52 protein-coding genes are annotated in these 55,617 nt (G+C 66.8%); 31 read left to right on the forward strand and 21 right to left on the reverse strand.

Annotation, left to right across the window (positions count from 1 at the left end; all coding sequences use genetic code 11):
• Both H162_RS33365 and H162_RS0120195 read right to left on the reverse strand, forming a co-directional pair.
• Nucleotides 1-167, reverse strand: a 167-nt coding sequence (locus H162_RS33365; protein ID WP_211223728.1) for a transposase domain-containing protein, incomplete at its 3' end; no start/stop codon positions are given.
• A gap of 151 nt (nucleotides 168-318) precedes the next feature.
• On the reverse strand, nucleotides 319-945 hold the full coding sequence (locus H162_RS0120195; protein ID WP_020655309.1) for a helix-turn-helix domain-containing protein: 627 nt from the start codon (nucleotides 943-945) through the stop codon (nucleotides 319-321).
• 68 nt (nucleotides 946-1,013) lie between these two features.
• On the opposite strand from H162_RS0120195, the gene H162_RS0120200 reads away from it, so the two are divergent.
• From H162_RS0120200 to H162_RS0120230, 7 genes are all read left to right on the forward strand, one after another.
• A complete protein-coding gene (locus H162_RS0120200; RefSeq protein ID WP_051109970.1) occupies nucleotides 1,014-2,363 on the forward strand; it encodes a S41 family peptidase in 1,350 nt (449 codons plus the stop codon).
• A 252-nt stretch (nucleotides 2,364-2,615) separates the two neighbouring features.
• Nucleotides 2,616-2,897, forward strand: a complete 282-nt coding sequence (locus H162_RS31385; protein ID WP_020655311.1) for a hypothetical protein — start codon at nucleotides 2,616-2,618, stop codon at nucleotides 2,895-2,897.
• A 49-nt stretch (nucleotides 2,898-2,946) separates the two neighbouring features.
• Complete coding sequence (locus tag H162_RS0120210) at nucleotides 2,947-3,225, forward strand: hypothetical protein (RefSeq protein WP_020655312.1); 279 nt, start codon at nucleotides 2,947-2,949, stop codon at nucleotides 3,223-3,225.
• Between the two features lie 65 nt (nucleotides 3,226-3,290).
• Nucleotides 3,291-3,542, forward strand: a complete 252-nt coding sequence (locus H162_RS0120215; RefSeq protein ID WP_020655313.1) for a hypothetical protein — start codon at nucleotides 3,291-3,293, stop codon at nucleotides 3,540-3,542.
• A gap of 28 nt (nucleotides 3,543-3,570) precedes the next feature.
• Nucleotides 3,571-3,849 (forward strand): hypothetical protein, encoded by a 279-nt coding sequence (locus tag H162_RS0120220; RefSeq protein WP_020655314.1) that lies wholly within the window; start codon nucleotides 3,571-3,573, stop codon nucleotides 3,847-3,849.
• A gap of 147 nt (nucleotides 3,850-3,996) precedes the next feature.
• Nucleotides 3,997-4,281 (forward strand): hypothetical protein, encoded by a 285-nt coding sequence (locus H162_RS0120225; RefSeq protein WP_020655315.1) that lies wholly within the window; start codon nucleotides 3,997-3,999, stop codon nucleotides 4,279-4,281.
• A 29-nt stretch (nucleotides 4,282-4,310) separates the two neighbouring features.
• Nucleotides 4,311-5,069 (forward strand): PP2C family protein-serine/threonine phosphatase, encoded by a 759-nt coding sequence (locus tag H162_RS0120230; protein ID WP_020655316.1) that lies wholly within the window; start codon nucleotides 4,311-4,313, stop codon nucleotides 5,067-5,069.
• A 15-nt stretch (nucleotides 5,070-5,084) separates the two neighbouring features.
• Here the strand turns inward: H162_RS0120230 and H162_RS0120235 are convergent, their stop codons facing one another.
• From H162_RS0120235 to H162_RS0120250, 4 genes are all read right to left on the reverse strand, one after another.
• The gene (locus H162_RS0120235) at nucleotides 5,085-6,380 is read right to left on the reverse strand and encodes a sigma-54 interaction domain-containing protein (RefSeq protein ID WP_020655317.1); all 1,296 of its coding nucleotides are present in this window, start codon (nucleotides 6,378-6,380) and stop codon (nucleotides 5,085-5,087) included.
• Nucleotides 6,377-9,442, reverse strand: coding sequence for a peptidase domain-containing ABC transporter (locus H162_RS0120240; protein ID WP_020655318.1), 3,066 nt, complete (start codon nucleotides 9,440-9,442; stop codon nucleotides 6,377-6,379). Before H162_RS0120240 ends, H162_RS0120235 begins: the two co-directional genes overlap by 4 nt.
• 71 nt (nucleotides 9,443-9,513) lie before the next feature.
• Nucleotides 9,514-10,275, reverse strand: coding sequence for a peptidylprolyl isomerase (locus tag H162_RS0120245; protein WP_020655319.1), 762 nt, complete (start codon nucleotides 10,273-10,275; stop codon nucleotides 9,514-9,516).
• A gap of 261 nt (nucleotides 10,276-10,536) precedes the next feature.
• Nucleotides 10,537-10,953: a DUF1622 domain-containing protein gene (locus tag H162_RS0120250; protein WP_040787775.1), complete on the reverse strand. Its 417-nt coding sequence runs from the start codon at nucleotides 10,951-10,953 to the stop codon at nucleotides 10,537-10,539.
• Nucleotides 10,954-11,273: 320 nt separating this feature from the next.
• Between H162_RS0120250 and H162_RS31390 the strand changes: the two genes are divergently transcribed.
• The 4 genes from H162_RS31390 to H162_RS32790 all read left to right on the forward strand — a co-directional run bounded on the left by H162_RS31390 (nucleotide 11,274) and on the right by H162_RS32790 (nucleotide 18,167).
• Nucleotides 11,274-15,833 (forward strand): PDDEXK-like endonuclease domain-containing protein, encoded by a 4,560-nt coding sequence (locus H162_RS31390; protein WP_156885715.1) that lies wholly within the window; start codon nucleotides 11,274-11,276, stop codon nucleotides 15,831-15,833.
• A gap of 253 nt (nucleotides 15,834-16,086) precedes the next feature.
• The gene (locus H162_RS34205) at nucleotides 16,087-16,281 is read left to right on the forward strand and encodes a hypothetical protein (protein ID WP_156885716.1); all 195 of its coding nucleotides are present in this window, start codon (nucleotides 16,087-16,089) and stop codon (nucleotides 16,279-16,281) included.
• 257 nt (nucleotides 16,282-16,538) lie between these two features.
• The gene (locus H162_RS0120270) at nucleotides 16,539-16,976 is read left to right on the forward strand and encodes a universal stress protein (RefSeq protein ID WP_020655324.1); all 438 of its coding nucleotides are present in this window, start codon (nucleotides 16,539-16,541) and stop codon (nucleotides 16,974-16,976) included.
• Nucleotides 16,977-17,039: 63 nt separating this feature from the next.
• Entirely contained in the window at nucleotides 17,040-18,167 is a 1,128-nt protein-coding gene (locus tag H162_RS32790) for a GGDEF domain-containing protein (RefSeq protein WP_229452159.1), read from the forward strand.
• On the opposite strand, the gene H162_RS0120280 is transcribed toward H162_RS32790, so the two are convergent.
• Nucleotides 18,164-18,913, reverse strand: a complete 750-nt coding sequence (locus H162_RS0120280) for a helix-turn-helix domain-containing protein (protein WP_020655326.1) — start codon at nucleotides 18,911-18,913, stop codon at nucleotides 18,164-18,166. The two genes, H162_RS32790 and H162_RS0120280, sit on opposite strands and share 4 nt — an antisense overlap.
• Before the next feature lie 184 nt (nucleotides 18,914-19,097).
• Between H162_RS0120280 and H162_RS34210 the strand changes: the two genes are divergently transcribed.
• The 4 genes from H162_RS34210 (at nucleotide 19,098) to H162_RS0120295 (ending at nucleotide 21,755) form a co-directional block, all read left to right on the forward strand.
• Nucleotides 19,098-19,262 (forward strand): hypothetical protein, encoded by a 165-nt coding sequence (locus H162_RS34210; RefSeq protein WP_156885717.1) that lies wholly within the window; start codon nucleotides 19,098-19,100, stop codon nucleotides 19,260-19,262.
• A 60-nt stretch (nucleotides 19,263-19,322) separates the two neighbouring features.
• Nucleotides 19,323-19,637 carry a hypothetical protein gene (locus H162_RS34215; RefSeq protein WP_156885718.1) on the forward strand — a complete coding sequence of 105 codons (315 nt, stop codon included), beginning with the start codon at nucleotides 19,323-19,325 and terminating at the stop codon, nucleotides 19,635-19,637.
• Nucleotides 19,638-19,802: 165 nt separating this feature from the next.
• The gene (locus H162_RS0120290; RefSeq protein WP_020655328.1) at nucleotides 19,803-20,639 is read left to right on the forward strand and encodes a universal stress protein; all 837 of its coding nucleotides are present in this window, start codon (nucleotides 19,803-19,805) and stop codon (nucleotides 20,637-20,639) included.
• 60 nt (nucleotides 20,640-20,699) lie between these two features.
• Nucleotides 20,700-21,755 carry an NAD(P)-dependent alcohol dehydrogenase gene (locus H162_RS0120295; protein WP_020655329.1) on the forward strand — a complete coding sequence of 352 codons (1,056 nt, stop codon included), beginning with the start codon at nucleotides 20,700-20,702 and terminating at the stop codon, nucleotides 21,753-21,755.
• A gap of 24 nt (nucleotides 21,756-21,779) precedes the next feature.
• Here the strand turns inward: H162_RS0120295 and H162_RS31400 are convergent, their stop codons facing one another.
• The gene (locus H162_RS31400; RefSeq protein WP_020655330.1) at nucleotides 21,780-22,082 is read right to left on the reverse strand and encodes a universal stress protein; all 303 of its coding nucleotides are present in this window, start codon (nucleotides 22,080-22,082) and stop codon (nucleotides 21,780-21,782) included.
• Between the two features lie 223 nt (nucleotides 22,083-22,305).
• Between H162_RS31400 and H162_RS0120305 the strand changes: the two genes are divergently transcribed.
• Nucleotides 22,306-22,500 (forward strand): hypothetical protein, encoded by a 195-nt coding sequence (locus tag H162_RS0120305; RefSeq protein ID WP_020655331.1) that lies wholly within the window; start codon nucleotides 22,306-22,308, stop codon nucleotides 22,498-22,500.
• Nucleotides 22,501-22,675: 175 nt separating this feature from the next.
• On the opposite strand, the gene H162_RS0120310 is transcribed toward H162_RS0120305, so the two are convergent.
• From H162_RS0120310 to H162_RS0120325, 4 genes are read right to left on the reverse strand one after another with little or no spacing between them, the layout of a single operon-like run.
• The gene (locus tag H162_RS0120310) at nucleotides 22,676-24,754 is read right to left on the reverse strand and encodes a 3-hydroxyacyl-CoA dehydrogenase NAD-binding domain-containing protein (RefSeq protein ID WP_020655332.1); all 2,079 of its coding nucleotides are present in this window, start codon (nucleotides 24,752-24,754) and stop codon (nucleotides 22,676-22,678) included.
• Complete coding sequence (locus tag H162_RS0120315) at nucleotides 24,751-26,853, reverse strand: acetate--CoA ligase family protein (RefSeq protein WP_020655333.1); 2,103 nt, start codon at nucleotides 26,851-26,853, stop codon at nucleotides 24,751-24,753. Before H162_RS0120315 ends, H162_RS0120310 begins: the two co-directional genes overlap by 4 nt.
• Before the next feature lie 12 nt (nucleotides 26,854-26,865).
• Nucleotides 26,866-27,648 (reverse strand): enoyl-CoA hydratase/isomerase family protein, encoded by a 783-nt coding sequence (locus H162_RS34220; protein WP_020655334.1) that lies wholly within the window; start codon nucleotides 27,646-27,648, stop codon nucleotides 26,866-26,868.
• A 30-nt stretch (nucleotides 27,649-27,678) separates the two neighbouring features.
• Entirely contained in the window at nucleotides 27,679-28,671 is a 993-nt protein-coding gene (locus tag H162_RS0120325) for a tripartite tricarboxylate transporter substrate binding protein (RefSeq protein ID WP_026354882.1), read from the reverse strand.
• A 157-nt stretch (nucleotides 28,672-28,828) separates the two neighbouring features.
• Here H162_RS0120325 and H162_RS0120330 point away from each other — a divergent pair, with 157 nt between their 5' ends.
• The 5 genes from H162_RS0120330 (at nucleotide 28,829) to H162_RS31405 (ending at nucleotide 33,740) form a co-directional block, all read left to right on the forward strand.
• Entirely contained in the window at nucleotides 28,829-29,626 is a 798-nt protein-coding gene (locus tag H162_RS0120330; protein WP_020655336.1) for an IclR family transcriptional regulator, read from the forward strand.
• Nucleotides 29,627-29,916: 290 nt separating this feature from the next.
• The gene (locus tag H162_RS0120335; RefSeq protein ID WP_020655337.1) at nucleotides 29,917-30,912 is read left to right on the forward strand and encodes a porin; all 996 of its coding nucleotides are present in this window, start codon (nucleotides 29,917-29,919) and stop codon (nucleotides 30,910-30,912) included.
• A gap of 162 nt (nucleotides 30,913-31,074) precedes the next feature.
• A complete protein-coding gene (locus H162_RS0120340; protein ID WP_020655338.1) occupies nucleotides 31,075-32,466 on the forward strand; it encodes an ethanolamine ammonia-lyase subunit EutB in 1,392 nt (463 codons plus the stop codon).
• A gap of 10 nt (nucleotides 32,467-32,476) precedes the next feature.
• Entirely contained in the window at nucleotides 32,477-33,286 is an 810-nt protein-coding gene (eutC, locus tag H162_RS0120345; RefSeq protein WP_020655339.1) for an ethanolamine ammonia-lyase subunit EutC, read from the forward strand.
• Nucleotides 33,287-33,305: 19 nt separating this feature from the next.
• Nucleotides 33,306-33,740: a MarR family winged helix-turn-helix transcriptional regulator gene (locus H162_RS31405; protein ID WP_020655340.1), complete on the forward strand. Its 435-nt coding sequence runs from the start codon at nucleotides 33,306-33,308 to the stop codon at nucleotides 33,738-33,740.
• On the opposite strand, the gene H162_RS0120355 is transcribed toward H162_RS31405, so the two are convergent.
• Nucleotides 33,734-34,639 carry a LysR family transcriptional regulator gene (locus H162_RS0120355; protein WP_020655341.1) on the reverse strand — a complete coding sequence of 302 codons (906 nt, stop codon included), beginning with the start codon at nucleotides 34,637-34,639 and terminating at the stop codon, nucleotides 33,734-33,736. The two genes, H162_RS31405 and H162_RS0120355, sit on opposite strands and share 7 nt — an antisense overlap.
• Nucleotides 34,640-34,740: 101 nt before the next feature.
• Here H162_RS0120355 and H162_RS0120360 point away from each other — a divergent pair, with 101 nt between their 5' ends.
• From H162_RS0120360 to H162_RS0120370, 3 genes are all read left to right on the forward strand, one after another.
• Nucleotides 34,741-35,865: a mandelate racemase/muconate lactonizing enzyme family protein gene (locus tag H162_RS0120360; protein ID WP_020655342.1), complete on the forward strand. Its 1,125-nt coding sequence runs from the start codon at nucleotides 34,741-34,743 to the stop codon at nucleotides 35,863-35,865.
• A 32-nt stretch (nucleotides 35,866-35,897) separates the two neighbouring features.
• Nucleotides 35,898-36,878 carry a Bug family tripartite tricarboxylate transporter substrate binding protein gene (locus tag H162_RS0120365; RefSeq protein ID WP_020655343.1) on the forward strand — a complete coding sequence of 327 codons (981 nt, stop codon included), beginning with the start codon at nucleotides 35,898-35,900 and terminating at the stop codon, nucleotides 36,876-36,878.
• 195 nt (nucleotides 36,879-37,073) lie between these two features.
• Entirely contained in the window at nucleotides 37,074-37,274 is a 201-nt protein-coding gene (locus H162_RS0120370; protein WP_020655344.1) for a hypothetical protein, read from the forward strand.
• 9 nt (nucleotides 37,275-37,283) lie between these two features.
• Here H162_RS0120370 and hmpA read toward each other — a convergent pair whose 3' ends face one another.
• The 3 genes from hmpA to H162_RS0120385 form a co-directional block, all read right to left on the reverse strand.
• Nucleotides 37,284-38,498 (reverse strand): NO-inducible flavohemoprotein, encoded by a 1,215-nt coding sequence (gene hmpA, locus H162_RS0120375; RefSeq protein WP_020655345.1) that lies wholly within the window; start codon nucleotides 38,496-38,498, stop codon nucleotides 37,284-37,286.
• Between the two features lie 95 nt (nucleotides 38,499-38,593).
• Complete coding sequence (locus H162_RS0120380; RefSeq protein ID WP_020655346.1) at nucleotides 38,594-39,748, reverse strand: glycerate kinase; 1,155 nt, start codon at nucleotides 39,746-39,748, stop codon at nucleotides 38,594-38,596.
• A gap of 19 nt (nucleotides 39,749-39,767) precedes the next feature.
• Nucleotides 39,768-41,102 (reverse strand): MFS transporter, encoded by a 1,335-nt coding sequence (locus H162_RS0120385; RefSeq protein ID WP_020655347.1) that lies wholly within the window; start codon nucleotides 41,100-41,102, stop codon nucleotides 39,768-39,770.
• Between the two features lie 289 nt (nucleotides 41,103-41,391).
• On the opposite strand from H162_RS0120385, the gene H162_RS0120390 reads away from it, so the two are divergent.
• Nucleotides 41,392-42,540 carry a sugar diacid recognition domain-containing protein gene (locus tag H162_RS0120390; protein WP_020655348.1) on the forward strand — a complete coding sequence of 383 codons (1,149 nt, stop codon included), beginning with the start codon at nucleotides 41,392-41,394 and terminating at the stop codon, nucleotides 42,538-42,540.
• A gap of 59 nt (nucleotides 42,541-42,599) precedes the next feature.
• Here H162_RS0120390 and H162_RS31410 read toward each other — a convergent pair whose 3' ends face one another.
• The gene (locus H162_RS31410) at nucleotides 42,600-44,216 is read right to left on the reverse strand and encodes a PQQ-dependent sugar dehydrogenase (protein WP_051109971.1); all 1,617 of its coding nucleotides are present in this window, start codon (nucleotides 44,214-44,216) and stop codon (nucleotides 42,600-42,602) included.
• A 234-nt stretch (nucleotides 44,217-44,450) separates the two neighbouring features.
• On the opposite strand from H162_RS31410, the gene H162_RS31415 reads away from it, so the two are divergent.
• Entirely contained in the window at nucleotides 44,451-45,611 is a 1,161-nt protein-coding gene (locus tag H162_RS31415; protein ID WP_020655349.1) for a 2OG-Fe(II) oxygenase, read from the forward strand.
• A gap of 74 nt (nucleotides 45,612-45,685) precedes the next feature.
• Here H162_RS31415 and H162_RS0120405 read toward each other — a convergent pair whose 3' ends face one another.
• Complete coding sequence (locus H162_RS0120405; RefSeq protein WP_026354884.1) at nucleotides 45,686-46,663, reverse strand: Bug family tripartite tricarboxylate transporter substrate binding protein; 978 nt, start codon at nucleotides 46,661-46,663, stop codon at nucleotides 45,686-45,688.
• A gap of 349 nt (nucleotides 46,664-47,012) precedes the next feature.
• Between H162_RS0120405 and H162_RS0120410 the strand changes: the two genes are divergently transcribed.
• The 4 genes from H162_RS0120410 to H162_RS0120425 all read left to right on the forward strand — a co-directional run bounded on the left by H162_RS0120410 (nucleotide 47,013) and on the right by H162_RS0120425 (nucleotide 50,938).
• Entirely contained in the window at nucleotides 47,013-47,783 is a 771-nt protein-coding gene (locus tag H162_RS0120410; protein WP_026354885.1) for an IclR family transcriptional regulator, read from the forward strand.
• A gap of 85 nt (nucleotides 47,784-47,868) precedes the next feature.
• Nucleotides 47,869-48,705 (forward strand): CoA transferase subunit A, encoded by an 837-nt coding sequence (locus H162_RS0120415; protein WP_020655352.1) that lies wholly within the window; start codon nucleotides 47,869-47,871, stop codon nucleotides 48,703-48,705.
• A complete protein-coding gene (locus H162_RS0120420; RefSeq protein ID WP_020655353.1) occupies nucleotides 48,698-49,432 on the forward strand; it encodes a CoA-transferase subunit beta in 735 nt (244 codons plus the stop codon). The genes H162_RS0120415 and H162_RS0120420 overlap by 8 nt, the downstream gene beginning before the upstream one ends.
• Before the next feature lie 3 nt (nucleotides 49,433-49,435).
• Nucleotides 49,436-50,938: a class I adenylate-forming enzyme family protein gene (locus H162_RS0120425; protein WP_020655354.1), complete on the forward strand. Its 1,503-nt coding sequence runs from the start codon at nucleotides 49,436-49,438 to the stop codon at nucleotides 50,936-50,938.
• A 346-nt stretch (nucleotides 50,939-51,284) separates the two neighbouring features.
• Here H162_RS0120425 and H162_RS0120430 read toward each other — a convergent pair whose 3' ends face one another.
• The 3 genes from H162_RS0120430 to H162_RS0120440 form a co-directional block, all read right to left on the reverse strand.
• Nucleotides 51,285-52,307 carry an IS110 family RNA-guided transposase gene (locus H162_RS0120430; protein WP_020655355.1) on the reverse strand — a complete coding sequence of 341 codons (1,023 nt, stop codon included), beginning with the start codon at nucleotides 52,305-52,307 and terminating at the stop codon, nucleotides 51,285-51,287.
• A gap of 148 nt (nucleotides 52,308-52,455) precedes the next feature.
• Nucleotides 52,456-53,214: an enoyl-CoA hydratase/isomerase family protein gene (locus tag H162_RS0120435; protein ID WP_020655356.1), complete on the reverse strand. Its 759-nt coding sequence runs from the start codon at nucleotides 53,212-53,214 to the stop codon at nucleotides 52,456-52,458.
• Nucleotides 53,211-54,386 carry a CaiB/BaiF CoA transferase family protein gene (locus H162_RS0120440; RefSeq protein ID WP_020655357.1) on the reverse strand — a complete coding sequence of 392 codons (1,176 nt, stop codon included), beginning with the start codon at nucleotides 54,384-54,386 and terminating at the stop codon, nucleotides 53,211-53,213. Before H162_RS0120440 ends, H162_RS0120435 begins: the two co-directional genes overlap by 4 nt.
• A 262-nt stretch (nucleotides 54,387-54,648) precedes the next feature.
• Here H162_RS0120440 and H162_RS0120445 point away from each other — a divergent pair, with 262 nt between their 5' ends.
• A complete protein-coding gene (locus tag H162_RS0120445; protein WP_020655358.1) occupies nucleotides 54,649-55,554 on the forward strand; it encodes a LysR family transcriptional regulator in 906 nt (301 codons plus the stop codon).
• The last annotated feature ends 63 nt before the right edge of the window (nucleotides 55,555-55,617 follow it).

A 55,617-nucleotide genomic window follows, 5' to 3' on the forward strand; every position in this document is an offset into this window, starting at 1 on the left:
ACCAACCACACTACCTGCTGTGCTGGCAAACGTCTTCGTCGAATGCTCGCCTTACCTGTATGGCTGAGCGCCTGCTCGATCCACTCAACTGGCAGATGCTCACCCAGCCGTTGCCAATCAGGAGCGGGAAGATCTGCGGTTACAAGTGGGAGGGTATCGGCTAGCATCGGAACCGAAGGTTAACAGAGCCGCTACACGTTTACAACAGCCAAATGATCAAAGGCGGCTTAACTTAACCGCATTAGGGTCAGAGTCGAATTATCGTAAATAGTGAGAATGTTAATGAACAATTCGACTCTGACCCTAAAAGCGAGAGCCTTAGCGGAGATCTTCCGAATCCGCGTTTATTTCCGGCTCGCCCCTGCGCTTTGGCAGGGCGACATGGGGCGCGAGGACAAACGTGCAGCTGAGTAGATGATCGCGCTCGTCCGTGCGCGGATGGCTCATCAGTTCGCACAGGCGTTCGAGCAGCTGGTTGGCCTCCGCCAGTTCCTCCCTGCTCAACCAGGCCTTGTTGCGGGCCGCCCAGCACTGCCGCGACGGCCCCTCGGTCACCAGGCCGGTCGTCTCCAGCGCCTCGGCAAAGTCCTTTTCCGCCACCTGCAGCAAACCATGCGCAAACTTGCGCAAGGCCGCCACGTGGCGCTCGCTGTCGATCCGGTACGCAAGGCGCAAGGGCTGGCAGGGATCGCCCGCGAGCCGGTAGCGGCGCTCGTCCTCTCCCTGCCCGCCCAGCTCGACGACCAGCCTGGCCTTGCACAGGAGTTTCAGGTGGTAGTACAAGCCATCGGCATGGCGCCCCAACTGCAGGGCGAGATCCGCCGCGCTGGCGTCGCCGCCCAGCGCCGCCAGCGTGTCGACGATCTCCTGGCGAATGGGCGAGGCCAGCACGGTGATCAGTGCGGGGTCATCGATCGCCCGATAGTTCATGGCCGGCTTATCCATGGCTTGTCCTTTGTTGAAAAATACGTATAGTATTTCAACAAACAATTTCTCACAACCGTGAACCGCCCATGAAAACAGGACTTCCACGCACACTGGTCCACCTGGCCTTGCTGGCCGCCAGCCTTTTCACTCCCGTGGCGCTTGCCGGTACCGCGCCGCGGATCAGCGCGGAACAGCTGCGCGAAGACCTCGCCTTCCTCCGGCAGACGATTGCGCGCGTGCATCCCGACCTCCGCTTCTCGACGAGCCAGGACGCGCTGAACGAGGCGCTGGACGCGATTGCAGCCGGTGCCCGGACCGACCTGACCCGTGACCAGGCATGGCAGCGCCTGGCGACCTTGAATCCCTTGTTCGCGGACGCCCATTTTTTCGTCGGCTACCCGGACTGGCGTGCGGACGGCGCGGCCCACCTTGCCTCGGGCGGCGCCCTGTTTCCATTTGAGGTCGATCTTGACGGCAAGGGACAGTTGTCGATTCGCACCGCACTGGGCGGAGGAGCGAGCGAACTGGCGGGCGCGCGCATCCTTGCCATCAACGGCGTGCCGGCGGACCTGGCGGCGACCGAGCTGTTGAAGCGGACGCACGGCGATACGCCGCTGTTCCGCGCCCATCTGCTGGCCGGACGCTGGTGGCTGTATCACTGGAAGCTGTATGGCGCCGCCGTGCGCTATCGCCTCGACCTGCTGCGTGACGGCCGCCAGTGGTCGGTCGACGTTCCCGCCAGCACCCAACTGCCGACTGTCCTGCAAGGCGCCACGGACTTCGAACGGCGCTTCGGTGTCGAGATCGGGCCCGGCTGTACGGCCGTGCTCAAGGCCGGCTCCTTCGATGGCGAATTCAAGCACCAGTTCCTGGCCTTGACGCGCATGGCCTTCGACCGCATGCGCCAGGAAGGCGTGTCCACCCTGTTCATCGATATCAGCGACAACGGCGGCGGGGACGACGACATGTGGCTGGAAGGCTTGATGCCGTATATCGCCGCCCATCCCTACCGTACCGGCTCGCGGTACACGAAAAGGGTGCTCGAAGCGAACCCGGCGCGCGGAGAAGCCGCCGGCCAGGTCATCGATGGCGAGATCCAGACCTGGCGCCAGCCCCTGCCCGACAATCCCTTGCTGTTCAAGGGCAAGGTGGTGGTCCTCATCGGTCCCGCGACCTATTCGTCCGCGGTGCTGTTCGCGAACGTGATCCGGGATTTCGGTTTCGGTACCCTGGCAGGCAGGGGCCATGCCGCCCGGCGCACGCAATCCGGCGGTGTCAGGAAATACGTGCTGCCGCATACCGGGCTTGCCTTGTGGGCGCCGCGCTTCGTGATCCAGCCTCCCGCCGGCGCGCAGCAGGAAGCGCTGCTGGTTCCCGCGCCGGGCCTGGAACAGGCGCCGGCAACCTCCTGTCCGCCGGCAAGCGCATCCCGATAATCGCCCGCCCCGGGACCTGTTGTGCCGTGCCAAACAGGTCCCAAAATGTGTTGGATCCAGCCCGCCTTCCCGCACGTCCCCAGGCGTTGACAATGCGCTCTCGCCATCCTGGACGAAAGCAAATAATCCTTCATTTTCAAAGACTTGCGATTCACACGCGCGCTCCCGGAGTGGCTGGCACGCTTTCTGCTCAATGTCTATCGAGCGCAAACAAAACGCCTCAACCACACCACCCACTCAGGAGAAACCAGCATGAAAACCTTGATCATCACCGACCTGGCCCGTACCGAAGAACTGGACCGCAGCGCCATGGCGACCGTCCGCGGCGGCTTCAAGATGGGCGCGCCCTACTACTCGGTCGGCGACGTGAGCTACGCCCCCAAGTTCGACTCCTCGATCACGGCCACCCAGAACCTGGGCCAGATGCAGGAAGTGCTGACCGCCACCGCCAACGGCTCGGCTTTCCTGGCCGGCGTGCACGTCGACAGCGACGTCTCGCAGCACGGTGAAAACAAGATCATCCGCCGCTCCTGATTCACACAAACACGTTTCGACCACTTACATCATCTCAAGGAGACTCACCATGAAAACCCTGACCATCAAAGACCTGGCCCGTACCGAACAACTGGATCGCAGCGCCATGGCCGGCGTACGCGGCGGCTGGAAAATGCTGGCCCATCCGTCCTACAAGATGGGCGACGTGAGCTACGCGCCGAGCTTCGACTCGTCGATCACCGCCACCCAGAACCTGCTGCAGCAACAGAGCGTCGCCACCGCCACCGCCAACGGCTCGGCCTTCCTCAAGGGCGTGCACGTGGACAGCGATGTCTCGCAGCACGGCGAAAACAAGATCATCGGCTAACAGCTTGCAGCTGCGCGCAAGCCGCGCGCAGCGCCCTCGAATTCACGGATCCAGGAGAAAACATCATGTCGTCCCTCGTCATTCAAGACCTCGCACACAACACCGCACTCGACAAGCGCGCCATGTCGGCCGTACGCGGCGGTAACGCCTTCGGCAAGGACATCAACGTAAACGTCAACGTCAACCAGCAGATCGGCCAGTTCCAGCAGATCGGCGTGAATGTCCTCAACAACAATGGCGTGATCGGCGCCGGTTTCGTCGGTCCGGACATCAAGGTGCCCGTCTCGATGTTTGCCGCAAACAATGTCGTGTTCTAAACCAAGCAAACCATTCAGGAGAACCACCATGAAAACCTTGACCATCACCGACCTGGCCCGCAGCGAACAACTCGACCGTCCGACCATGGCCGCCGTGCGCGGCGGCTGGAAAATGGGCCAACCGTCCTACTCGTTCGGCGACCTGAAGTTTGCCGGCACCCACGACTCGTCGATCAGCGCCACCCAGAACCTGGGCCAGATGCAGGAAGTGCTGACCGCCACCGCCAACGGCTCGGCCTTCGTGGCAGGCGTGCACGTCGACAGCAATGTCGATCAACACGGCGAGAACAAGATCGTCCGGCGCTGATGCCTCGGCGCGCCTCCATGAAGACCCGGCCAGCGCGGTTTTCATGGAGGGCGACGGCGACGGCGCCTGTCGAAAGGCCGGGAAACCCGCCGGAATTGGTCTACACTGGAGAAACCGGTCTCCCTTATCCCAGCACGGAGATGCATCATGTCTACCATTATCATCAACGACCTGCCCGCCAGCGCGACGCTCGACCGCAAGGCGATGTCGGCCATCCGCGGCGGCGGCGCGCCCTGGGTGTTCGGATGGATCAGGCCGTTCGTCGGTGCATCCTCCCCGAGCCAGTTCCCGGTGATTAACTTCTATCAGATCAATAATTTCGCCGACCAGATGATCAACCAGTTCCAGACGGTGTCGGTGAACAATTCCGGCGCCAACTCCACCCTCAACGTGAGCGTGGATGCGAACAGCGTGAACAATGGATTGTTGTAGCATCGGGAGGGTCCAGCCTGGACGATGCAATGAGCTGCGATAGCGAACTTCGTTGGACATCCGCCGCGCGCACCGACATCGGTCTGGTGCGCAGCCGCAATGAGGATTCGTATCTCGCGCAACCCGAGGGCGGCCTGTGGGCGGTCGCGGACGGCATGGGCGGGCACGCCTTCGGCGACCTCGCCAGCCGCGCCGTGGTGGATGCGCTCGCCGGCCTGCCGGAATCCGCCAGCCTGGCCCAGTTCGTCGACGCCGCGCGCGAGCGGCTCGCCAGGGTCAACGGGGCCCTGCGCGACGAGGCGCGCGCGCGCCAGGTGCCCGTGATGGGAAGCACCGTCGTCGCCCTGCTCGCCTGCGGCCTGGACGCCGCCTGCCTGTGGGCCGGCGACAGCCGGATCTACCTGTACCGCCATGGCCGCCTGCAGCAGCTCACGCGCGACCACAACCAGATCGAAGAGCTCAAGGCCCAGGGCGCCGACATGGCCGCCGCCGTGGCCAATCCCAACATGATCACGCGCGCGATCGGCGCGGCCGACACCATCGACTTCGACGTGGTGACACTGCCGGCGCGCGCCGGCGACATCTTCCTGCTGTGCAGCGACGGCCTCAGCAACCCCGTGGACGAGGGAGCGATCGCGGCATCGCTGGCCGGCGGCGATTGCGGGCAGGCGGCGGACGACCTGATCGCGCAGGCGCTGGCCAATGGCGGGCGCGACAACATCACGGCCATCGTGGTGCGGGTCGACGACCTGTCCGGCGACCAGACCATGATCAATCCGGCACTCTGACACGCCGCCGCAGGCTCAATGCTCCTTGCGGAAATCCTTCGAGTGCAGGCCGTGCTTCTTCAGCAGGATCTGCAGGTGCGAGCGGTTCATGTCCCAGCGCCGCGCCAGCTCGGCCACCGTGCCCCCGACTTCCTGCAGGCCGCGCTCCAGGCAGATGCGCTCCGCCTCGTCGCTGGCGGCCCGCTTGGCCTCGGCCAGCGAGACCTCGGCCGGCGTGCCGGCCGCCTGGGCCTTGGCGTTGCGCGGCAAGGCGGGCCGGATGTCTTCCGGCAGGTGCGAGAGGTCGGCCGTCTCGCCCGCCAGGCAGGAGAGGCGGTACATGAGGTTGCGCAGTTCGCGGATATTGCCGGGGTAGGAATAGCGCAGCAAAAAGTCGCGCAGGCGCGGCGTCAGGACCACCGGCCGCCGCTTCAGCGCTTCCGCCGACTCGTCGCCGTAATAGGCGATCAGGAGCGGGATCTCGTCCTTGCGGTCGCGCAGCGGCGGCAGGGTCACGTGGATCACGCTGAGCCGGTAGAACAGGTCTTCGCGGAAAGTTCCCTGTTCGATCAGCTTGCGCAGGTTCTTGTTGGTCGCGGCGACGATCCGCGCATCGACCGAGATGGTCTCGTCCGATCCCACGCGCTGGATTTCATGCGACTGCAGCACGCGCAGCAGCTTGACCTGTCCGGGCAAGGGCAGCTCGCCGATCTCGTCGAGGAAGATGGTGCCCTTGTGCGCGCTTTCGAACTTGCCCTTGCGGTCGTTGGACGCGCCCGTGAAGGCGCCCTTCTTGTGGCCGAACAGTTCCGATTCGAGCAGGCTGTCGGGAATCGCGCCGCAGTTGACGGAGATATAGGGCTTGTCGGCGCGCGAACCGTTGGCGTGGATGACCTTGGCCATCAGTTCCTTGCCGGTGCCGCTCTCGCCATCGACCAGCACCGGGAGGTCGGTGGGCGCCGCCTTCTCGGCGATCTCCAGGGCGTCGAGCAGCTTGGGGTTGTCGCCGAAGGTGCCTTCGAACACGAAGCTGCGCGCCAGCAGCGCCTGGCGCCGCTCGCCGGTCGACGGTTCGGCCGCCGGCTCGGCCTCCGCGCCGGGCGCCGTGCCGGACGCCGCACCGGCGCTGACGGCATGCACGAAGCGCTCCTTGTGCGACAGCTGCATGACTTCGTCGCGCAAGGTGTTCGCCTGGCGCAGCAGCTTCTCGATATCGGGCCGCTCGATCCGGGTCGCCCAGCGCAGGGTCGAGCGCATGATCTCGATCTTTTCGAGCAGTGCCGCATAGGACATCGCCGATCCGCGCTCGCCGCCGGGATTGAACAGTTTCATTCGGACGATCCCAGCTGTTTCTGCACCAGTTCGTAATACATGCCGCGCCGGGCCAGCAGTTCTTCATGCCGTCCCTGCTCCACGATCTTCCCTTCGTACAGTACGACGATCTTGTCGGCCCGCATGATCGTGCTGAGCCGGTGCGCGATGATGACGGCCGTGCGCCCCGCCAGGATCGCTTCCATGTTACCCATGATGTTGCTCTCGGACTGGCTGTCGAGCGCCGAGGTGGCTTCATCGAACACCAGCAGGCGCGGGTCGTGGTACAGGGCCCGCGCGATGCAGAGCCGCTGCACCTGGCCGCCGGACAGTCCGAGGCCGCGCTCGCCCACCACCTGCTCGTAACCCAGCGGCATCTTGCTGATGAAGGCATGGGCGTCGGCCATCTTCGCCACTTCCTCGATGCGGCGCCGGTCCGGGCTGTCGTCGCCGCTGGCGATGTTCTCGGCGATGGTGCCGGAAAACAGCAGGTTGCTCTGCATGACATAGCCCACCTGGGCCCGGTAGTAATCCTTGTCGAGGACGCTCATGTCGTAGCCGTCGACGAAGATCTTGCCGTCGCTGGGCGGATAGAAGCCCACCAGCAGTTTCGCCAGGGTGGTCTTGCCCGAACCGCTGCGCCCGACGATCGCCACCAGCTCGCCGGGCTTGATGTCGATGTTGATGTCCTCGAGCACCCAGGGCGTGTCCTCGCCGCCGTAGCGGAAATACATGCGGTCGAGCTTGAGCTCGCCCTGCAGGTCGGGCAGCACGACCCGCGACGCGAGGTCGGCCGGCTTTTGCTCCGGTTCGATGTCGAGCACGTCGCCGAGGCGTTCCATGGCGACGCTGGCGTCGCCCATCCGGCTCCACAGGCCGACCAGCCCCATCAGCGGACCCAGCACGCTGCCCATCAGGGCGTTGAAGGCCATCAGCTGCCCGATCGTCAGCTCGCGGTTCAGCACGAGGGTGGCGCCGACCCACAGGATCACGATGGTGGTGGCCGAATTGAGCAGCTGGCTGGCCAGCCCGACAAGGATGTTGAAGGATTGCGCGCGGTACTGCACTTCCAGCGCCTTGACGTATTTCTTCTCCCATTTCAGGCGCACCGGGCGCTCGCTCCCCATCCCCTTGATGGTTTCGATGCCGCCCAGCGCTTCCATCAGGAAGGACTGGGCGTCGGTGGAGGCGTTGAAGACCTCGCGCGCATAGTCCTTGATCTTCGGGGTCACCAGCACGGTCAGCGCGATGATCGGAATGACGAAGCCGATCAGGAGCAAGGTGAGCTTCACGTTGTAGAGGAACAGGATCGTGAAGTAGATGAACACCATCAGCAGGTTGAGCAGGGTGGTGACGGTCGACTCGGTGAGGAAGGAGCGGATCGTCTGGTTCTCGGCGAAGCGCGCGAGGATGTCGCCCGTCTTGCGCTTGGCAAAGAAGGAATACGGCAGCGACATCGTGTGCTTGAAGAACTGCGCCATCATCGAGAAATCGAGGTTGCGCACCATGTAGTTGGCCAGGTAGGCGCGCACCGTCGACATGACCTGGCTGAAGATGGTGGCGATGACCAGGCCCAGGATCAGCAGGTGCAGCAGGCTCAGGTTCTGGTGCACCAGCACCCCGTCGAGGATGTTCTGGATGATCATCGGCGGCACGATGCCCAGCATCTGGATCACGAAGGTGGCCAGGAACAGGTGCAGCAGGATCTTCTTGTAGGGCGCCAGGTAGCTGATGAAGCGCAGCCAGGGCGAGCGCGCCGCTTCCAGCTGCACCAGCTGCTGGCCGGGGGTGAACACCAGGCAGGTGCCGCTCCAGCCGCGCTCGAACTCCTCGACGCTCATCTTGCGGAAGCCGACCGCCGGGTCGGCCACCCACACCTGGCGCGGCGAGACGCCGTACACGACGACGTAGTGATAGCCTTCCCAGTGCACGATGAAGGGCAGTTCGAAGCCGAGCAGCGCATCGTAGGTGCACTGCACCCCGCGCGTGCCGAAGCCCAGCGCTTCGCCCGCGCGCGCCAGGCTGTCCAGGGTCGCCCCTTGCGCGGTGACATTCGCCAGTTCGCGCAGCTTGCCGAGGGTCATGTTGATGCCGTAGTGACGGCACAGCATCGCCAGGCAGGCCGCGCCGCAATCCATTTCCTCGGCCTGCTCGACCCAGGCGAAGCGCTTGAGGATTTTTTCGCCGGACTGGGGCTGCGAGGCAAGGTCGAGGATGACGGGGCGCTTGCGGCGTTCCGCCAGTTTTTTCTGGCGATGCAGTTCGCGCTCGAAGAAGCGGACCCGCTCCTCGATCACCTCGCGGAACTTGGCGTTGCGCTCGAGAATGAAATGCGCGGATTTCTCCGGAATCACGAGCAGGGTGACGTCGGTCCCGGCCAGCACCGCGGCAGGCTGTTCCTGGCGCATCAGGCAGGCCTTCTCGCCGAAGATCTCCCCCTGTCCCAGGGTGGCCAGCACATATTCGTCGTTGGCGTCGTGGACCACGACGCGCACCTCGCCCTGGCGCACGACGTACAGGCGGCGGTCGTCGCGCGCGCCCTGCTTCAGGATTTCCTTGCCGGCGCTGATGCGCTTGACGCCGACGCTGCGCACGAACTCTTCGAGTTCGGGCTTGCTCACCTTGCCGCGCAGGTCGAACAGGCGCGCCACCAGGCCGCCGGCCGAGCTGATCGCCACGCAGTTGTTGATGAAATCGAGCGCCGCCGGATTGCGGCCGACCACGGGTTCGATCGCGGTGCGCGGGATGAACCACAATTCCGTCTTCAGGGCGGCGCGCGCCGACAGCTCATGCCGGTAGCTGCGCAGCATGGCGATCTCGGCGAAGACTTCGCCGGTCTTGCGCACCCCCATGCTGATTTCCTTGCCGTGCTCCTCGCTGAACACGCGCACCGAGCCGGACTTGATGACGTACAGGCCCTCGGCCGGATCGCCGGCGTTGCAGATGGTGTCGCCGAAGGCATACGAGCGCGGCTCGATCGCCGCGGCCAGCTGTTCCAGTTCCTCCGCCGTGAAGACGGACAGGATCTCGACTGTCGACAGGAATTCCGCGGAAGATTGTCCTTGTTGCGCTAATGAGTCCATGTCGATGCCTGCCAGCCTCGTCCGTCACTGCGTTGCAATCGGCTGCGGGACCATGGCGGCCTGTCGCAGGCTTACCGCGCGGGGCAAGCTTCGATGATGTGCTCCTGCGCCCGCGCCACCAGCCATTCCTCGCGCAGCAGGCGGCGTACCTCGACCGCGGTCTCCTCGTCGAGGGTCGCCGGGTGCTTGGCATTGACCATGTAGATTTCGTACAAGGCCTTGTCCTGCGATGGGAACGGCCCCAGCAGGTCGCCGGCCGCGGCGTTGAAGACGCGCGCCTCGATGTCGGCCTTCAGGGAGCCTCGCAATACCTTGCCGATCAGGCCGCCGTTCTCGCGCTCTTCGCCGACCGAATATTCGCGCACCATCTCCGCGAAGCTGTCCGGATCGTCGGTCAGCGCCGACATCATTTCCTTCGCCTTGCCTTCCGAATCGAGCACGATATGGCTGATCTCGACGCTGTCGAACCTGGGCGAGTTGAGCTTGAAATATTGCTCGACCGCCTTGTCGCTGCAGACCTGGGCCATCATTTTCTCGTGGTACAGGCCGTCGGTGATGAAATCCTCGAATTCGTCGAGGCTGATCCCGAGGGAATCGAGGTAGTGGTTGGTGTCGGCCGCCCGGTGCAGGCCCTGGATGCGGCGGAACTGGTCGGCGCGCTCCTGGATTTCTTCGGGAGCCAGAGGCAGCCCCTGCTTCTTGGCGGCACGCACGGTCAGCTTCTCGCGCACCAGTTGCTCGACCAGCCCCTCGAACTGCCCGGTGAGTTTCAATGTTCTGATGAAATAGTCGGTATCGATGACTTCATCGTCGATGCGCACAATCCCAGCCATGACTTCTCCTCGATGTAATCCCATCCGGTACAGCCAGGCTTTGGGATTGCTTCACGTTTTCACTCGGCGCGATGCGGCAATACGACGCCCCATCGGGCGTTGATCCCTCTTTCCGTTGTAGCAGGCGGACCAGCAAAATTCAATGTCGCCGCTGCCTCCATTCTGCGCCTTAAAGTTGGACACGAACAGTCGGGAATCGGTTCAGTCATGCATGGGTCCAACAGCGGGTGGAAGCCCGCTGTGCGGCACCAGGCGGCGCCCTCAGTCGGTCGCGGCGGGCCCGGAGGCCGGGGAGCGCTGCCGCGCCGGCTCCACGCGCGCCCGCTCGTCATTGATTTCCTTGGTCAGGAAGTGGTTCAGCACCGTCCGGATGACGGCGATGGCCGCCAGCTTGCCGATCCGGTCCCAGGTGGGCGCCACCGACGTCGACAGGATGTCGGCGGCCAGCTGGAGTTCGAGCGCCAGGGTCAGGTAGCGGGCGAAGGCAAGCCGGATCGGAATGAAGTGGTCATCGGGACGCGCCAGCAGGTGGCGCACCAGCCCGACGATGACGACCGCGACGCCCGCGGCGACGACCAGCGCGCCCAGCGCCTCGACCAGCAAGCGCAGCCATTCCACATGGGAACGGACATGTTCCTCGACCTGGTCAAACAAGCCCGCCTCCATTCTCTGGTTCATGGCGCTCGCGGCAGTGGGACGCGCGCAGGCCAGCGGCCTCCGCGCCACGGTGTTGCTGCAGGGAATGCGGGCCGTTCCGGCCCTGCTCGGCTATTCTATGGCGATCCCGCTGTTCCCGGCGCGCCCGTGCGTCCACGGGATGCACAGGCGGCGCGGGCGGGATTCTTCAGCATCGGCGAGTTGATAAGACTTCCATAAGGCGCTACCCTGTGGAAATGGGATGCCATTGAGCATCACTAGCTGAATATTACCGTCGGCGGTCCACCCGCCCTGACGACGCTGAACCACTCCTACCCTGCCGGCCCAGCCGGGAAAACACCATGCATACCCCTGCCCAGCTCATGAGCGGGCTGCTCGACTACCTCGTCGAGCAAGCCAAAGACATTGATCCCACAGCTTTTACACTGTCGAAGGCGACCGAATTCAAGAAGACCTTCGCCGACCTGGGAACCCTGCCCTGGGTCGACTTCGATGTCGACCTCGGCGCCGATACCCTGTGGCTGCGCGTGCAGCGACTCGAAGCGACGCCCGCCCCGGCGCTTTCCGAACCCGAACTCGCTCCTTTCTTGACGGTCAGCAACGATCCTACTGGCAACATACCAATCCCCAAGGAAACTGCCCTGGCGGGCGCCCGCCACCAGGACGCCGCTGCCCTCGGCGACGAGGAGGCCGGGCAACGCGACGAGCAGCGGCGCGCCCGCGTCGGCCGCCTGCTCGAGGAATACCTGCCGCATTGGCGCAACTGGGCCGCGCGCGAAAAGCCGCGCCGCCAGGTCATCACCCTGTACGCCGACCTGTTCGCGCTGAAGACGCGCCTGGAGTCCGAGGAGGCCGTGCGTCCCCTCGAACTGGTCTGGGGCATCGGCGTGTCGTCGTGGCGCATCCCCCTCGCCAGCCAGGCCGGCGCAGCGGCCGCCGTCGACTACCATTACCCCCTGATCACGCAGGCGGTGGAAATCGACATCGACAGCAACACCCACGCGATCGGCCTGCGCCCCCGGGAGACCGAGCCGCGCCTGGAGTTCGACGCCTTCGCCGCCTGCGCGGTGCCCGGCATCGGCGAGGTCGAGCGCAGCGCCCGCACCCTGCTGGGCGAAGGCGCCGACATGACGGTCTCGCCCTTCGCGCCATCCACGGTCGAGCCGATCCTGAAGCTGGTTGCCGGCAATCTCAGCGCCACCGCGCGCTACGACCGGGAAGCGGCCGCCGCGCCGGCGCCGGGCGAGGACCTGGTCGTCACGGACGGGTGGGTGGTGTTCACCCGTCCACGCGCCGGCCATTTCCTGATCGAGGATATCGCGCGCCTGAAGGAGCGGGTGGCCGGCGGCGACGCCATCCCGGCTGGCCCCTTGAGCATCGTCACCGCCCCGGGCGATGCCATCGTCGAGCACGAGCCGATCGCCTTCCGCGGACTCTCCGGCCGGGCGGCGGCCAGGGGCGAGCCGCGCGAACTGTATTTCCCGCTCCCCTACAACCGGGAGCAGGAAACGATCGTCCAGCAGCTCGAGCGCTCCCCGGGCGTGGCGGTCCAGGGCCCGCCCGGCACCGGCAAGACGCACACGATCGCCAACATCATCAGCCACTACCTGGCTTCCGGCAAGCGCATCCTGGTCACCTCGAAGGGCGAGCCGGCCCTGAAGGTCTTGCAGGAGAAGATTCCCGCATCGATCCGCCCGCTCACCGTGGCGCTGCTGTCCGGCGACAAGGAAGGCATGCGCCAGTTCCAGGCATCGATCGAGGCGATCGTCCATACGCTCACGCACATGAACCCGCGCCTGGAGGAAGAAGCCATCGCCGCCTGCCGCGTCGCGCTCGACCGGGCGCACGAGGAGATGGCGCGCATCGACACCCGCATCGACGACATCGCCCATGCCCAGCTCGGGGAGGTCGACGTCGACGGCGTCCCGATGCGGGCGCAGAAGATGGCCGAACTGGTCATCCACGGCCACCAGCAGTTCGGCTGGTTCGACGACGTGCTGTCCCTCGCGCCGGAACATGCGCCGCCGTTCGGCGACGACAGCGGCATGCAGCTGCGCGAGGCGCGGCGCCGGCTGGGCAGCGACCTGGTCTACTGCCAGGCCAGCGTTCCGGCTTCCGCCGCCCTGCCCCCGGCCGCCGACATCGGGCGCCTGCACGGCGTCCTGCAGGCGGTGCGCGACATCGAGCGCGACGAAGCCTCCGGAGCGCTGCTGCCCCTGCGCGCCACGACGCCGGAAGTGCTCGAGCATGCCGGCCGGCTGCTGGCCGCGCTGGACCTGGCCGCGGCGCTGGTGCATGAGCTCGAGGAATCCGGGCACGAGTGGGTATTCGCCTTCCGCGAGAAATGCCGGCAGGCGCAGTTCGCCACCGAGCGCTCCTCGCTCGAAGCCCTGTTCACGGAAATGGATGCGCTGCTGCGCGCCCGGGCCGAGTTCATGCAGAAGCCGGTCATGGCATCGCGCGAAGCGCTGGAGCATGCGAAGGCGCTGGAAGCGATCGCGCGCGGCGTGGACACCGGCAAGCCGTTCGGCCTCCTGGCCTTCGGCGTCGGCGACATCAAGCCGCACGTCAACGCCATCCGCGTCGCCGGCCTGGCGCCCGCATCGGGCGCGGACTGGGCGCATGTGCAGCGCTTTGCCGCCCTGCATACGCGCCTGCTGTCCTTCACGGTCCGCTGGAATGCGTTCGCCGAGCTGCTGTCGCTCCCCACCCTCCAGCCGGATGTGGCGCAACTGCGCACGATCGAGCTGATCATGCTGGCGGCCCGCGGCGCGCACACGCTGGCCACCACGCACGACCTGCAGTTGCCGCTCCTGGCGGAACAGGTGTTCGCCCAGGCGCCGAAGAGCGACCTGGCGGGCCGGCACGCGGGCCTGGCCCGGGTGCGGGAACACCTGCGCCGCCACCTCATGCGCGCCGAGCTGGCGCAGGCGGCGGCGGGCCTCGCCAGCCTGCGCGAGACGCTGGCGGGCGCCACCGGTCCCGTGTCGGACCGGCTGCGCGGCCTGGCCGAGCACGCGCTGGGCAGTGCCGACCTGCCGGCCGAGCGCATCGTGGCCGACTATGCCGACATGGTCGCCGAGGTCCGCCGCGTCGAGGCGCTGGCGCCCGACCTGGCCACCGTGCGGCAGCTGGCCGGCGCCATCGAGCGCCAGGGCGCCGCCAGGCTGGCCGCACGGGTCCTGTCGGTCCCGCTCGACGCGGCCGGCGACGACGCAGTGTTCCCGGTACGCTGGCGCGACGCCTGGACCTGGGCGCGCCTGGGCACCCATCTCGACGAGATCGACGACCGCGACGAGATGCGCACGCTGGCGGCGCGCCGGCGCGACCTCGAGCAGGGCCTGGCGCGCCTGTACGAAGAGCTGGTGTCGCGCTCGTCCTGGCTCGCCACCCGGCGCCAGGCCGGCCACAACGTGCTGGCGGCGCTCGAAACCTACCGCACCGCGATGCGCAAGTTCGGCAAGGGCACCGGCGTGAACGCCGCCCGCTACCGCCGCGATGCCCAGAAGGCGATGGTGGACGCCCAGGCCGCCGTGCCCTGCTGGATCATGAGCCACGCCCGCGTGTCCGAGTCGCTGCCGGCCGAGCTGGGCGCCTTCGACCTGGTCATCGTGGACGAGGCCAGCCAGTCCGACCTGTGGGCGCTGCCGGCGGTCCTGCGCGGCAAGCAGATCCTGGTGGTGGGCGACGACAAGCAGGTCTCGCCGGAAGCCGGCTTCGTCTCCGCGGCCAAGATCGCCGAGCTGCGCAGCCGCTTCCTGGCCGGCCAGCCATTCGAGGCGGTGCTGACCGCCGACATGTCGCTGTACGACATCGCCTCGTCCGTGTTCGCCGCCTCGAAGGTCATGCTGCGCGAGCATTTCCGTTGCGTCCAGCCGATCATCGCCTACAGCAACCGGGTGTTCTACAAGGGATTCATCCAGCCCCTGCGGATCCCGAAGGCGTCCGAGCGGCTCGACCCGCCGCTGGTCGATGTCTTCGTCGCCAACGGCTACCGCACGCCGAGGGGGCACAATCCGTCCGAGGCCGAGTTCATCGCGGCCGAGATCGAGGCGATCCTGCGCGATCCCGCGCTGCGCGGCCGCTCGCTCGGCGTGGTGTCCCTGCTCGGTCCCGAACAGGCCCAGTTCATCGACAAGCTGGTGCGCTCCCGCTGCGACGCGCAGGAACTGGCGCGCCGCAACTTCGCCTGCGGCGACGCGCGCGTGTTCCAGGGCAGCGAACGCGACATCGTCTTCCTGAGCATGGTCGCCGACAGCGCGAACCACCATGCCCTGTCGGGCATCACCTTCGACCAGCGCTTCAACGTCGCCGCGTCGCGCGCCCGCGACCGCATGTTCCTGGTGCGTTCCGTCCGGCTCGAAGAGCTGTCGACGCTCGACCTGCGGCGCACGCTGGTCGAGCATTTCGCCAAACCGGTGGAGGCCAACGACGACGCCACCAGCCTGGTTGAGCTGTGCGAATCGGGCTTCGAGCGCGATGTCTACCGCGAGCTGTTCGAGCGCGGCTACCGCGTCATCCCGCAGGTGCCGGCGGCCGGCTACCGCATCGACATGGTGGTCGAGGGCGCGGACGACCGGCGCCTGGCGATCGAACTCGATGGCGACGAGTTCCACGGCCCGGACAAATGGCCGGCCGACATGCGCCGCCAGCGCGTGCTCGAGCGTGCCGGCTGGACCTTCTGGCGCTGCTTCGCCTCGACCTGGTCGCTGCAGCGCGAGGAAGTGCTGGCCGAGCTGCTCGCGCAACTGTCCAGCATGGGCATCGACCCGCTGGGCGCCCTGGAGCGCATTCCTTCCCTCGTCGAGTATCGCGAATGGGGACGCGAGCCGGCCCCCGTGCACGATGAACCCGCGGGCGGGACGGCCGAGCAGGCCGATACGGCGGCCGCGGCAGGCTGACGCCGGCCCGGTCGCGTTGCCGCGCCAAGCGGTGTTGGTCCGAAACCGACACCGCTACCCAAGCTGTTGCCCCGCACCCGACTCGGCGCGATCAAGCATCGCCTCCAGCAGGGGCGCCGTCCCTCTGGCATCCCCCTTTCCCCTTCGGCGCAGCCCCTGTTCCAGGAGCTGGCACGCCTTGTGCTGTATTGACGTCGTGAGCGACACAGACGCTCCCGCACTTTCCGACACCAGCCAACTGAAGGGGAACATCATGAACATCCACAAGCACATGGAAGCCATCTTCGTCGTCGCCCTCGCCGCCATCGGCGCCGGCACCGTCGCGCTCGACAGCGTGCCGGAAGCCCGGGCAACGTCCTCGGCGCCGGTGGCGCGCGACATCGCGACCTCGGGCGGCGCCATGGCGGTCGTCATCGTGCGCGCACCCAGGCTGGCGCGCCAGCCGTGAGCGTGGATGGGCGGCCGCGCGCAAGCGCCGCCGCCCGCAGTCCCCCGGCGGCTGCGTCTCGACCGGGATACCTTGCTGCTTTTTGATCCGCATCAAGCACTTTCTTGATCCTTCAGGGCACACTCGATCGTGCTCCATTCCGACCTCGCGTTCTGCCTCAGCCCTGTGCGCCGATGCCAGGCCATCCTGCGATCACGTTCACCGGGCCGGCTTGGGCCAGGCGGGGCCCGGGCTCATTCTGATTTCAGGGGGACGACATGTATAAGCGAATATTGCTTCCTACCGAAGGCTCGGAAGCATCCCGCCGCGCCATCCACGCCGGGATCGACTTTGCCAGGGCTACCGGGGCCGAGGTGGTGGCCATGACGGCAATTCCGGAGTTCCGGGCTTTCACCATCTCCCCCGACATGCTCGAGCAAACGAAGGACGAGTACGAGAAGGCGAGCCGGACCCGCGCGCAGCAATTGCTCGACGAGGTCGCGCTTGCCGCACGCGGTGCCGGAGTCACGTGCGCCTGCGTGCAGGTCTTGTCGGACAGCCCCTATGAAGCGATCATCGCCACCGCGCGCGACAAGGGCTGCGACCTGATCGTCATGGCCTCGCACGGCCACAAGGGCATCAAGGGACTGCTGCTCGGCAGCGAGACCCAGAAGGTGCTCGTCCACAGCAGCATCCCGGTCATGGTGCATCGCTAGTGTCGGACCGGGCAGATGAACGCCCACTCTCCATGCGGCTGGCGTTCGGAACGGGATAATGCCATGGATGCTCCCATGGCGGGGCCGCCGCGGCGCCGCATCGGCGCCTGGCTGCACGGTCTTGTCGGCACATTCGGGCGGGACCAGGAGCGCGAGTATGGCCTCCAGCTCGACCGTGCCCTGGCCACCATGCTGCCCGCGCTCGGCACGGCATTCGGGATCGGCGTCGTCCTGTTCGGCGCCTGGGATTACTGGATCCAGCCCGAGCGCGGCGCGACGACGACCCTGATACGCCTGTCGCTGGTCCTGGTCGGCGCGCTCGGCTATGGCCGCTGGCCAGGGCTCCCGGTCGCCTGGCGCTGCGTCCTCATCTACGGCACCCATGTCGGCGCGATGATCTTCAGCTCGGCCCTGCTGCCGGACGGCCTGGTACTGGCGATGCCGGCGATCACCGGAGCGATGTTTCCGCTTGCCCTGGTCGAGCCCCGGCTGCACCGGCTGTTCCTGGTCGTCCTCATTCCCTCCTTGCTGTTCGTCCCGCTCGGCGCGACGGTCATGCCGGGCTGGATCTTTGCCAGCAGCATGGCGATCTACCTGATTTCGCTGGGCCTGATGGCGGCCGTGGCCATTTTCACCGGCAGGCTTCGACGCGCCGCCTGGCTGGCCGAGCGGGAGCTGGCCTATTCCGCGCGTCACGATAGCCTCAGCGGCGTGTACGCGCGCGGCTACCTGCTGGAACTTGCGTCCCACGATGTGGCGCTCGCCCAGCGTCACGGCCGGCCCCTCGCCGCCGGCATGCTCGACATCGACCACTTCAAGCGCGTCAACGACACGTTTGGGCATCCGGCCGGCGACGCGCTCATCCGCGAGTTGGGCAGGGTCTGCCCGGCCGAACTGCGGGCCAGCGATTACTTCGGACGCGTGGGCGGGGAAGAGTTTGTATTCGTCATGCCGGAGACCCGGGCGGACGATGCGCTCGCCTGCGCCGAACGCATGCGCAGGGCCGTCGCGGCCATCCGCCTGCCGACGCCCGCCGGGACACTGCAATGCACGGTCAGCATCGGGGTCGCCATGCTCGACCGCTCTCACGCGGACGTCGATGCCTTGCTGGCCGATGCCGATGCGGCGCTGTATTACGCCAAGGCCCATGGACGCGACCGTGTCGTGCCCGCATCGGCGCTGCGCGCCTAGGCCTCCGGCGCCATCGTCAGCGCTTCCAGCCGCCGGATATCGATCAACTCCACGTCGCGCTTGTCGATCGAGATCCAGCCCTCGTCGCGAAAACGCGCCAGCTGGCGGCTGACGCACTCGATGGTCAGCCCCAGGTGATCGCCCATGTCCGCCCGAGACATGCGCAGGCGAAATCGCCGGCTAGAAAAGCCCCGTTGCGCATAGCGTGCGGAAAGACTCAACAGGAAGCAGGCCAGCCGCTCCGCGGCCTGCCCGTTCGCATGCATCAGCGCGCCCTGCTCACGCACGATTTCCCGGCTCATGGCGCAGTGAAAATACTGCATCAGCCCAGGCATGTCCTGCAGCGCCATCTGCAGGCGCGCATACGAGATCTCGCAGACTTCGCTGTCCTCGAGCGCCACCGCGGTACACGCATGCCGGCCCGTGCAAATGGCATCCATGCCCATCAGGTCGCCAGCCATGTGGAAGGCGGCGACATAGGGATGCCCGCGGTGGTCCGGCCGCGATGTCTTGAGGTGGCCGCAGCGTACCGCATACAGGGTGCAGAACGGCTGCCCGCGCCGGAACAGCACCTCGTCGCGGGCGACCCGCCGGACGCACCCGAGTATGCCCTCGAGCCGGTCGGCGTCATCGACACTGGTTCCGATAGGCAAACAGAGATTGCGCACCGCGCAGCGGGAACATCGCGCCGGCGCCGACTGCAACCACGGCTCCCGCTGTTCGTCCTGGCCAGACGTGTGGTTCATGGGTTCCTCCCCGCGACGGATTCGGCGTCGACACAAAACAGTATCTGGCATAGGCGCGGCCCCCGCAAGATGGAATGCGTGTGCTGCGAGGCATGATGTTCTTCCCGGGACTTTCCTGCACTGACATGGATGAGGAGAATCCATCGTCTTTCTTTTACTTTTTGATCTGTATCAATCACGGCTGGTGTGCGCCCTGCGCGCCAGCCGGCAGCTGGGCGCCGATCCGATGGAAGCGGCCTACTGGCGCCTGGACGCCGCCCTCCCCGGCCCGGGCGCGGTTCCCCCGGGCTGGTCGCTGGTACACGAGTACGGCCCGACTCCCGCGCGCCCCGCGCTCGTGCATGTCTAAGACCGTGAAACAGGGCCAGCCCTGGCCGCCGCCAAGGGCGCTCCCGAGGCCGTCGCCGCGATGTGCCGCCTCGACGAGCGCGCCCGGACTGCCGTGCTCGACGCGGCGGCAAGCATGGCGGCCGACGGCAAGCTTGTTCCAGGCGGTCGCGCCGACGCTGCCCTGGCGTTCCGAGGCGCCGACCACTGCGACCGAACGGGGCTGGAAGAAACGATCCAGGTTGCGCACGCTCATTGCTCCCTCCTGCGAACAGCCGATATGGCGGCCTATCGAAGCATGGCAACGAAATATTTGATCAGCATCAAAATAGGCCGGAAAAAATCTGGTATGGCCGATGTTGCCGATGGACGGCCAGTGCGGACACCGGTACCCTGAGCTTCATCCGTCGCTTCATGACAGGAGACGCGACATGGGCTACAGGACGATACTGGTGCATGTGGGCTTGTCCCCGGCGGCCGGGACGCGCGTGCGCCTCGCCGCCCGCAGGGCTGCACCGCTGCGCCGTGATCGAATGACACGCCATGTTGTCGGACCGGCGCGATGAGCTACAAGACCATCCTGGTCCAGGCGGACCTGTCGCGGCACGCGGCGGCGCGCATCCGGATCGCCGCGAACCTTGCCAGGGAACACGGCGCGCACCTGATCGGCGCAGCCGCCACCGGGGTTTCGCGCGATCTGTTTCCAAACGGGTATCACGCCAAGCCGGGAACGCTGGAAGCGAGCTACTTCGAACCCCTGCATGCGGCGGCCGCGCAGGCGCTCGAGCGCTTCGGCGAGATCGCCGGCGCGGCAGGCGTCTCCTTCGAGCGGCGTCTCCTGTGCGACCGGCTCGACGACGGGATGGCCTTGCTGGCGCGCTTCAGCGACCTGGTGGTGCTCAGCCAGGACGACCCTGCCGAAGCGCTGGCGTCCACGCCCGACCGGACGCCGGAGTATGTCGTGCTCACCTGCGCGCGCCCTGTCCTGCTGGCGCCCTGCGCGGCAGCGCCGGAACATGTCGGCCGGAACATTCTCCTGGCATGGGACGGCAGCAGGGAAGCTTCGGCGGCGATGCGGGCCGCGCTTCCGCTCCTGCAAGGCGCTGCGCGGGTGAGCGTCGTGTGCTTCTGCGATTCCCGCGGGAAGCCGGTCTGCGACGCACGGGAACAGGCGGACCTCGCCGCCTTCCTGAAGCGCCATGCCGTCCAGCCCGCCATCCTCGCGCCCGCCACCGGGATCGATGGCGGCCGCGCCCTCCTTGCGCTGGCGGCACGCGACGGCCATGACCTCGTGGTCATGGGTTGCTACGGGCACTCGCAATTCCGCGAGCTGTTCCTTGGCGGGGTCACCAGGACCGTGCTCCGCGACGCCACCCTCCCCGTGCTGATGGCCCGCTGACCACGGCGGCCGCGACGGCAAGCACGCCATTCTTCAGGATGTCTTTCAGCAGGAGCCGCCATGCAAACGATGAACGCCGCAGTATTCACGGGTCCCGGACGCATCGTCCTCGAGCGCAAGCCAGTGCCGAGCGCGGGGCCGGGTGAAGCCGTCATCAAGGTCACGATGACAACGATCTGCGGCACCGACGTGCACATACTCAAGGGCGAGTACCCCGTCGCCCCCGGCCTGACCGTCGGCCATGAACCGGTAGGCAGGATTGCGGAGCTGGGCCCCGGCGTGACCGGCTACCAGGTCGGGCAGCGCGTCATCGTCGGCGCCATCACGCCCTGCGGCCAGTGCCACGCCTGCCTCGATGCGCACCAGGCCCAATGCGGCGGACATGCCATGGGTGGCTGGCGCTTCGGCAACACCATCGACGGCTGCCAGGCCGAGTATGTCCGGGTGCCGTTCGCCATGGCGAACCTTGCGCCGATTCCCGACGGCCTGAGCGACGAACAGGTGCTGATGTGCCCCGATATCATGAGCACCGGATTCGGCGGCGCCGAGAGCGGCGCGATCCGGATCGGCGATACGGTGGCGATCTTCGCGCAGGGCCCGATCGGACTATGCGCCACGGCCGGCGCACGCCTGCGCGGCGCCAGCCGCATCATCGCCGTCGACTCGGTGCCGAAGCGGCTCGAGATGGCCAGGATGCTGGGGGCGGATCACGTGATCGACTTCCGGACCAGCGATCCGGTCGCCGAGATCCTGCGCCTGACCGAGGGCGAAGGCGCCGACGTCACGATCGAAGCCCTCGGGACCCAGCACACCTTCGAAAGCTGCCTGCGCGCCTTGCGTCCCGGGGGAACACTGTCCAGCCTCGGCGTGTACTCGGGCAAGCTCGGCCTGCCGGTGGACGCCTTCGCCGCCGGCCTGGGCGACCACAAGCTCATTACCACGCTATGCCCTGGAGGAAAGCAGCGCATGCGCCGGCTGATGAACATCGTGGCGTCGCAGCGGCTCGACCTGAGGCCCCTGGTAACGCATCGCTTCCGTCTGGACCAGATCGAGGAAGCCTACGAGCTGTTCGCCAACCAGCGTGACGGCGTACTCAAGGTGGCCATCATTCCCTGATCCGCGCAGCCTGGGCGCGGCGACTCAGGGCGTGGGCTCGTCGGTGAATTCGGGCGGTGCGGTTTCCCTCGGGTCGCGCAAGGCCAGGCCAGGAATCGACGAGTACGCGAGTGCGTGCTGGGCAACACTTCCCGCGTAGCGCTTGCCGCCATCGTTCGGCCCGTGCGCCCCCATGACGATGAGATCGCAGGCGTGCGCTTCCGCCGCGCGCACGATCTCGGGCCCGGCCGAGGAAGACAGGGTCGTCGCCGTTTCGCACGACACCCGCGCGGCGCGGACCGCGAGATCCGAACCATCCGTCGCTACGCATATTTTCTCGATGAACATGGTGTTGGGCCGGAACCGACACCGCCTCCCCAAGCTGTTGCCCTGATCCCGACTCCGCGCGATCGATCAAGACCTGCAGCGGGGGTAGCGCCCCCTCTGAACGCCCCTTTCTCCTTCGGCGCGGCCCTTGTTCCAGGAGCTGGCACGCCTTGTGCTGTATTGACGTCGTGAGCGAAACAGGCGCTCCGCACTTTCCGAGACCAGCCAACTGAAGGGAAACATCATGAACATCCACAAGCACATGGAAGCCATCTTCGTCGTCGCCCTCGCCGCCATCGGCGCCGGCTCGCTTGCGCTCGACAGCGTGCCCGAAGCCCAGGCCAGGCCAGCGGCGCCGGTGGCGCGCGACATCGCGACCTCGGGGGGCGCCATGGCGGTCGTCATCGTGCGCGCCCCCAGGCTGGCGCGCCATCCGTGATCGCGTGGATGGGCGGCCGCGCGCAAGCGCAGCCGCCCGTCGGGAACAGGAAGCGGCAAGGCACCTGGAGCAGCCTGACCCAGATGCGATCAGGGGCAGGTTCAGCACCACCAGCATCGGCTTACCGACCCACATCGAGATGACCAGGCCCCGGAAGCGCCGTATCCGGAATGGTTCAGCCCTTGTCGAGCAGCTCGATCCTGCCGCGATCGAAGCCAGGGCCGCCGAGCGCAGCCAGGAAGTCCATGTCCGTGGCCAGCAGGTCCCGGCCGCGCTGGCGCGCCCAGTAGACCGGTCCGCCCTCCCAGCGCGGGAAGCCGAAGCCGTTGACCAGCACGACGTCGATGTCGCCGGGGCGCTGCGCGACGCCGTCCGCCAGCAGCAAGGCCGCTTCGTTCGCCATCGCCAGCAGCGCGCGGCGCTGGATTTCCGTGCTGTCGAGCCGGCGCCGCACGATCCCTTTGGAAGCGGAAGCCGCATCGATCACTTCGGCCACCAGCGGATCGGCGGCCTTGTCCTTGCCATCGGCATAGGCGTAGTAGCCGGCGCCGGTCTTGCGGCCGAAGCGGCCCAGTTCGCACAACCGGTCGGGGATGTCGACGTAGCGCGCGCCCGGGTCGCGGCTGGCCGCCTGGCTCCGGCGCATCCGCCATGCGATGTCCAGGCCGGACATGTCGGCGACGGCGAACGGTCCCATGGCAAAGCCGAACGCTTCCAGCGCGCTGTCCACCTGTTCGGGGTAGGCGCCCTCTTCCAGCATGAACTCGCACTGGCGCCGGTAGGCGGCGTAGATCCGGTTGCCGATGAAGCCAAAGGCATTGCCCGCCACGACCGGCAGCTTGCCCAGCCGGCGCGCGGTCTCGAGGCCGGTCGCCAGCGCATCCGGTGCGGTAGCGCGCCCCTGGACCACTTCGAGCAGGCGCATGACATGCGCCGGGCTGAAGAAGTGCAGGCCGACGACATCCTGGGGACGCCAAGTCGCACCGGCAATCGCATCGAGGTCGAGGTACGAGGTGTTCGAGGCCAGCAGCGCGCCAGGCCGCGCGATCGCGTCGATCTTGCGGAATACTTCCTGCTTGACTGCCAGGTCCTCGAACACGGCTTCGATCACCATGTCGGCCTCGACCAGCCGCTCCCACGCGGTGGTAGCGGCGAAGCGATCCACGCGCTGCGCCATCTGCCCGGGCTCGAGCCTGGACGCATGCGCGCGGCTGGAATAATGGTCGAGTACGCGCTGCCTGCCGCGCGCCAGCGCGTCCGGGTCCTGGTCGAGCAACAGGACCTCGAAGCCGCCGTCCAGCGCGCTGATGGCAATCCCCGAACCCATGGTGCCCGCGCCGAGCACGGCGATGCGCCTGATCGGACGTGCCGTAACCCCCGCCAGCGCCGGCTGCCGCGCCGCATCGCGCTCGGCGAAGAACTGGTAACGCAAGGCGTGCGCGTCGGGTGCAATGCGCAATTCCTGGAACATCCTGCGTTCTTCCGCTAGCGCCGCATCGATCGGCGTGCTGGCAGCCAGCCCGATGGCGTCGATCGCGGCGCGCACCGCCGGCTGGTTTCTCCCTGCGCGCAGGGCCGCCCGGGTCGCCGCCTCGATGGCCGCGGCGTCTCCGACCGGCAGCGGCAGGTCGCGCACCCTGCGCCTGGCGCCCTGCGCGGCCAGCATGCGTGCATGCGCACACGCGGCGGCACGCAGGTCCTCCTCGACCACGCCGTCCAGCACGCCCAGCTCGAGCGCCTGGACAGCCGGCACGCGCTCGCCGCTGCACACCATCCGGATCGCACGAGCGACACCCACCAGGCGCGGCAGGCGCTGGGTGCCGCCGGCGCCGGGGATGATCCCCAGCGTGACTTCCGGCAGCCCCACCAGGGTGCGTGGAGCAGCCAGCCTGGCATCGCACCCCAGCGCCAGCTCGAAGCCGCCGCCGAAGGCGGCGCCATGCAGGGCCGCGACCACCGGTTTGCCGCATCCCTCGATCGCCGCGATGACCTCGGGCAGTTGCGGATCTTGCAGGGCTTGTCCGAATTCGCGCAAGTCCGACCCCGCAATGAAGGAGCTGCCCGCGCCCATGATCACGGCGCCGCATAGTCCGATATCCTGGCGCAGCGTGCCGAGCGCCTCGACCAGGCCTCGCCGCACGTGCGCCGATGCGGCATTCACCGGCGGGTTGTCGATGATGACGACGGCGACGTCGCCGTCACGCTCGATCCGCACGCCGTTCGTGGCGATCACGCCTGCAACGGCCGCGTTCATTGTTCATTCCCTTCCGCTGCGAGGACCACGACGCCATCCGCAGCGCGCACACCCTTGCCTTCGGCGAGGACGAACAAGGGATTGATCTCGGCCTCGACCAGGCGCGGCCCCATCTGCGCAGCCATCTCCGAGAACTTCACGATGGCCGACACCGCCGCCTCGACGTCGGCGCGTGCGCGGCCCCGGAATCCGTCGAGCAGCGGCCAGGTGGTCAGCTCGCGCAGCATGGCGTGCACCTCTTCGCGCGCCAGGCCGCCCTGCGCCGGCAGCAGGCGCAGGCTGGTGTCCTTGAACAGCTCCGCCGTCACCCCGCCCATGCCCACCAGGATGGCCGCGCCCAACGGATCGCGGTGATAACCGACAATGATCTCGGTGCCGCCGGTGACCATTTCCTGGACCAGGAAGCGGTTCGGCGTCTTGCCCGTGTTCGTCTCCACATCGCTGCGCATGCGCTGCAGACGTTCGGCGACCTGTGCGGCGGACACGTTGACCGCGACCCCGCCGACATCGCTCTTGTGGGCGATGTCGGCGTCCAGGATCTTGAGGACGGCCGGCGCTTTCAATTCCGCCACCGCGGCTTCGGCTTCTCCAACGGTCGTCACGATGAATTCGCGCGCTACCGGAACGCCGAAACGCGCAACCAGCTGCTTGGCCTGGGCTTCGTCCAGCGAGCCTGCCGGAAAATCGCTTGCATCGACCGGTTCGATGGCGGCGGACGCGGTGGCGCCCACCTGCGAGCGCGCCTGATGGAGCATCGCCGTCAGCGCCGCGGTGCAGCTTTCCGGCGCCGTGTAGGCCGGCACGCCGCGCCGGTTCAGCAGGCTCGCCACTTCCGGGGCGTGGGGGCTGACAAAGGCCAGCACCGGTTTGTCGCTGGCCGGCAGGCAGTCCTCGATCACGCCGGCCATCAGTTCGGGCATTGCAAGCGCCGAGGATCCGACCACGACCACCAGCGCGTCGTAGCTCGGGCTATCCTGCAAGGCGCGGATCGCGCCGCGCAGCAGCTCCGGCTCCAGGCCCGCCAGGGTGACATCGATCGGGTTGCGGTCGAGCGCGGCATGGTCGCCGGTCTGCAGGGCGCGCAGCCGCTCCCCTGTTTCCCGGTCCGGCGCCGGGGTCTCGAAGCCGGCCACGCCCAGGCTGTCCGTCACCAGGGTGCCGGCCCCGCCGGTCGAGGTCAGGATCGCGATCCGCTTGCCCTGCACGCGCCGGCCGGAAGCCAGCGCCGCGGGGATGTCGAGGAGGTCGGCATAGGTCCCGGCACGGATGGCGCCGACCTGCCGGAACAGCGCGTCATACATCCGGTCCGCGCCCGCCAGTGCGCCGGTGTGCGAGACCGCGGCCCGCGCGCCCGACTCGGAGCGGCCGATCTTGAATACCACCAGCGGCTTGCCGGCGCGCGCTGCTCTCAAGGCCGCCGCGCGGAATTTTTCCGGATGTCGGATGCTTTCCATGTACAGCGCGATGACGCTGGTAGCCTCGTCGTCGGCCAGGTGATCGATGAAATCGGCCATCTCGAGGTCGACCTCGTTGCTGGTCGAGATCAGCTTCGACAAGCCGATGCCGCGCGCAGCGGCGCGCGACAGCAGCGAGCCCAGGATGCCGCCGCTTTGCGAGACCACCCCGATGCCGCCCGCGATGAACCGGTCGGTTTCCAGCGCGCCGCTCGCCGACAGGGTGATGCGGTCGGTCAGGTTGACCAGGCCGATCGTGTTCGGCCCCAGCAGGCGCATCGAGCCGGCTGCCTCGATCAGCTGCTGCTGGCGCCGCGCGCCTTCGGCGCCGGTTTCCGTATAGCCGCTGGCCAGCACGATGGCGCTGGCCGCGCCGCGCGCGGCCAGCGCCCGTACCGCTTCATGCGCCCGCTCGGCGCCGAGCAGCACGATGCCGACATCGGGCGCTTCGGGGAGCGACGCCACGTCGGCATAGCACTGCAGGCCGGAGATCGTGTCGCAACGCGGATTGACCGGGTAGATCTGGCCGGCGTAACCATGCTTCTTCAGGTAGGCAACCGGGCGTCCGGCAGTTTTCGCAGGGTCCGACGAGGCGCCGATGACGGCGACGCTGCGCGGGCGCAGCAGGCGGGCGATAGCATCCATTGTCGATGTTCCTTATTTACTGTTCAGGAAGGCAAGCACCGCATCGCGGTGTTCGGCGCTCGTGTAGCAGACCGCCTGCGCCTGGCTGCCCTGGGCGAACGCCTGTTCCGCCGGTAGTTCGAAACTCTGGTTCATGATCGACTTGCTCAGCGCGAGTGCGGCGGCCGAACCCTTGCTCAACTCCTGCGCCCATGCCTGGGCATCGGCCAGCAGCGTCTCCGGCTTGCTGACCCGGTCGGCGATCCCGAGCGCGAGCGCTTCCGCCGCATCGACCTTGCGTCCGCCGAACACCAGTTCCTTGGCGCGCGCCAGTCCCACCCGGCGCGGCAGGAAGTACATGCCGCCGCCATCAGGGATCAGGCCGCGCTTGATGTAGCTCCAGGCGAAGCTGGCGTCCTCGGAGGCGATCACGAAATCGCAGCTCAGGGCCATGTCGGCGCCAAGGCCGTTCGCGCTGCCGTTCACGGCGGCGAAGGTGGGCTTGGGCATCTTGTGCAGAAGCGACACCGCGCGGTGCACCCGCTGCTGCCGCGACCAGCCGTTGAAGGCGACGTCGCCCGGGGCCGCATCCATCCGGCGCCGCATGCCGGCGACGTCGCCGCCTGCGCAGAAGCCTTTGCCATTGCCGGTCAGGATCAGGGCGCGGATGCTGCGATCGGCGCTCACCCTTTCCAGCACATCGATCAGTTCGGTGCGCATGTCGTCGCTGATGGCATTGCGCTTTTCCGGCCGGTTCAGGGCCAGGGTGGCGATGCCGGCATCGACCGTCAGTTGAATCAGGGAAGTGGTGCTCATGTTGATGGTGTCCTTGCGTGTCTCGTTCAGTTATTCAGCCTTGATGTGCGCGGTCCGGACCAGCTGCGTCCAGCGCACCGTTTCATTGCGTACGTACCTGTCCAGTTCGTCGGGCGAACCGGCGCTGACGCTCAAGCCTTCGTTCTCCACCTTCTTGCGGAACACATCGCTCTGCACCGCGCGCCTCGCGGCGGCGTTCAGGCGTGCGATCACCGCCGGCGGCGTCCCCGCAGGCGCATACAGGCCGTACCAGCTTTCGGCCGCGTAGCCCGGCAGCCCGGATTCGGCAATGGTCGGCACCGCCTGCAGCGCCGGCGCCCGTTCGGCCGTCGTCACCGCGATGGCGCGCATCTTGCCGTTGTCGAGGAAGGGGGCAACGGCCGACACCGTGGCGAACATCATGTCGATCTGCCCGCCCAGCATGTCGGTGATCGCCGGTCCGGCGCCGCGGTACGGGACATGCACCATGTTGACCTTGCCGTTCAGCTTGAACAGCTCGCCCGCCAGGTGCGCCGAGGTGCCGTTGCCCTGGGAACCGAAGGTCAGCTTGCCCGGATTGGCCCTGGCCGCGGCCAGGATGTCGTCGACCGACTTGTAGGGACGGTCGGCGCGTACCACCAGCACGTTCGGCGAGCGCCCGATCAGGATCACCGGCGCGAACGCCTTGTCGGTCTGGTACGGCATTTTCGGCTGCATGGCGGGATTGACCGCATGCGCAAAGGTGGCGATCACCAGTGTATGGCCGTCCGCCGGGCTTTTCGCGACATGGTCGCTGCCGATGATGGTGCCGGCGCCGGGCTTGTTCTCGACGATGATGGGTTTGCCCAGCTCCTTCGACATGCCTTCGGCGACCACGCGGGCAATCATGTCGGTGCCGCCGCCGGGCGCGAACGGCACGACGATGCGGATCGGCTTGTCGGGGAAGGCGGCGAACGCCGGCATGGCGCCGGCTGCGGCGACTGCGCCAGCTGTGCTCAGGAACGCGCGGCGGGTGAACCGTGATGAAGTGAAATACTGGTGCATGGTGTCTCCTAGAGTTCTCATGTATCGGGGCTGATCCGGGGGCGGCCCTGCCGTGTGTCCATCTCCGTAGACTGCTACACGGGGAAAAGCTTATCCGGTAAAGTGCGGGGATACGTCCCGTCATTTCCACAGAGTGGAATTAGAGAACATGAAAGCCATGGACCGTCCTGCCAAGAAACCTGCCGACAAGCCTGCACGCGGCGTCTCGCCATCCAACCGTTCGCTCGAACGCGGCATCCTGGTGCTGCGGGCTTTCCGTCCCGGTTCCGACCTCCTCGGCAATGGCGAACTGGCCGAACGCACCGGCCTGTCACGCGCCACCGTCAGCCGCCTGGCCCAGACCCTGGTCGGCACCGGCATGCTGGAGCACGACGCCGCCAGGCGCGCCTACCGCCTCGCTGCGCCGGTGCTGAGCCTGGCCCATGCCATGCGCAGCTGCTCGGTCATGCTGGAGGTGGCCGCGCCGCTGATGCGCACCGTGGCGGCGAAGCTGCATGTGAACGTGGGCCTGGCCGTCCCGGACCAGGAAGACATGGTGTATCTCGAATCGGTGCGCTACAACAGCAAGGTATCGCTGCGCACCGTGGTCGTGGGCCAGCGCATCCCCATGGAACTGACCTCGCTCGGGCGCGCCTACCTGGCCGTGGCGGACGACGCGCAGCGACGCGCCCTGCTCGACCGGTTCAAGGCGCGCCAGCGATCCGACTGGCAGCGCATCGAACGCGAGATCGCGCAGGCGGCCGAATCGGTGCGGCGCCACGGGTTCTGCACCGCCGCATGGCAGCCGGAAGTGGTCGCGCTGGCCACGCCCATCGTCATCGCGAACCGGCCGGTCCACGTCCTCAACATGAGCGTCTCGACCCAGGCCGGCGTTGCCGCGGTCACCGATGAGCTCAGCAAACCCCTGCTCGACTTGCGGGCCGCTATCGAGCACGCCCTCTCCGTGCTCGCATAACCCCGTTCCCCCATCCTCGCCGGCCTCACGCAATTCCACCAAGTGGAATTGGCAGGATGCGTCGCGCAGATTGTCGGCCTAGACTTCTTGCATGAGGCGCAACTGCGCCGCATGCCATGCCTGTGCAAACCGGACCCGTCCCCGCCCAGGGCAAGCCAACGACAGTCATCCACGACAACACAACGGGGGCATTCGGAGTGCCACCCCTGGTCCGCCGGTGCTTTCACCGCGGTCCCGGGAGCGTGCGCCCCCGGGTATCGCACATGTCAAATTAAAACCAGGAGACAACGATGAAAAAGACTTCATTCGCCGCCGCAGGATACCTGCTGTGTTCGGCAACAGCGCTGGCCCAGACCACTGTCAGCATCTACGGCATCGTCGATGCCGGCCTGGTGCACGAGAGCGGCGGCCCTGCCGGCGGCGTGACCAGTGTCAGCAGCGGGGTCGCCTCCGGCTCGCGCATCGGCTTCAAAGGCAAGGATGACCTGGGCGGCGGGTGGTCGGCGGTGTTCGGTATCGAAAACGGCTTCAACACCGATACCGGCACGGCCGGGCAAGGCGGCCTGCTGTTCGGGCGCCAGGCCTACGTGGGCCTGACGGGACGCTACGGCGCCTTCACCCTGGGCCGCCAGTACACGCCCTACTACAAGACATTGCGCGATACCGGCGACCCGTTCGGCGCCGTCAGCCTGGCGGGACGGGCCGGCAACCTGATGGTGACGAATACCCGCACCGATAACCTCGTCGAGTATGTCAGCCCCGTGGTCGGCGGCTTCCGCGTCGATCTGGGCTACGGCGCCGGCGAGGCGGCGGACGACAGCAGCAAGAACCGGACGCTGAGCGCTTCGCTCGGCTACGCGCAAGGCCCGGTGGCCGTCCAGGCCGCGTTTCACCGTATCGAGAACCCGGCAGGTACCGATTTCGTCCGTAATACCTTGCTGGCCGCCAATTACAAGTTCAGCATGCTGACGGCGTTTCTCTCGTACGCGATCAACAAGGGCCCCGGCCTGGCTGACAGCAGGGACATGCTTGCCGGCGTCTCCGTTCCTTTCGGACGCAACAGGCTGCTGCTGTCGCATGTACGCCATGACGACCGCGCGGCAGCACACCAGGACGCCAGCCAATGGGGTGTCGGCTACCTGGTCGGACTGTCGAAACGCACCGACATCTACGCCGCGTATGCCGTGATCGACAACCGGAACGGCGCGGCATTCAAGGTGGGGAACGCCACCGAGAAGGGAACTGGAGACAGGGCCGTCAACCTGGGTATTCGCCACAGCTTCTGACAGGGTCCCCTGCGGGCCATGGACCTGGCGCCCGTTAACCACACCCGGATCGTCTTGCGATGCGCACGGTAACGCTAACCTGTGGCAAGATCGTCACTGGTGCCGAGCGCACCGCAGCATGCCTGAAGCATGACTTTTTGTGCAAGCGGAGCGCAACCATCCATGGCCCAGATCACCCACCTGATAGGCAGCCGCACCCATACCTTCGCCGACCTGCGCGAACTGCTGGCCAGGGCCACGCCCGCGCGCTCCGGCGACTACCTGGCCGGCGTGGCGGCCGGCAGCGCCGAGGAGCGGGTGGCAGCGCAGATGGCCCTGGCCGACCTGCCGCTCACGACCTTCCTGAACGAGGCCGTGGTGCCCTACGAGACCGACGAGGTCACCCGCCTGATCCTCGACGGACACGATGCCGGCGCGTTCCAGCCCGTCCGCCACCTGACCGTCGGCGGCCTGCGCGACTGGCTGCTCGGCGACGAGGCCGACGAGGCGATGCTGGCGCGGATCGCCCCGGGCATCACCCCGGAGATGGCGGCCGCCGTCTCGAAGATCATGCGCATCCAGGACCTGGTGCTGGTGGCGCGCAAGTGCCGCGTCGTCACGCGCTTTCGCAACACGATCGGCCTGGCGGGCACCCTGTCGACCCGCCTGCAGCCGAACCACCCGACCGACGACCCTTCCGGCATCGCCGCCAGCCTGTTCGACGGCCTGATGTACGGCAATGGCGACGCCGTCATCGGCATCAACCCGGCCACCGACAATGTGCCGCAGGTCATCAAGCTGCTCAGGATGCTCGACGAGATCATCGGCCGCTACGCGATCCCGACCCAGTCCTGCGTGCTGACCCATGTGACCAACACCATCGCCGCGATCGAACGGGGGGCGCCGGTCGACCTCGTGTTCCAGTCGATCGCCGGCACCCAGGCGGCGAACGCCAGCTTCGGCATCGACCTGGCGCTGCTGCGCGAGGCGCGCGAAGCAGCCCTGTCGCTGCGGCGCGGGACCGTGGGCGAGAATGTCATGTACTTCGAGACCGGCCAGGGCAGCGCGCTGTCGGCGAACGCCAACCACGGCCTCGACCAGCAGACCTGCGAGGCGCGCGCCTATGCGGTGGCGCGCGCCTTCCAGCCGCTGCTGGTGAATACCGTGGTCGGCTTCATGGGCCCGGAATACCTGTACGACGGCAAGCAGATCATCCGCGCCGGCCTGGAAGACCACTTCTGCGCCAAGCTGCTCGGCCTGCCGATGGGATGCGACGTCTGCTACACCAACCACGCCGAAGCCGACCAGGACGACATGGACGTGCTGCTGACGATGCTCGGCACGGCCGGCTGCACCTACCTGATGGGCGTCCCCGGCGCCGACGACATCATGCTGAACTACCAGAGCACCTCCTTCCACGACGCCCTGTACGCGCGCCGCGCGCTCGGCCTGCAGCCGGCGCCGGAATTCCACGCCTGGCTGCGCGGCATGGGCATCTTCACCGGCGACGCCCGGGCCACCCTGGGCCGTTCGCTGCCGGAACCATTCCAGCGCGCGCTGCTGCCGCTGTCCTGAGGGAGACGCCATGTCGGACGCCATCGAGCAATCCCATCCCTGGCAGGCCCTGCGCCAGTTCACGCCCGCCCGCATCGCGCTCGGGCATACCGGCGTCAGCCAGCTGACGGCCGTCCAGCTCGACTTCCAGCTGGCCCATGCCCGTGCGCGCGACGCCGTGCACCTGGCGCTCGACCCCGAGGGAATGAAGGCGGCGCTCGCGGCGGCGTGGCCGGAAGCGCCTCCCGGCCTGCTGCTGCACAGCGCGGCGGCGGACCGCAACGTCTACCTGCAGCGGCCCGATCTCGGCCGCAGGCTGGACGCGCCATCGCGCGCCCTGCTGGCGGCCCGGCGCAGCGGCGCCGGCGAAGGTCCTTGCGACCTGGCCTTCGTGGTCGCGGACGGCCTGTCCGCCCTCGCCGTCGCCCGCCATGCCGCGCCCTTCCTGGAGGCGCTACGGGCGCGGCTGACGGGACAGCCGTGGGTGCTGGCGCCGCCGGCCATCGTCCAGCAGGGCCGCGTGGCCATCGGCGACGAGGTCGGCGAGCTGCTCGGCGCGAAGCTCGTCGTGGTCCTGATCGGCGAGCGCCCCGGGCTGAGCTCGCCCGACAGCATGGGCCTGTACATCACCTGGGCGCCGCGCGTCGGCCTGACCGACGAGAGCCGCAACTGCATCTCGAACCTCAGGCCGGCCGGGCTCGGCTACGGCGACGCGGCGGCCAGGCTGCAATACCTGCTGGAGGAAGCGCGCCGGCGGCAGCTGACCGGTATCGGCCTCAAGGACGAGAGCGGCGCTGCCGAGGCGGTAGAGAATGGCGGCAGGCGCCCCTTCCTGCTCTGAGCGGTTGCGGGAGACCAGCATGAGCGATACCTTGAGCACCGAATTCAGCCTGCGCCTCGCGCGCGCCTGGGCCACGCTCGTGCGCCGCCTGGACAACGCCCTCGGCGGCCACCACGGCATCAGCTTCGCCGACTACCAGCTGCTGCTGCACCTGCAGCGCGCCGCGGACGGCCGGCTGCGCCGCGACGAGCTGGCCGGGAAGCTGGGCCTGAGCGCATCCGAAGTCACGCGCTCCCTGCTGCCGCTGGAAAAGATCGGCCTCGTCGCCCGCCAGGCCGATCCGGGCGATGTCCGCGCCGGTGCCGTGCTGATCACCCCGGCCGGCGCCGAGCTCGTGACCAACGCGCGCGTCGTCGTCGACAACGTCAGCCGCAACGTGCTGGGCCGTTTCGGGCGCCCGCAACTCGAGGCGACGTCCGCGCTGCTGGCCCGGATCCCGGAACCGGATCACTGAGGCTGCTGGCGGCCTTGCTTCCCAGGCTCCGACTGGTCGCGACAGGCCATGTGCACGAACTCCTCCGCCAGTTGCGAGCGGACCGAGGTGCGCAGCCACGCCATCCCGACACGCCGCGCCGGGCATGGGGATGGCAGGCTCCAGCGCCGCAGTTGCGGATCCGGTGCGCCAATGACGGGCCAGTCGGGCAGTACCGACACCCCGAGGCCCTCGGCCACCAGTTTCGAGATGTGTTCGATGCCGTCCAGTTCGAAGTGCACTGTCGGACGGACGCCGTGCGCACGCAGGTATTCATCGGCCATTTTTCCGGCGACGACGTTGCGGTCGTAGCGGATGAAGGGTTCGCGCGCCGCGGTGGCCAGGGGATCCTGCACCGACATGCGGCTGGGGGTAAGGAGAATCAGCGATTCTTCGCGCAGCAGGCGCCAGGCGCAGGTCTTGGGCAGGTCGAAGGCCGGGTGCACGAGGATCGCGGCATCCAGTTCACCGGACATCATCCGGTCCAGCAGGAGGGCCGAGGTTCCCGGCTCGATATACACCGGAATGTCCGGGTGCACCTGCATCCAGCGCCGCAGCAGCGGCGGCAGCAAGCCCATCAAGGTGGTAGGCGTCGCCCCCAGGCGCAACGGGCCGGCTGGAAGGCCGGTATCGGAAGCCGCGGAGCGCAGGTCGCGCACGTCGCGCACCAGGCCGCGCGCCCGTTCCACGATGCGCGTGCCCACCACGGTGGGCTTGACCGTGCGACCGGCCCGCGTCAACAGCTTCGATCCGATGTCAGCCTCGAGGGCGTGGATCTGCTGCGCCACGGTGGTGGGGGCCAGGTCCAGGCGACGGGCGGCCTCGGCAATGGAGCCAGATTCGACGACAGCAAGGAAGCTTTGAATGAAGCGCGTATCCATGAACACGGATTTTACGTGATCTGAAATAGGCTATGCCCACTTTTTCGGATGTTTCGATGCATGCACAATGTCTCTCACCCCATCCAACCAGGAGACATTCCATGCCGATCATCCAATCTATCGAAGTCTGTGCAGCCCGCGTGCCGCTGGACAAGGTGACCTATCTGTCCAACCGCACCGTGACCGACCGGCATTACGGCCTGGTCAAGGTGCGCAGCACCGACGGCATCGAAGGGATCGGCTTCTGCTATGTGGGCAATCAAGCCGGCGAACTGTTCCGCGTGGCCGTCGAACAGTTGCTGGGGCCGGTACTGATCGGCCGCGAGTCGCTGGCTGTCGAAGGTTTGTGGAAAGACATGTACCAGGAAGCCTTGCTGCAAGGCCGCATGGGCACCGTGATGCGCGCCTTGAGCGCCCTCGACATCGCCCTCTGGGACTTGAACGCGAAGAGCGTCGGCCTGCCCCTGCACAAATTCCTTGGCGCCGTGGAAACCGATACCGTGGCGGCCTATGCAAGCGGCGGCTACTACGTCGAGGGAAAGACCGCCGAGATGCTCGGCGAAGAGATGGCCAGCTATGTGGAACTCGGCTTCAAGGCCGTCAAGATGAAGACCGGCCGCTGGTCGCCGCAGGGCGAAGAAGCACGCGTGCGGGCGGCGCGCGAGGCGATCGGCCCCGAGATCGAGCTGATGCTCGACTGTAACAACGGCTGGGTCGACACGGTCCAGGCCATGCAGTACCTGAGCCGCATCGAACAGTACACCCCCTATTTCATCGAAGAGCCGTTCGGCCCGGATGACATCGAAAGCCACGCACGCCTGGCCAGGCTCACCCGCATTCCCGTGGCCACCGCCGAGATCGGTTACGGCCGCTGGTACCACAAGCAACTGCTGGACATGGGCGCTGCCGCCATCCTGCAGACCGATGCGGCCGTGTGCGGCGGCATCACGGAGTGGAAACGCATCGCCGCCATGGCTGCCGGCTATGGCGTCCAGGTCTGCCCGCACTGGTTCCACGACGTGCATGCGGCGCTGGTCGCCGCCACGCCGAATGCGCGCTACGTCGAGTTCTTCTGGGACGACCAAGTGCTGAATTTCCGCCGTTTGATCGATCGCCAGATGGAACACAGGGAGGGACGCGTGGTGCTGCACCAGGCGCCGGGCCTGGGCTTCGGCTTCGACGAGAAAGAAGTCGCCAAGTACGGTCGCTGGACCACGGTGTCCTGAGCGCCGGATCACAACACATCAAGGAGACAAGCATGGACCGCCGCTACTTTCTTTCCGCCCTCGCAGCCTTGTCCGCTGCATGCGCGCTTCCCGCATTCGGCGCCGACAGCCCCTTGCCCACCAGGGCCGTACGCATCGTCGTCGGTTTTCCTGCAGGCGGCGGTACCGATGTCCTGGCCCGCATCGTGGCCACCAAGCTCAGTGAGTCATGGGGCGTGCCCGTGATCGTGGACAACAAGGCGGGAGCGGCGGGCCGCATTGCGGCCACCGAGGTAGCGCGGGCCGCTCCGGACGGCACCACGCTCATGATGGGTCACATCAATGCCCTGGGTATCGCACCGGGCCTGTACCCGAAATTGCAATACTCGGCGGAACGCGACTTCACGCCGATCGTCCTCGTCGGGCAGACGCCGCAGGTGCTGGTGTCGAACGGCGCCCTGCCCGCGAAGACGCTGGCCGCTGTCGTTGCCGAAAGCAGGAAGAGCCCCGGCCGGGCGACCTTCGGTTCCTCGGGCGCCGGCTCGGCGCAGCATCTCGCCCTGGCCCTGTTCGAACAGACCGCAGGCGCCTCGACGCTGCACGTTCCCTACAAGGGCGCGGCGCCGCTGATCGTCGACCTGATGGGTGGGCAAGTGGAATATGCATTCGAAGGCATGACGACGACGGCGCCCTATATCAAGAGCGGCAAGCTGCGCGCCATCGCCCAGACCGGCGTCAAACGGGTGAAAGCCTTCGCCGATGTGCCGACCGTGGCCGAAGCCGGTTATCCGGGCTTCAATGCGAGTATCTGGTTTGGACTGGTAGGCCCTGCCGGGATGCCTGCACCCATGGTGGCGCGCATGAACAGCGACGTGAACAAGGTGCTTGGCATGCCCGATGTCCTTGCCAGACTCGAGGAGTTCGGCGCGGAAGACGGCGGCGGTACGCCTGAGCGGTTTGCCACTTTCATCCGGGCCGAACAGACAAAGTGGACTCGACTGATCAGGGCGAAGAACATCAAGCCGGATAGCTGACGCTTCTTTCAGTTGGGTGCCGCCCAACTAGCCTCTCGTGAATCTGTTGGTTCCAGTATGAGCATCCATTCGGCGGAGAGCGGAGTTCAAGCCTGTTCCCCGCCGGGTCATCCTGGCACATTCCATGCATCGCCAATGGTGAGCGCAAGCACAAGCTCAACCCCTTCCCTTTCATTCGCTTTAAGGAGCAGCATCATGAAAACCGTCATCATCAAGGATCTGGCGATCACGCAGGCATCGACAGGCGAGCGTTCGCTGTCGTCCGAGGAAATGAAGCAGGTACAGGGAGGCCGGGCCATTTCCGTCCTGGTCGACGGCAGGCCCGGCGGGGTGGTCGACGACTTCGAGCTGAACATGGCGATCTTCCGCGGCGATATCGGCGTCAAGGTCGTGTAGCTGGGGGGACTATTCCGCGAACAGGTCCGGCCCGAATACCTCGTAGTGCACCTTCGACTCCCTGATGCCGCACGCCAGGAGTGCATCGTGCTGCAGGCGCATGAAGGGGATCGGGCCGCAAATATAATAATCCGCGTCGGGCAGCATGATGGCGTCGGCGATCCTGTCGATGTCGACCAGGCCCGGAAAGTCGAAGTCCCTGCCCGGCTGGTCCTGGGGCAGCGGCTCGCTGTAGAACACGAAGGCGTTGAAGTTCGGATGCCGCGCCGCCGTCGTGCGCAGGTGATCCTTCATCGCGTGCACCGCGCTGTTGCGGGCCCCATGCACGAACACGATATCCCGATCCGGCGAGGCCAGCACGCGGTTGAGCATGCTGATCATCGGCGTCAGCCCGACGCCGCCGCTGATCAAGACCACCGGCGTGGCGGCATGCACGTCGATATGGAAATTCCCGTAGGGCGCCGCCAGCCTGATCTTGTCGCCGACCTGCACCTGGTCGTGCAGCAAGGTCGACACATAGCCTTGCTGCGCCGGATCCGCGCCGCCTTCGCGCTTGACCGAGATGCGGTAGCTGCGCCCGTTCGGCGCATCCGACAGGCTGTACTGGCGGATCTGCTGCAATCCCAGCCGGGGCACCTGGAGCGCGAGGCTGATGTACTGGCCGGGTTCGAAATTGACCACCGGCTGCCCGTCCGCCGGTTCCAGCACGAAGGAGGTGATCACTTCGCTTTCCGGCTGCTTGCTGGCGACCACGAACTCGCGCCAGCCGGTCCAGCCGCCCTGCTCGCGCTCCGTTGCCTCCTGCAACTGGCTTTCGAGTCCCATCAGGATGTCGGCCAGGTTGCCGTAGGCTTGCGCCCAGGCCGAGATGATGTCGTCGGTGGCCGCGTCCCCCAGCACCGCCTTGATGGCGCCGAGCAGGTGCTCTCCGACGATAGGATATTGCTCGGGACGCACGCCCAGGCTCACATGCTTGTTCGCGATGCCCTCGAGGACCGCCTGCAGGCAGGAAGGATCGTCGATGTTGGCGGCGTAGGCATACACCGCCCGCGCCAGGGCTTCCTGCTGCTGGCCGCGTTCCTGGTGCCGCATGTTGAAAACGTTCTTCAGCTCCGGGTGGGCATCCAGCATGCTGCGGTAGAAATGCTTGATGATGTCGTAGCCATGCTCCGCGAGAACGGGTGCAGTCGCTTTCACCGTTTCCCTGGTCTTCTGTGTCAACATCGCGTCCTCCTTCAAAGCACGTTCGAGTGGTCGGGCCATGCATGTCCATGGCAAAGGATACAGAATAATGGCGGGTCACGACGCGGCCCTGTGCGCTAGTGGCGGCCTCCCGCCAGCCCTGCACCCAGCTTCAGCGCCGCCGCGATGTTGCGTGCGGCGGAACGCAGGTTGAATGCCGCCCCTGCCAGCGCTTCCGCGACCGTGCACGCCTTCATGACGGTGCCGAAGGTCGCCGCGATGCCGTGCGCGTGCACCGCGGCCGCATCCGGCGCCAGGCAGCCGCCGATGGCGATCACCGGCTTCCCGTGCCGCTGCGCCACGCGCGCCACGCCGATCGGCGTCTTGCCGTTGACGGTCTGGCTGTCGATGCGTCCCTCGCCGGTGATGACCAGGTCGGCATCCCGCACCGCGGCGTCGAGGCCGACCGCGTCGGTGACGATCTCGCTGCCGGGACGCAGGCGTCCATTCAGGAAGGCCAGCATGGCGGCGGCGATCCCGCCGCCGGCGCCGGCGCCGGGCACCTCGGCCACATCCTGCCCGAGGTCGCGCGCGACGATGCGCGCGTAGTGGCGCAGGTTGGCGTCGAGCTGGTCGACCACCTCGGGGCTGGCGCCCTTCTGCGGCCCGAACACGGCCGAGGCGCCGCGCGGCCCGACCAGCGGGTTGCTGACGTCGCAGGCGACGTCGAACACGCAGTCGCCGATGCGCGGGTCGAACTGCGCCAGGTCGATGCGGTCCAGCCTGGCCAGTGCGCCGCCGCCCGGCCCCAGTGGCGCGCCCTGCGCATCCAGCAGGCCGACGCCGAGGGCCTGCAGCATGCCCGCCCCGCCGTCGTTGGTGGCGCTGCCGCCGACGCCCAGGATGAAGCGGCGCGCGCCGGCATCGAGCGCGGCGCGGATCAGCTCACCGGTGCCACGGCTGGTGGTGAGCAGCGGGTCGCGCTGCCCGGGCGGCACCAGTTCGAGGCCGCTGGCGGCGGCCATCTCGATGACGGCGATCGGGTCGCCGCCGGTCAGCCCATAGAAGGCCTGCACCGGCTGGCCCAGCGGCCCGGTGGCGCCGAGCTCCACGCGGCGGCCGCCGGTGGCCGCGATCATGGCCTCGACGGTGCCTTCCCCGCCATCGGCCACCGGGATCTTCAGGTAGTCGGCGTCCGGGAAAATCTCGCGGAAGCCGGCCTCGATCTGGTCCGCGACTTCCATCGCGGACAGGCTTTCCTTGAACGAATCCGGTGCGATCACGATTTTCATGCGGGCTCTCTCTCTCTTGTCAGCGGTTGACCAGGCGCGCCGGCACGATCAGCACCAGCATGGCGCCGACGAACAGGACGCTCGACAGGATATACAGCGCTACATCGGTGCTGCCGGTCATGTCCTTGATCCAGCCCACCAGGAAGGGGCTGACGAAGCCGGCCACCTGTCCCAGCGAGTTGATCAGGGCCAGCCCGCCTGCCGCCGCCGCGCTGCCGAGGAAGGCGGCGGGCAGGGGCCAGAACATCGGCAGGCCGGTCAGCGCACCCATCGTGGCGAAGCTCAGGCCCACGATCACAATCGTCGCGTTGTCGGAGAAATTGGCGGCCAGCAGCAGGCCCGCCAGCGCCATCAGCATCGGCACCGACAGGTGCCAGCGGCGCTCGCGCCGGCGGTCGGCCGAACGGCCCACCACCACCATGAACACGCCCGCGAACAGGTAGGGAATGGCGCTCAGCCAGCCGACCGTGGTCGCGCTCTGGAAGCCGAGCGCCTTGATGATCGAGGGGAGCCAGAAGTTAATGGCATACACGCCCATCTGGATGCTGAAGTAGATGATACCCAGCATCCACACGTGCCAGTCGCGCAGCACCTGGCCGAACGAATGCACCGCGTGGCTGCCCGAGGCGCGCTGCTGCTCGTCGCGGTCGAGCGCCTGCTGCATCGCCGCCTTCTCCTCGTTCGAGAGCCAGCTGGCCTGGGCCAGGCTGTCGTTCAGGTAGAACAGGACGGCGACGCCCAGCAGGACGGTCGGCAGGCCCTGCAGCAGGAACAGCCACTGCCAGCCGGCCATGCCGCCCTGCCCGGCCGAGAAATGGCTCAGCATCCAGCCCGACAAGGGACCGCCGATCAGGCCCGACACCGGAATGGCCGACATGAACAGCGCCATCACATGGCCGCGCTTCTGTGCGGGGAACCATTTGGTGAAGTACAGGACCATGCCGGGGAAGAAGCCGGCTTCGGCCAGGCCGGTAAAGAAGCGCAGCACATAGAATTCGGTGGGCGTGGTGACGAACAGCATGGCGGCCGACAGCGAGCCCCACACGACCATCATCACGGCGATCCAGCGCCGCGCGCCGAGCCGGTGCAGGATCAGGTTGCTCGGCACCCCGAACGTGACATAGCCGATGAAGAAGATGCCGGCGCCGAGCCCGTACACGGTTTCGCTGAGCTTGAGCGCGTCGAGCATCTCCAGCTTGGCGAAGCCGACGTTGACCCGGTCCAGGTAGTTGAAGAGGTAGCAGATGAAGATGAAGGGGATCAGCCGCCAGGTGGCCTTGCGATAAGCCCCCTCCAGCAGGTCCGAGGTATGTTCCACCGCCTGGATGCCGGCGGTGCCTGAAGTGTTGCTCATTGTGTCTCCGTGTTTCCAATGCATGAACGTCTGCGATTATCGGCCAAATGGAGGCAATCGGACCTCGGCCAGGCGCACTAAGCGCGGCATCGATTGGCGGGCATTTTTTGTGCATTTGCACAAATTGCAGGGAAAATTCCGGTGACCAGGCGCTACCGCCAGCAGGCGCCGCGGCCGCCGGGCAGGCCCGGGCCTGCCCGGCGGCCCGGGATTTTGTGCATAATCACAACAAATTCGGCGCAACCCGGGCCCACGCCCGGTTCGCCCCATCTCGCACAAGTCACGCCCCATGCACATACTCGACAGCGGCCTCGCGCAGGAAATCGTCACCCGCACGATGCGCATCATTCCGTTCAACGTCAACGTGATGGACGCGCATGGCGTGATCCTGGCCAGCGGCAACCAGGGCCGGGTCGGCGAAGTGCATGCGGGCGCCCTGCTCGCGCTGGCGAAGAAGCTGACCGTCGAAATCGACGCCGCCTCGGCCCGCAAGCTGCATGGCGCCCAGCCCGGCATCAACCTGCCGCTGAGCGTCGACGGCCAGATCTGCGGCGCGGTTGGACTGAGCGGCGTTCCCGACGAGGTTCGCCAGTTCGGCGAACTGGTCCGCCTGACGGCCGAGATGATCCTGGAACAGGCGGCCCTGACCCAGGAGCTGCAAGGCAATGCGCGCTACCGCGAAGCCTTCGTGCTGAACTTGATCCGCTACGAACCGGCGGCGCGGCCGGAACTCGAAGCCTGGTCCCGGCGCCTGGGCGTCGGTTTCGAACGCATGCAGCAGGCCTTCCTGCTGGAGCTGCAGCTGGAGCAGGAAGACAGCGGTCGCGCCCTGAGCGAGATCCAGCGGCTGCAGATGCGCGTACTGGCGCGCCGCGAGAACGCGCTCACGGCCACCGTCGGTCCCTGCGAAATGGTGCTGCTCGAGGCCTGGGAGCCCGCCAGGAAAGGCCCCGACGCCATGCCGCAGCGGCGCCTGCAGGCGCTGTCGAACCTGTTCCGCGAAGAGTGCGAGCTGCCCTTCACGCTATCGATGGGCATCGCCCTGCCGGGCATCGAAGGCGCCGCCATCTCGTACCAGAGCGCCAGGACCGCGGCCCGGCTCGGGCGCAGGCGCGACCCGCGCCAGCAGGTGTTCAGCTATTACGACCTGGCCTTGCCGGTGCTGCTGTCGGGCCTGGATACCGGCTGGCAGGCGGACCAGCTGCGCCTGCCGATCGCCAGGCTGGCGCACGACAAGAGCCGCAACATGCTGCGCACGACGCTGGACCTGTGGTTCGCGCACGACGAGAATTCGGCCGCCACCGCCCAGGCGCTCGGCATTCACCGCAACACGCTGGACTACCGCCTGCGCCGCATCGGCGAATTGACCGGCCTCGACCTGGCATGCAGCGAGGACAAGCTGCTCCTGTACGTCTCCTCGCTGCTGACGCCGGCCTGACACGCGGCGTTGCGGGCGGGCGCCCGGCCCCCACGCCAGGCGCCCGTCCGGGGACGGCCTCAGTGCCGCTTCGCGGGCACGAACTTCATGACCACGCCGGTCTTGCCGAGCAGTGTGCCGGTGCCGTTGGCCAGCAGGTACAGCTCGCCGCGGGCGTCCTGGCCGAAACCGAGCACCGCCAGGGTGAACGGATTCGGCCGGGTCGGGACGACATGCTCGACCCGGTTGTTCCTGCCCAGGACGAACAGGTGGCCATTCGGCGTCGCCCCGCCCGAGCCCGAGTAGTCGCCGAACACGTACTGGCCGCGCAGCTGGTCCAGCTTGTGGCCGCGGTAGACGTAGCCGCCGATGACGGCGACACGTTTCGGATCCTGGCCCGGACCGTCCGCGTGGTCGTACTGGGCGATCGGATCGACCAGGTTGGGCGGCAGGCCCGGACTGTTCTCGAACACGAAGCCCGGGGCGTTCGGTCCGGCGGTATTGAACAGGAAAGTGCCTTCCTTGATGCGCCAGCCATAGTTCCCGCCCGCCATCACGATATCGACTTCCTCGATCGCATTCTGGCCGACGTCGCCCACGATCAGGCGGCCGTACGGGTCGAAGGACATGCGGAACGGGTTGCGGAAGCCATAGGCGAAGATCTCGTCCGCGCCCATCTTGCCGACGAAGGGATTGTCGGGCGGGATCCCGTACTTGCCGTTGGCCGAATTGCGCCCGAGCGGGTCGAGGCGCAATATCTTGCCGAGCACGTTCCCCGGCGCCAGGCTCTGCGCATTGCCGCCGGCGACGTGGCCCATGCCTTCATCGTCGGCGGCGCCGCCATCGCCGACCGAGATGTAGAGCATCTGGTCATGGCCGAAGGCGATCGCGCCGCCGTTGTGGTTGAACTGGGGCTTGTCGATCCGCAACAGCTCGCGCGCACTCGCCAGGTCGACCTCGCTGTTGCGCTTGCCCGGATGCTTGACCCGCCACTCGGTGATCACGCTGTGGCAGTTCGGCGCCACGCCCTGCGGCATCGTGCTGAAGTCGGCCTTGCCCTTCACCGGCTGCGAGGTGAAGGTATAGAACAGGCCGTTGTACTTGAATTGCGGATGGAAGGCGATCCCCAGCAGGCCGCGCTCGTCGAATCTCCTTTCCCCCAGGCCCAGCGGGACCAGCAGGCTGCTCACGTCGAGGAACAGCCTGGGTTGCCGCGAGGCGCCGTCATGGTCGCCTTTGCGGTCATCGTCCTTGCGGCCATCGCCCTTGCGGTCGTCCCCCTTATGGTAATCGCCCCGATGCTCCTTGTCCTTGTCCCGATGATCCCTGTCCCTGTCCTTGTGATCCCTGTCCTTGTGATCCCTGTCCTTGTCCCTGTGGTCCCTGCCCTTGTGGTCATCGTCCCTGTCGTCATCGTCGTGGTCGTGGTCGTCCCTGTCGTCGTCATCGCGGCCAGCGATGGGAACGCGCCAGAGCTGGCCGGTCTGGTCGGCCACGTAGAGATGCCGGCGATCGCCCGGCGCGACGGCCGCGGCGACCGGAGAGACCAGGCCGGACATGACCGGCTCCAGGTCAAGCTTGACCTGGCTTTGCGAAATCAGGGCCGGTATCGGGTCGGCCAGGGGGACAGGTGGCGGCGCCGACGTCTGGGCATACGCGGCAGCGGCGGCGATGCCGGCCACTGCCTGGATCAACATGCGGGGGATCGTGCGAAGTTTCATGATGCGTCCTTCCTCATGGCCGACGGCCGTTGACAAGACACCCGGTTAATCCCGCCGGCGCCGCGAAGGTTCATGGTGTCGGGCCGCGGGCGTGAAAAAACCACAGGCCGATCACTCTTGTCAACATGAAAGAAACGAGATCGACACTGGCCGACAAGCAGTCAATCCATTAAAATTATTGCAACCATTTCCCACTCCCATGAGCTGACCATGTGGCTGCCAGGCGATCCGATACCTGCATTCGCGGCGCGCACCGCGAGCAATCCGCGCTATGCCTTCTATACGGCTGCCGGCCGCTATGTCGTCCTGAGTTTCCTCGGCAGCGCGGCCCAGGACGACACCCGCCAGGTGCTCAGGTATGTCGAGGAGCGCCGCGCCCTGTTCGACGACAGCCATCTCAGCTTCTTCGGGGTATCCATCGACCCGAACGACGAAGCGCTCGGCCGCTTGCGGGACATGATCCCCGGGATCCGCTATTTCCGGGATCTCGACCGCAAGGTGAGCAGGCAGTACGGGGCCCTCGCCTCGGGCCCCGCCTCGACGACGCTGTACCGGCCCTTTACCCTGGTGCTGGATCCGATGCTGCGGGTAATCGCCAGCATCCCCCTCCTGCCCGCGGAACATCACAACAAGGTGCTCGGGGACACCCTCCAGCGCCTCCCTCCCGTCGCCGAACACGCCGGCACGGCCATGCACGCGCCGGTGCTCATCCTGCCCCGTGTATTCGAGGCCGACCTGTGCCGGGAGCTCATCGCCGTGTACGAGCAATATGGCGGCAGGGAATCCGGCTTCATGCGCGAGGTCGACGGGAAAACCGTGGAGGTACGAGAACACCGCTTCAAGCGGCGCGACGACTTCGAATTCGAGAAGCGTCCGGAACTGGCCCCGCTCAGGGAAGCGATCCTGGCGCGCCTGCGCCGGCGCCTGCTGCCGGAGATCAAGCGCGCCTTCCAGTTCGAGGTCACCCGGATGGAACGCTACATCGTGGCCCGCTACGACAGCGATGAAGGAGGCTTCTTCCGCCCGCACAAGGACAACACCACGCCCGGCACCGCACACCGGCGCTTCGCCTGCACGATCAACCTGAATGCCGAGGACTATACGGGAGGCGACTTGCGCTTTCCCGAGTTCGGCCGGCGCAGCTACCGTGCTCCCAGCGGAGGCGCCGTCGTGTTCTCGTGCTCGCTGCTGCACGAGGCGACGCCCGTCACCTCGGGTGCGCGCTATGCGTTCCTGCCCTTCTTCTACGACGAGCAGGCGGCCCGGCAGCGGGAACACAATGCGCCCTCGCTGACCGGCCAGGTCTTCGACCATGCCAAAGGGCAGGACGAATACGCCGCGCTGGCACAGGAGGCCGGGGCGACGGAATAGAGGTGCGCATGGGCGGGGACGGGCGTCGACCCCGTCCCTCCGGCCCGGTTCGAGGGGCGCGCCCCCTTCTCACATCATTGCGTGCTCATGCCGGCGGTTTTCACCACGCTCGCCCAGCGCGCGATTTCCGTGCGGACGCGCTCGGCGGTCTCGGCCGGGGTGGTATAGATGGGGTCCGCCCCCTGCTCCGCGAACTTCTGCCTGACCTCCGGCAGTTGAAGAATCTGGGCGACTTCCTTGTTCAGGCGGTCGATGACGGGCGCGGGGGTGCCGGCAGGTGCAAGCAGCCCATAGATCGTCGCGACCTCGAAACCGTTGATGCCGATCTCGCTGGCCGTCGGGACATCCTTCATCGCCGGCGTCCGCTCCTTCCGCGCCGTCATCAATGGCGTCAGCTTGCCCGACTTAAGCTGCGGATATACCACGGCGCCGACCTCGAAGGTGACCGGCACCTGCCCCGACACGACGTCGGTGATGGCGGGGCCGCTTCCCTTGTAGCTGACATGCATCATCTTGGTTCCAGTCAGCTGCTGGAAATATTCTCCCGCCAGATGCTGGGTGGAGCCGACACCCGCCGACGCGTAGGCGATCTGCCCCGGGCGCTGCCGGACATACTCGATGAACTCGCTGGCCGACTTGACCGGCAAGGATTTGTTGACGACCAGCGTGACCGGCATCGAGCTCAGGTAGGTGATCGGCGTGAAGCTCTTCTCGAGATCGTAGCGGATGGTCGCGCTCTGCAGCGTCATGTTGACGGCATGCGCGACCACGGCGCCGGCCAGGATGGTGTAGCCATCATTCTTCGCCCGGGCGACATAGTCGGCGCCGATGTTGCCGCCGGCCCCTGCCTTGTTTTCGACCACCACCGGCTGCTTGAGCCGCTCCGACAGTTGCTGGGCGACGATGCGCGTGATGATGTCGGTGCCGCCGCCCGGGGCGAAGGGCACGATGATCGTGATCGGCCTGGATGGATACGATTCCGCCTGCGCCGGCAAGGCCGCGCACAATGCCACTGCCACTGCTGCCGCTACGGGTACGAAGGGTTGTTTCATGGCTGTCTCCTGAAGTATTCAACGCCGTACACCTACCTGCTTGCTTGTGCTGTCGGCGCATCCGGTTTCCGGCGCCACCATTCTCCGTGTGGTCGCCCCATTCTCCTTGAATCGCGCACCGGCTGCGTCGCCGCAATCAGGCTGCGATTCGTCTTGTCCCAACATATAGGATTTAAATCCCAATTTTTGGTTTACAAATCATGGCACGGTAGGCATACTAGGGTCAAGCAAAAAAGACAAGCGGCGCCGACCGGATGTTTTCGGCCGGTAGTGGAAGCGGGAACCTCGCTGTCGCGGCCGCCCATGCGCGCCGCGAACAGTTATAGTCCCGACTTTTCAGGGAGCCTCGATGGACAAGACATTATTGAAGGGCCTGGCGGTACTGGAAGCGGTCGCCGGGAACGATGGTCCTCCGCGGACCATCGACGAGCTCGCCGCACAGCTGCAGCTCACACGCAGCAATGTGCACCGCACCTTGCAGACCCTGGCGCACGCAGGCTATGTCGTCAGGGATGAGATGAGCGGTAACTATCGCAGTACGCTGCGCCTGTTCGAACTCGGTGCGCGCCAGGTCGCCCGCTTCGATGTCCGCAAGTATGCGCCGCCGTTCATGCGGCTGCTGGCCGAACAGACTGGCGAGACCGTGCATCTTTCGGTCCTGGACGGGATCGATGTCATCTACCTCGACAAGATCGACAGCCCCCAGCCGATCAGGTCCTACACCGCGATCGGCGGACGCGCGCCGGCCTACGCGGTGGCGACCGGCAAGGCCTTGCTGGCGGTGCAGCCGGACGGATACCTGGCGCGCTACGAGTCGGCCATCCAGCGCCACACGCCGGCGACCCTGGCGTCGCTGCCCGCGCTGAAGGACGAAATGCAGAAGATCACCCGCCTGGGTTACGCGCTCAACTGCGGCGAGTGGCGCGAGAGCGTCGGCGGCGTGGCCGTCGCCATCTTCGACGCGATGGACCAGCCAGTCGCTGCGCTGGGCATCTCGGGCCCGATGGAGCGCCTGACCCCGGCCCGGATGGAAGAACTGGCGCCGCTGGTGCGCAAGTATGCGGCGGAGGTTTCGCGGGCCATGGGCTATCGCGACGGCTACTTCAGGAAAACGGCATGACGATGCGCCGCCCCCGAGGCGCGGTGTAGCGCACGGCGCACGGCGCAGACGGATTTTTCGGACGATCCACCATTGGAGACATGAGATGAGTTCCGGTTACATCAGCAAGTCAAAGCAGATTTCGCTCGCGGAGATGGTCAGTCGCGTTCCAGATGGATCCTCACTGGCCCTGGGCGGCAGCTTCCTGCACCGCGGGCCGTTTTCCTTCGTACGCGAACTGATCCGCCAGGGCAAGCGCGAGCTCGAGATCATCAAGCAGTCGCCTGGATACGATATCGACATCCTGTGCCGCGCCGGGGCCGTTCGCAAGCTACGCGCCGGCATCGTCGCCATGGAAGGCAACTTCGGCCTGGCACAGGGCTACCGCCGGGCAGTGGAAACCGGGCAGATCGAACTGGAAGAACACGCCTGCATGAGCCTGACCGCCGGACTGCGCGCGGCGGCGTTTGGCGTCCCGTTCCAGCCTTGCGGCGGACTGCACGGCAGCGACATCCCGCCGCTGAACGGCTGGCACTGCATCGACGACCCGTATGGGAGCGGCGAGAAAACCTGGGTCATCCCCGCGATCCAGCCCGACTTCGCGGTCATCCATGCCAGCGAGGTAGATTCTGCAGGTAATGTGCGCATCTACGGAACCTACAACTGGGACCGAATCATGAGCCGCGCCGCGAAGAGCGTGCTGGTCGTCGCCGAACGCGTGGTCTCGACCGAGACCTTCAAGGCGCAGCCGGAAATGACAGTCGTCCCCTATTTCATGGTGGAGGCCTTCGCCGTCGTTCCCAATGGCGCGTGGCCAGGATCCTGCTGGCCCCACTACGAAATCGACTACCCGGCGGTGGAACGCTATGTCGCCTCCGACCAGGCCGGGATGCAGGAACACATCGACAACGCCCCCGAAGCGAAGGAGCCCACCCATGTCTGAGCAATGGAGTCCGTTTTCCTATATCGTCACCAACCTCGCGCGCTTCATTCGCCCCGACGAGATCACCTTCAGCGGCGTCAACTCCACCTTGCCCATGCTTGGCTGCCTGATGGCCAAGCGCGCGTATGACTGGGACTTCATCTACATCAACGTCGCGGGCGGGGTCGATCCGGAGGTGGACGCCATCCCCTTGTCGAGCTCCGATCCGGTACTGGCCAAGGGCTCGCCGGCGATCTTCGCCAACGAGGATTTCTACGACCTGTGCACCCGCGGGCGCATGGACCTGACCTTCCTCGGCGCCGCGCAGATCGATGGCGCCGGTTGCGTGAACAATTCCTGCATCGGCGACTGGCACCAGCCCAAGGTGCGGCTCCCCGGCGGCGGCGGCGGCGCGGTGATGCTGCCCACCGCCAGGCGCGCGGTCACCTGGCGCACCGAGCATTCGCGCCGCACCCTGGTCTCCAGACTCGACTTCGTGACCTCCGCGGGCGGCATGCATGGCATCGTCACCCCAATCGCGGTCTTCGTACTGCGCGAGGGCCACCTTGCGCTGCAGTCCTGGCACCCGGAATCGAGCCTGGCCGAGATACGCGACCGCACCGGCTTCAGCTTCGATGCCACCGGCGCCGCACCGACGCCGCCGCCTACCGAGCGAGAGCGGGCCGCGCTTGCCGCACTCGATCCGGCGGGCCAGTTCGAACGCGACGCCGCCATCACGCTGAGGTGAATCATGGACCAGACTTCCACTTCCCTTTCCCTGGCCTGGCGCAGCGCCTGGGCCCAGCCTGATGTCGCCAGCCGCACCGCCCTGATCGGCGCCCAGGGCAGCCTGACTTATGCCGAACTGCACAGGCGGGTCGGCGACTTCGCCGGCGGGCTGCATGCGCTGGGCGTACGGCGCGGCGACCTGGTCGGACTGGATCTCGAACGTTCGCTCGACGCCGTCGTGGCCATGCTCGGCTGCATCTGCGCCGGCGCCTGCCCCTGCCCGCTGGAGCCGCGCCTGTCGCCCGGGCAGGTACAGGAGCGCGTGCTCTCGGTCGGCATCCGCTGGCTGCTGGCCGACGCCGCACGCCAGCCCGAACTCCTGGGCGTGCTGGCCGCGCCCGGGCAGGTGCTCGGCATCCGGCAGGTGCTCGATCAAGGCCGCTCCTGGTGGGATGAAGAGGCGGCAGGCGACTGCCCCGCCCTGCTGCTGTTTACCTCCGGCAGCACCGGCAAGCCCAAGGGCGTCCTGCTCACGCACCGCAACATCCTGAACAACGCCAGGGGTGTGGCCCGGCATACGGGACTCGCTCCTGACGACCGCCTGCTGCACGTGATGCCGCTGCATCACACCAACGCGGTCAACAACCAGCTGTTCACGCCTTTCCTGTACGGCGTGACGGTCATCCTGGCCGGACGCTTCAAGGCCGACGACATGCCCGCCCTGCTGGAGACCTACAGGCCCACGATCATCACGGGGGTGCCTACCATGTACGCCCGCATGCTGGAATTGCCGTTCTCTGCCGCCAGCCTGGCCGCGCTACGCTTTGCCCGCTGCGGCTCGGCGCCGATCACGGCCGACCTGCACCAGCGCGTGGAAGCCAGGCTCGGATGCGAACTGCTGGTGTCGTACGGCCTGTCGGAAGCAACCTGCACCAGCACCATGAATCCCGTTGGCGGACGCAAGATCGGGACGGTCGGCACGGTCCTGGCCGGGCAGACGGTCGTCCTGATCGGTGCGAACGGGCAGCCGGTACCCGCCGGGCAGGAGGGAGAAGTCTGCGTGGGCGGCGACAGCGTGATGGCCGGCTACCTTGGCGCGGATCCGCAGGCTGCGGACCGGGCGGTGCAGGACGGCCTGCTGCGCACGGGCGACCTCGGCCGCTTCGATGGCGACGGCTATCTGTCGATTACCGGCCGCATCAAGGAAGTGATCATCCGCGGCGGCGAGAACCTGTCGCCGGTACTGATCGAAAACGCAATCGCCGCCCATCCCGACGTCGCCGCATGTTGCGTGGTTGGACAGGCGGATGCGGACCTGGGCGAAGTGCCGGTGGCCTTCGTGGTGGCGACCGGCCCCCGGCAGCCAGGCGAGGAAGCCATCCTCCAGGCGGTGGCGGCGCGGCTGCCCCGGATCTACCGCCCCCATGCGGTCCACTTCGTGGCGGCGCTCCCGGAAAACAGCGTCGGCAAGGTCGACCGCAAGGCCGTCGCCGCGCTCCTCGCGCGCCAGCCCGTCGCGGCGTGAAGGCAGGCCCTCCCGCCTGCGGGAGGGCCTGCCGGAGGGCCCGCTTCAAGTAAGCTCAAGTACATGGACGCCCCCGGTTTGCCAAGCCCTCAATTATGATGACGCCGAGGTAAAGATTGCACCCGTACATTCGGACTTTGTGTGCGGCTGTTGCCGCTGTCCCTGATGGGATGTGCTGGCCGGCGCCCCAATCGACTTTACGCACTTGATGTGCTTCGAGCTTAACGGGCTTTGCCAACCACGGTCTCACCTGTTTGCCATCACTTCTTGATTGCCTGTGCAATCGGTGGAATCAACTGCCTGATGCTGCCTTGACTGTCTGCTTCGATTTCCTGAGCCGATCCGATTACGCGACAACGTAATCGGATCGGAATTCCCGCTCGCGCGCCAACAACGCCCACACGATCCGGGCATTCTTGTTGGCCAGCGCCACGGCCGCCACATTCTTGTTGCGCCGGCCAATCAGCCGATGCAACCATCCTTGCGCATCGCGCTTGCGCTCGGCGCAGCGAATCACCGCCCGCGCCCCATGGATGAGTAAGGTACGCAAATACGTGTCGCCACGTTTGCTGATGCCCTGCAAATTCGTCTTGCCTCCGCTCGAATGCTGTTTTGGCACCAGCCCCAACCACGCCGCCAGTTGCCTCCCATTCGTAAAATTCTTCGCGTCGCCGATCGAGGCCACCAGCGCGCTGGCCGTGATCGGACCAATGCCGGGTATCTTCTCCAACTTGCGCGATAGTGCGTTACTACGGTGCCACGCCTGAATCTGGACTTCCATTTCGCCAACCTGCCGATCCAGTTCCTTCAGATGCTCCAGCAAGCGCTGCACTAGTTCCCGAAACGCCCCTGGCAATTCCTCGTTCGCTTCGTCCAGCAGCACCGGCACGCGCTGGTACAGGTGCGCGATCCCTTGTGGCAGGATCAGTCCAAATTCACTCAACAAGCCGCGAATCTGGTTCGCTTGTGCCGTTCTCGCCCTCACCAACCCTTGCCGCACCCGGTGCAGCGCCAACACCGCCTGCTGCTCCACATTCTTGACAGGGACAAACCGCATGCTCGGCCGGGTCACCGCTTCGCAGATCGCCTCGGCATCGGCCGCATCGTGCTTGTTGGTCTTGACATACGGCTTGACGAACTGCGGCGCCATCAGCTTGACCGTATGGCCGAATTCTTGCAGCTTCCTTGCCCAGTAATGCGCGCTGCCGCACGCTTCCATCCCAACCAGGCACGGCGGCAAATTCGCAAAGAACGCCGCCATCTGGTCGCGCTTGAGCTGCTTCTTGAGCATGGCCTTGCCGTGCACATCCACGCCGTGGACCTGGAATACATTCTTTGCCAGATCGATGCCGATTGTCGTAATCTTCATGACGACGCCTCCCTCGCTTCAAGTGGTTGTTCGACACTTCCACTTTGGCACATCGATGCCGTTACGGGTGGGGGCGTCCATCCCATTGACATTGCCGTGGAACGAAAAAAAGGCGTGCCGTGCACGCCTTTCTTGTTGTTTCGTCCGCTCAGGTTTGCGCGCGATAGCGGCGCAGCCGCTCCTTGAGGCCAGGCAGGCTTGCCGAACCCGCCAGCTCTGCAAGGTCCGCCTCCCTCGAATCCGGCGCCGTGACACGCAACAATGCCGCCATCGCCTCTAGGGACAGCGAGCTTGCTTCGTCGGCCGCCGCCTGGACCAGGGCCGGCCAGGCTTCCTGCCCGCTGACCTGCCGGATGAAGCCCATCGTCACCGCTTCGTCCGCAGTAAAGTTCGAGGACCGTGCCAGCACCTCGCGTGCCCGGTCGGTGCCGATACGCTGCACCAGCCTGCGCGTACCCAGCACCAGTCCGAAGCGCAGGCCGGGCATGCGGAACGTGCTGCCGGCCGCGGCAATCCGCTGGTTACAGGCGCAGACCAGGTCAACCCCGGCGCCGAAGTTCTTTCCGTGTGCCAGCGCCATGGTCTGATACGGCGCGTGATACACCGCCTGCAGCAACTGTTCGACGCGAATGAAACGCAGCACCAGGTCACCCTCGGACTGCGCCTCGACATCACCGAGGTCGAAGCCGGCGCTGAAATTGCGCCCTGCCCCCTGCAGCACGAGCAGCCGGGTGCCGTCGCGGCAGCTCTCCTGCACCACGGCCAGCAGTGCTTCGACCAGTTCCACATTCAAGGCATTCAGCTTGCCGGGACGATTGAGCGTCACGCGTGTGACGGCGTCCTCGCGGCACACCAGCAGCGCGCCGGCGCCGCCGGGCTGCGTGTCTACTGCGGCAAGGGCATTCATGCACTCACCTTCTCGGCGGGAGCCGCTGCCGGCGTGTATCCGAGCGAGGACAGGACGTCGTCCGTATCGGCGCCCAGCGCCGGCGGGCTGCGATAGATCGGCAAGCCCCGTCCGGTCAGGCGCAGCGGTGAAGCAAAGGTCCGGGTACGCCCCCCCGTCGGCAGGTCGATCTCCTGCACCCATTCCATCGCCTTGACCTGCGGGTCCGCCAGCACCTGCGAATAGGTATTGATCGGCGTACATGGTACGCCCGCCCCCGCGAAGCGCGAGATCAGTTCCTCGCATGTGAGGTCGGCGAACTCGGCTTCCAGGATGTCCTTGAGCACCGCCTGGTTCGCCGCGCGCAGCGAAGTGCTGCCAAAGCGTGGATCCTGCGCCAGGTCGGGACGCTGGATCTGCGCGCAGGTGATGCGCCACAGGTTGTCGTTACCCGCGGCCATCGCGAAATAGCCATCCCTGGCGCGGAACGCCTGGTAGGGAGCGTTACGGGGATGCGCCGATCCCAGTTTCTGGGGATCGCTGCCCTTGCCGAAGTATTCACTGGTCTGCAGCGCCGCAATCCCCAGGCTGGCGCCCAGCATCGAGACGTCGATATGCTCGCCGCGCTGGCCGGCGCGCACCTTGTTCAGGACGGCGCTCACGCCGAAGGCCGCATACAAGCCTGCCGCAAAATCGGACAGCGGAACGCCGCACTTGACCGGAGCACCGCCGGGTTCGCCCGTCACGCTCATGATGCCGCTCATTGCCTGCATCGTCAGGTCGAAGCCGCCCTCCTGGGAACGGGGACCGGACTGGCCATAGGCCGAGATCGAACAATAGATGAGCGCCGGCTTGACCGCACTGAGCGTTTCGTAGTCGAGACCCAGCCGCCGCATCACGCCGGGCCGGTTGTTTTCGATCACGACGTCCGCCGACAGGATCAACTCTCGTGCGCGCTTCACATCCTGTTCATCCTTGAGATTCAGCGCGATCGAACGCTTGTTGCGGTTAAGCGAGGCAAAGTTTTCGCTGAAACCCTGGTTCAGTGGAGGCCATTGCCGGAGGCTGTCTCCGCCTTCCGGGTGTTCCACCTTGATCACATCGGCGCCCATGTCAGCAAGCAGCATCCCGCAGAACGGACCTGCGGCGACCTGGCAGAATTCGATGACCTTCACTCCTTGTAGCGGCAGCATAGCGTTTCCTCTCCTAATGGCGTGGATGGTGGGTTGCGGAGACCGCGCCGTTCTCGCCCTTGCGCCGGAAGCCGGTCACCCTTGATCGGAGTATGCAGCGCATGCCACGCCTTGTCTACTAAATTTTGGGATTCGCATCCCATTATTTGGGACAAAATCCGCATTGCGCAAGACGGGCGCGCAGATGAGCCGCGCAAGCAGGCTTGCGGCAAAGTCAGGCGCAAGCGCACAATGCCCGGACCAACCCTGTCTGCTTGCATCCATGAATCTTCACCGTCTCGACCTCGTTTCCCTTTCCCTGTTTGCCCTCATCGTGCGCACGGGAAGCATCAGCAAGGGCGCGGCCCTGGCCCACCTTGCGGTCGGCGCGGCCAGCAGGCGCATCTCCGAGCTCGAGGCCACCATCGGCGCCACGCTGCTCGAGCGTCATTCGCGCGGAGTGAGCCTGACCGTCGCCGGGCAGGCGCTGCATCGCCATACGCAGAGGATATTGAGCGATGTCGATCTGCTGGCGGCGGAGCTCTCGGATTACGCGTCGGGCATCGTGGGTGTCGTCCGCCTGTGGGCCAACACCTCCTCCGTCACCCAGTTCCTGCCCGACGATCTTGCCGCCTTCACGGCGGCCAACCCCGGCATCCGCATCGAACTCGAGGAAGGCGACAGCAGGGAGATCGTCGTGGCGGTCCTCGATGGCCGCGCCGACCTGGGCATCTTCGCCGACCGGACCCCGGCACTGGGCCTGCACCTGGTCGATTACAGGAAGGACCGCCTGAGCCTGGTCGTGCCCCAGGGCCATGCGCTGGCCGGCCGGCGCACGCTGTATTTCGAGGAAGTCCTCGACTATGACTTCGTCAGCCTCGCCGAAGGCACCTCGCTGGCCCAGCGTCTCCAGGCCGAGACCGAGGCGCTGGGACGCAATCTCAAGCTGCGCATCCGCGTGCGCAGTTTCGACGCCATGTGCAAGATGGTCGCGGCCGGCATGGGCATCGCCGTCCTGCCCTCCGATGCGGTGCACGAGCTGCTGCGTCCGCTGAACCTGCGCCAGATCGCCTTGAAAGACCCCTGGGCGGACCGCCGGCTCCTGATCGGCCTGCGCGACGCCAAGGCCGTGCCGCGCCATGTGCGCCTGCTGCTGGAGCACCTGGAACGCGCTCCCGCCAGCCAGTAAAGGGGCGCGGCAGGCCGTCCACGCCGTCCCCGGCTTTCGCGGTTTGCGAAAGCTGGCTTCTTT

This window comes from Massilia niastensis DSM 21313 (genome assembly GCF_000382345.1).
In the GTDB taxonomy this organism is placed as follows: Bacteria; Pseudomonadota; Gammaproteobacteria; order Burkholderiales; family Burkholderiaceae_D; genus Telluria; species Telluria niastensis.

Excerpts from the sequence above, each read along its gene's own strand:
- H162_RS31410 (WP_051109971.1), bottom strand. The coding sequence starts at position 44,216 with ATGTTGATCCAGGCAGTGGCCGGCATCGCCGCCGCTGCCGCGTATGCC.
- H162_RS0120310 (WP_020655332.1), bottom strand. The coding sequence starts at position 24,754 with ATGAACGCGGCCGTTGCAGGCGTGATCGCCACGAACGGCGTGCGGATC.
- H162_RS0120340 (WP_020655338.1), top strand. The coding sequence starts at position 31,075 with ATGGCCCAGATCACCCACCTGATAGGCAGCCGCACCCATACCTTCGCC.
- H162_RS0120390 (WP_020655348.1), top strand. The coding sequence starts at position 41,392 with ATGCACATACTCGACAGCGGCCTCGCGCAGGAAATCGTCACCCGCACG.
- H162_RS34205 (WP_156885716.1), top strand. The coding sequence starts at position 16,087 with ATGAACATCCACAAGCACATGGAAGCCATCTTCGTCGTCGCCCTCGCC.
- H162_RS0120305 (WP_020655331.1), top strand. The coding sequence starts at position 22,306 with ATGAACATCCACAAGCACATGGAAGCCATCTTCGTCGTCGCCCTCGCC.
- H162_RS0120195 (WP_020655309.1), bottom strand. The coding sequence starts at position 945 with ATGGATAAGCCGGCCATGAACTATCGGGCGATCGATGACCCCGCACTG.
- H162_RS0120445 (WP_020655358.1), top strand. The coding sequence starts at position 54,649 with ATGAATCTTCACCGTCTCGACCTCGTTTCCCTTTCCCTGTTTGCCCTC.
- H162_RS0120365 (WP_020655343.1), top strand. The coding sequence starts at position 35,898 with ATGGACCGCCGCTACTTTCTTTCCGCCCTCGCAGCCTTGTCCGCTGCA.
- H162_RS31385 (WP_020655311.1), top strand. The coding sequence starts at position 2,616 with ATGAAAACCTTGATCATCACCGACCTGGCCCGTACCGAAGAACTGGAC.
- H162_RS0120435 (WP_020655356.1), bottom strand. The coding sequence starts at position 53,214 with ATGAATGCCCTTGCCGCAGTAGACACGCAGCCCGGCGGCGCCGGCGCG.
- H162_RS0120370 (WP_020655344.1), top strand. The coding sequence starts at position 37,074 with ATGAAAACCGTCATCATCAAGGATCTGGCGATCACGCAGGCATCGACA.
- H162_RS31390 (WP_156885715.1), top strand. The coding sequence starts at position 11,274 with ATGCATACCCCTGCCCAGCTCATGAGCGGGCTGCTCGACTACCTCGTC.
- H162_RS34220 (WP_020655334.1), bottom strand. The coding sequence starts at position 27,648 with ATGAGCACCACTTCCCTGATTCAACTGACGGTCGATGCCGGCATCGCC.
- H162_RS0120360 (WP_020655342.1), top strand. The coding sequence starts at position 34,741 with ATGCCGATCATCCAATCTATCGAAGTCTGTGCAGCCCGCGTGCCGCTG.
- H162_RS0120330 (WP_020655336.1), top strand. The coding sequence starts at position 28,829 with ATGGACCGTCCTGCCAAGAAACCTGCCGACAAGCCTGCACGCGGCGTC.
- H162_RS32790 (WP_229452159.1), top strand. The coding sequence starts at position 17,040 with ATGGATGCTCCCATGGCGGGGCCGCCGCGGCGCCGCATCGGCGCCTGG.
- H162_RS0120385 (WP_020655347.1), bottom strand. The coding sequence starts at position 41,102 with ATGAGCAACACTTCAGGCACCGCCGGCATCCAGGCGGTGGAACATACC.
- H162_RS0120440 (WP_020655357.1), bottom strand. The coding sequence starts at position 54,386 with ATGCTGCCGCTACAAGGAGTGAAGGTCATCGAATTCTGCCAGGTCGCC.
- H162_RS0120415 (WP_020655352.1), top strand. The coding sequence starts at position 47,869 with ATGAGTTCCGGTTACATCAGCAAGTCAAAGCAGATTTCGCTCGCGGAG.
- hmpA (WP_020655345.1), bottom strand. The coding sequence starts at position 38,498 with ATGTTGACACAGAAGACCAGGGAAACGGTGAAAGCGACTGCACCCGTT.
- H162_RS31415 (WP_020655349.1), top strand. The coding sequence starts at position 44,451 with ATGTGGCTGCCAGGCGATCCGATACCTGCATTCGCGGCGCGCACCGCG.
- H162_RS0120315 (WP_020655333.1), bottom strand. The coding sequence starts at position 26,853 with ATGGATGCTATCGCCCGCCTGCTGCGCCCGCGCAGCGTCGCCGTCATC.
- H162_RS0120235 (WP_020655317.1), bottom strand. The coding sequence starts at position 6,380 with ATGAAACTGTTCAATCCCGGCGGCGAGCGCGGATCGGCGATGTCCTAT.
- H162_RS0120230 (WP_020655316.1), top strand. The coding sequence starts at position 4,311 with ATGAGCTGCGATAGCGAACTTCGTTGGACATCCGCCGCGCGCACCGAC.
- H162_RS0120325 (WP_026354882.1), bottom strand. The coding sequence starts at position 28,671 with ATGCACCAGTATTTCACTTCATCACGGTTCACCCGCCGCGCGTTCCTG.
- H162_RS0120215 (WP_020655313.1), top strand. The coding sequence starts at position 3,291 with ATGTCGTCCCTCGTCATTCAAGACCTCGCACACAACACCGCACTCGAC.
- H162_RS0120430 (WP_020655355.1), bottom strand. The coding sequence starts at position 52,307 with ATGAAGATTACGACAATCGGCATCGATCTGGCAAAGAATGTATTCCAG.
- H162_RS0120290 (WP_020655328.1), top strand. The coding sequence starts at position 19,803 with ATGAGCTACAAGACCATCCTGGTCCAGGCGGACCTGTCGCGGCACGCG.
- H162_RS0120355 (WP_020655341.1), bottom strand. The coding sequence starts at position 34,639 with ATGGATACGCGCTTCATTCAAAGCTTCCTTGCTGTCGTCGAATCTGGC.
- H162_RS0120295 (WP_020655329.1), top strand. The coding sequence starts at position 20,700 with ATGCAAACGATGAACGCCGCAGTATTCACGGGTCCCGGACGCATCGTC.
- H162_RS0120425 (WP_020655354.1), top strand. The coding sequence starts at position 49,436 with ATGGACCAGACTTCCACTTCCCTTTCCCTGGCCTGGCGCAGCGCCTGG.
- H162_RS31400 (WP_020655330.1), bottom strand. The coding sequence starts at position 22,082 with ATGTTCATCGAGAAAATATGCGTAGCGACGGATGGTTCGGATCTCGCG.
- H162_RS0120420 (WP_020655353.1), top strand. The coding sequence starts at position 48,698 with ATGTCTGAGCAATGGAGTCCGTTTTCCTATATCGTCACCAACCTCGCG.
- H162_RS0120240 (WP_020655318.1), bottom strand. The coding sequence starts at position 9,442 with ATGGACTCATTAGCGCAACAAGGACAATCTTCCGCGGAATTCCTGTCG.
- H162_RS0120380 (WP_020655346.1), bottom strand. The coding sequence starts at position 39,748 with ATGAAAATCGTGATCGCACCGGATTCGTTCAAGGAAAGCCTGTCCGCG.
- H162_RS0120245 (WP_020655319.1), bottom strand. The coding sequence starts at position 10,275 with ATGGCTGGGATTGTGCGCATCGACGATGAAGTCATCGATACCGACTAT.
- eutC (WP_020655339.1), top strand. The coding sequence starts at position 32,477 with ATGTCGGACGCCATCGAGCAATCCCATCCCTGGCAGGCCCTGCGCCAG.
- H162_RS0120410 (WP_026354885.1), top strand. The coding sequence starts at position 47,013 with ATGGACAAGACATTATTGAAGGGCCTGGCGGTACTGGAAGCGGTCGCC.
- H162_RS31405 (WP_020655340.1), top strand. The coding sequence starts at position 33,306 with ATGAGCGATACCTTGAGCACCGAATTCAGCCTGCGCCTCGCGCGCGCC.
- H162_RS0120225 (WP_020655315.1), top strand. The coding sequence starts at position 3,997 with ATGTCTACCATTATCATCAACGACCTGCCCGCCAGCGCGACGCTCGAC.
- H162_RS0120270 (WP_020655324.1), top strand. The coding sequence starts at position 16,539 with ATGTATAAGCGAATATTGCTTCCTACCGAAGGCTCGGAAGCATCCCGC.
- H162_RS0120335 (WP_020655337.1), top strand. The coding sequence starts at position 29,917 with ATGAAAAAGACTTCATTCGCCGCCGCAGGATACCTGCTGTGTTCGGCA.
- H162_RS0120405 (WP_026354884.1), bottom strand. The coding sequence starts at position 46,663 with ATGAAACAACCCTTCGTACCCGTAGCGGCAGCAGTGGCAGTGGCATTG.
- H162_RS0120210 (WP_020655312.1), top strand. The coding sequence starts at position 2,947 with ATGAAAACCCTGACCATCAAAGACCTGGCCCGTACCGAACAACTGGAT.
- H162_RS34215 (WP_156885718.1), top strand. The coding sequence starts at position 19,323 with ATGTGCCGCCTCGACGAGCGCGCCCGGACTGCCGTGCTCGACGCGGCG.
- H162_RS0120220 (WP_020655314.1), top strand. The coding sequence starts at position 3,571 with ATGAAAACCTTGACCATCACCGACCTGGCCCGCAGCGAACAACTCGAC.
- H162_RS0120280 (WP_020655326.1), bottom strand. The coding sequence starts at position 18,913 with ATGAACCACACGTCTGGCCAGGACGAACAGCGGGAGCCGTGGTTGCAG.
- H162_RS0120250 (WP_040787775.1), bottom strand. The coding sequence starts at position 10,953 with ATGAACCAGAGAATGGAGGCGGGCTTGTTTGACCAGGTCGAGGAACAT.
- H162_RS0120200 (WP_051109970.1), top strand. The coding sequence starts at position 1,014 with ATGAAAACAGGACTTCCACGCACACTGGTCCACCTGGCCTTGCTGGCC.